Origin of the sequence: Vibrio sp. SCSIO 43153 (genome assembly GCF_023716625.1) — a bacterium.
In the GTDB taxonomy this organism is placed as follows: domain Bacteria; phylum Pseudomonadota; class Gammaproteobacteria; order Enterobacterales; family Vibrionaceae; genus Vibrio; species Vibrio rotiferianus.
Window position 1 is genome coordinate 346,029 of the sequence record NZ_CP071856.1, and the last position, 57,671, is coordinate 403,699.

The following is a 57,671-nucleotide window of genomic DNA, read 5'->3' on the forward strand; positions in this document are numbered from 1 at the left end:
TTGGATGCCCAAGTGCACACGCGCCACCTTTGATGTTTACTTTGTCTTTATCGATGCCCAATTGGCGTACCGCAATTTGCGTAACAACGGCGAAGGCTTCATTGATCTCCCAAAGATCAACGTCGTCTACCGACCAATCAAGTTGAGAGAGTAGCTGTTCCATCGCAAACACTGGCGCGAGGGTAAATTCGGCAGGCTTTCTGGCGTGGGTTGAGTGCCCTTTGATGATTGCTAGTGGCGTTAAGCCTTGATGTTGTGCGACCTGCGAGTCCATTAACACTAGGGCTGCAGCCCCGTCGGATATCGCACTAGAGTTTGCGGCAGTCACCGAACCATTCTTATCAAAAGCAGGTTTGAGTTGAGGAATCTTGTCAAGCTTAATCGAGCGAGGATGCTCGTCGTAATCCAAAGTTGAAGCGCTGTGACGAGTCTTAATTTCTATTGGCGAAATTTCGTCATCAAACAAGCGTTGCTCTTGTGCTTCCAATGCTCTTTTCGCGGATAGGATTGCCCATTCATCCATTTGTTCACGAGTAAACTCTGAATGGTCAGCCGTTTGCTGCGCATACACCCCCATCAAGTGCCCTTCATACGCATCTTGAAGACCATCGAGGAACATGTGGTCGTAGGAAGATTGATGACCCATTCTCATGCCGTTTCGCGCTTCTTTCAGCAGATACGGTGCATTGGTCATGCTTTCCATCCCACCAGCAACGGCACTTCGAATGCTACCCGCTTTGATGAGATCGTGAGCCAGCATGACGCTCTTCATTCCTGAGCCGCACACTTTGTTTATGGTGGTGCTGCCTGTGGTAAGCGGAAGCTCTGCACCTAGTGCTGCTTGTCTGGCTGGTGCTTGTCCGCACCCCGCCGGTAATACGCAGCCCATGTAGACTTCGTCGACTTCGCTAACACCACTCGCATCCATTGCCGCTTTGATAGCAAATGCCCCTAATTGAGGCGCTGAATAACCTTGTAACTGACCTTGAAAGCGCCCGATTGGTGTTCGCTTTGCACTGACAATCCAGATGTCGTTTCCCATGTTCTCGTCCCTTCTGACGATAATTCACAGTTCACGAACTCATCCCTCACACCTGCTACCACGGAGCTTTCACACAGAATGTGGTGTCACTCCAGCCTCTCATAAAACGATGAATTTTCGCACTGTGATTTCTTGACGTTTACGTAAGCATAGCACTAACATTTACGTTAACGTAAAGAAACACATTAATAACAACACAAATTTACTCTCATGCTTTAGCTAGCCCGTTTAGTTCAAGGCTTGAAAGGATTTTAAGAAGCCAAAACTATTCATTAGAGGGACAAACCGAGTGGATAAATTCAAGATAAGTGACCTCGCCAAAGAGTTCGACATCACGACCCGAAGCATTCGTTTTTATGAGGATGTCGGGCTGATAGAGCCGGAGCGAAAAGGCAATATTCGCGTATATCAACGCAGAGATAAGATCCGGCTCAAGCTGATTTTACGTGGTAAGCGATTGGGCTTTTCGCTTGCGGAAATTCGAGAGTTGTTCGAGCTGTACGATACCCAACAAAGCGATGGTCAGCTGCTTAAAATGCTAACCATCATTGATGAAAAACAAGCGCACTTACAGCAGCAACTGGATGATATTAGCGTTGTAATGAACGAGCTAGAAACCGCCAAAGAGCGCTGTAAACAAGCGCTGAGCAACAATAAAGCCAGCAGCCAATAGCTCTGAGTTAGTGAGCAATAAAAACAAAAAACAGTAATAAATTCCAAGCCCAAGCAGTGTAACTCGAACCTTATCCGTACTAACAACTGCAGTACTTTCAACAGGGAAATGTTATGAAAAGCAGCTACACCCCACTTAATTTTGGGCTTGGTGAAACCATCGATATGCTCCGAGACCACGTCAACGCGTTCGCCACCGAGCATATCGCCCCCATCGCCGCAGACATCGACCGAGATAACCAATTCCCCAATCATCTGTGGTCCAAGTTCGGTGAAATGGGCTTGCTTGGCGTAACCGTCGACGAAGAGTTTGGCGGTGCAGGCATGGGCTATCTTGCTCATGTTGTTGCGATGGAAGAGATCAGCCGAGCCTCAGCGTCTGTCGCGCTCAGTTATGGCGCGCATTCCAATCTTTGTGTTAACCAAATCTTTCGCAATGGCTCCCCTGCTCAACGAGAAAAGTACCTACCTAAACTCATTGATGGTTCTCACATCGGCGCACTAGCCATGAGTGAGCCGAACTCAGGTTCTGACGTGGTTAGCATGCAGCTCCGTGCTGAAGACAAAGGCGACCACTTTTTAATGAACGGCAACAAAATGTGGATCACCAATGGTCCTGATGCCGATACCTTAGTGGTTTACGCGAAAACCGATCCCAATGGCGGGTCTCGCGGCATCACCGCCTTCATTATTGAGCGGGATTTTGAAGGCTTTAGCCATGCGCAAAAGCTCGACAAACTTGGCATGCGCGGCTCCAACACCTGTGAATTGGTGTTCCAAGATTGTGTCGTGCCAAAAGAGAATGTGTTAGGCGAGTTAAACCGTGGTGTCGAAGTGTTGATGAGCGGTTTGGATTACGAACGCGTGGTATTAGCAGCCGGTCCACTTGGCATCATGCAAGCCTGTATGGACGAAGTGGTTCCGTATGTTCATGACCGCAAACAGTTCGGCAAATCCATCGGTGAATTCCAACTCGTGCAAGGAAAGCTTGCTGACATGTATTCACGCATGAACGCCGCCAAAGCTTACGTTTATACCGTCGCTGCCGCATGTGACCGAGGTGAATGCACACGTAAAGACGCCGCTGGCGTGATCCTTTACAGCGCCGAACTTGCCACGCAAATGTCCCTCGATGCCATTCAGCTGCTAGGCGGCAATGGTTACATCAACGAATACGCGACTGGGCGATTACTCCGTGACGCCAAACTGTATGAGATTGGTGCTGGCACTTCTGAAATTCGCCGCATGCTGATTGGACGAGAGTTGTTCGAAGAGTCTCGCTAACCCACCGACAAGGAAGTCAACATGGCAATCATTAAAAGTAAAACCAAGCCAACCGACGAGCTATTTTTGTCGAATAAAGCGGTCATGACCGAGTTGGTAAACAACCTCAATGCTAATATCAAAGCTATCAAGCAAGGTGGCGGGCAAAAAGCCATTGACCGCCAGCGCCTGAAAGGGAAACTGCCCGTTCGTGAGCGTGTCATGCTCCTTTTAGATGAAGGCAGCGAGTTTCTTGAAGTTGGACAATTCGCCGCGTGGAACGTCTACGAAGAGTCGATACCTTGTGCAGGTGTCGTTGCGGGCATTGGCACCATTGAAGGCATTCAATGCATGGTGATCGCCAACGACCCCTCAGTGAAAGGCGGCACCTATTACCCACTCACCGTTAAAAAGCATCTACGCGCGCAAGAGATCGCACAACGTTGCCAACTGCCTTGCGTCTATTTGGTGGATTCTGGGGGGGCGAACCTCCCTCACCAAGCAGAAGTGTTTGCTGACAAAGAGCACTTCGGACGTATCTTCTTTAATCAAGCAAGAATGTCGGCGCAAGGCATTCCTCAAGTTGCAGTGGTGATGGGGCTTTGTACCGCTGGTGGCGCTTATGTACCTGCGATGGCAGACGTTTCCATTATGGTCAAAGAGCAAGGCACCATCTTCTTGGCTGGTCCACCGCTAGTGAAAGCAGCAACCGGAGAGATCGTCACTGATGAAGAGCTAGGCGGTGCCGATGTGCACTGTCGCAAGTCTGGCGTTGCCGATTACTATGCAGAAAATGACCAGCACGCATTACAGCTTGCGCGCGAAGCCATCTCGAATACCAATCAATCACTCCCCGTTCAAAGCGACAAACCGGTATTACCACCACGTTATGACGCCGAAGAGATGTACGGCATCGTCAATGCGAACCTTCGCTTGTCTTTTGATGTTCGAGAGATCATCGCTCGCGTGGTCGACGACTCGGACTTTGACGAGTTCAAAGCACTGTATGGTAAGACCTTAGTATGTGGCTTCGCTCGAATCCACGGAAATCTAATTGGTATTGTAGCGAACAACGGCATCTTGTTTTCTGAGTCCTCACAGAAAGGCGCGCACTTTATTGAGCTGTGTGCCAAACGCAAAATTCCCTTACTCTTTTTGCAAAACATCACTGGCTTTATGGTGGGCAAAAAGCTGGAGGCGGAAGGCATTGCCAAACACGGCGCGAAACTGGTGATGGCAGTCGCCTGTGCGGATGTGCCCAAGTTCACCGTGATTATTGGCGGCTCATACGGTGCGGGCAACTACGGCATGTGCGGTCGTGCTTATGACCCAACCATGATGTGGATGTGGCCAAACGCACGAATCTCAGTAATGGGCGGAGAACAAGCCGCAGGCGTGCTCACTCAAGTGCGTCGAGAAGTGAAAAAACGCCAAGGTGAAGAATGGCCAGAGCCCGAAGAAAGTGCATTCCGAGAATCTATCGTAGACTTGTATGAGTCGCAGGGGCATCCCTACTACGCCAGCGCACGTTTATGGGATGACGGCATCATCGACCCGAAAGAAACACGTCAAGTATTGGCTCAAGCCTTAAAAGCCGCGCTCAATGCGCCAATTCCTGACAGCAACTTTGGCATATTTAGAATGTAGAGAAGAAAGGACGTCACATGCAGGATCATCAACCGAGCATCATCCCCAATACCCAACGACAAGATGAAGTACTTTGGAACGTCGATGAATTCGGCGTCGCAACGCTTACGCTCAATCGCACAGAGAAGCACAATGCGTTTGATGCCTGCATGATTGACTTGCTGATCCACAGGCTGGATTACCTTGCTCTGCGCACCGATGTTCGATGCTTAGTGCTTCGAGGAAACGGCAAACATTTCTCCTCTGGGGCTGATTTGAATTGGATGAAATCCATGGCAAGTAGCACCAGAAAACAAAACCTAGAAGACGCGCAAAACCTTGCACGTCTGATGCATACATTGGACGCTTTCCCTCAGCCTACTATTGCGGTTGTGCAAGGTTCCGCTTTTGGTGGCGCATTGGGCTTAATCTGTTGCTGTGATATCGCCATCGCAGCGGAGAATGCGAACTTCTGCTTGAGTGAAGTCAAACTGGGGTTGGTTCCAGCAACCATATCTCCTTATGTCATGCGCTCTATGGGTAACCGTCACGCTCGTCGTTACATACTCAGCGCCGAAGTAATTAACGCTGACAAAGCAGAAAAGTTTGGCATTGTGCATGAGGTTCATAAGCTGGATAAAATCGAAGCCGTAGTAGAAAGCTTGATTGATTCTTTGCTGCTCAATAGCCCAGATGCGATGCGAAAAGCCAAAGCCTTGTGCCATCAATGTCACCAAAATCCGATTGATGGTCAGCTTATCCAATACACGAGCCAACTTATCGCCGACATTCGCGTATCGCCGCAAGGACAAGATGGCTTACAAGCCTTTCTGGAGAAACGAGAACCGGGTTGGATAAACAAACCAGCTAAGGGCAAGAAATGAATTTGCCAAACAAGGTAAACATTGTCGAAGTAGGTGCGAGAGACGGTCTGCAAAACGAATCACCGGTGTCCACGCAAGCCAAGATCCGCTTAATCGACCTGCTCTCGGATACAGGACTCACCCATATTGAGGCAGGATCTTTTGTGTCGCCTAAATGGGTACCTCAAATGGCGGATTCACTCGATGTGATGAAGAAAATCACCCGCCGCCACAACGTCATCTACTCAGCACTAACGCCTAATGTGCAAGGCTTTGAAAAGGCACTAGAAGCCGGCGCTACCCAAGTCGCGATCTTCACCTCCTCATCGGAGGGCTTTTGCCAACACAACATCAATTGCTCGATTGCAGATAGTCTTACCCGCTTTGAACCTGTAATGGAATTGGCAGCAAAGCATAACATCCCCGTTCGGGGTTACTTATCTTGCGTTGCAGACTGCCCTTACGACGGAATAACCAAACCCGAACAAGTCGCAAGGGTTGCTAACCTGCTAATGGAATTAGGCTGCTACGAGGTTTCACTTGGAGACACCGTAGGTACAGGCACGCCGATACGCATCGCTAAAATGGTAGAAGCCGTACAATTGAAAGTCCCAACCGACAAGCTCGCGGTGCATTTTCACGACACATGGGGACAAGCGTTGGCGAATATCTACCAAGCCTTAATAATGGGCATCAATACCATCGATAGCAGTGTGGCAGGGCTTGGGGGCTGCCCTTATGCTCGTGGCGCGTCAGGTAATGTTGCCACCGAAGATGTGCTCTACCTATGCCAAGGCTTAGGAATCGAGACCGGAGTAGATTTGGAGTTGCTCGCCAAAGCCGGATGGATGATCAGTGAAGAGTTAAACCGCCAACCGACCTCAAAAGTCTCGCTGGCGTTAAAGCAGCGTTAGATCTCGTAATTCGCTTTGATACCGATATCGAAATGCAGCGGCATACGCCACTTAGCAAAAGACAGAAAGCCCATTACTAATCCAGCCAACAACATAGTGATGGCAGCAAGGATTGGAAGGTTAAACCACAATGCAAACGTTGCAACAGCGAGAAACGCGGGCACCATCTTCAAGCCTGGCACTTTAAAGCAAAAAGACTCTTTAAGCGCAATGCCCGAAAAAGTCACAAAGATAAAGCCAAGCCCTAACCAAGTGCGCTGAAATTCCAAGTCACTCACCATCAGTACCAAGCCAATCCAAGATGCCCAACTGATAGCAGCACGCACATGTTTGTTATAAACGTGGATATTTGCCGCAGACAGAGCACTTGCAACACAGATTGCAATTAAAGAGGCTTGGTAAACGAATAGCGAGCTAGTGATAGCCCCAGAAACGATTATCGAAAAACAAAGTAGTGCGACAGCAAACAAGGTGATGCCAAGGCGATAAAGACACACACTGAGTTTATCGAGTAAATCGAGCGTTTCTTGATATTCTGTATTTGCCATCAATAAGCGTCCTGCCAGAGGGAAAGTAAGAGAGTCCGTAAGCCAGCAATAACGTTATCACTGGCTTTATAAGTTTAGTTTAAGCGCGTTTGAGAAAACGGAGTTTGCCACCAGTTCGGTAGATGACCAACGAAAATAAGATAAGCGCACAACCAACCAGTTTATTGGAAGTTAGCACTTCACCGTACCAAATCACACTCAAAACTACCGTCCATACCGGCTCAAGGATCATAATCAGTGCTGCATTGCCAGCCTGAACAAACTTCTGTCCCATGGTTTGCATCACATATCGCAAACTGGTTGCCAAGAGCGTGCTCAGAGCAAACCAAATCCAGATAGACGTCAACACTTCAGTTGGCACCGTCTCCACCAAAGATGAAATAAGTAAACCAATCAAGCCTGTCACAAACAGCTGAATACACGTTAGCAACAATACCGGCAATTTCTGCGAGTACTTACTGTTTACGTTGAAGTGTAAAGCCAGCATGAGAGCGGCCCCCAAGAACCAAAGCTGACTAGAAGATTGTTGCCAACCACCAGCCAGCGATAAGCATCCTAGACCAATGATAGCAATGGGCAGAGAGATCCAGAAAATGCGTTGCGGCCTTTGACGAAACATCACCCAAGCAACGATTGGCACAAACAGCATCGATAAACTCATGATGAATGCGCCCTCGCCTAGGGTGTCGCTGATTGAAATAGCATGAATCCAACACATCAGCGCGCCTCCTAAAAGCACACCAACGCCTGCCGCGGCAAAAATATCTTTCTTATTGGCAGCACGAAGCGGCTTGATACACAGCGGTAACAAGCACAAAGAAGCGATGGTAAATCGCAGCCCAATAAATCCAAATGGTGGAAGACCTTGAATGGTTTCTTTAGAGAAGATCCACCCTAGTGCCGCGATCATCGTTGTTGCGACGAGCACGAATGCAGCTTTGCGTTCAGAGTTAAGCATAATTACTCACAAAAAAGACCCAGCGAAGAAATCGTCAGGGTTCGTACATCATTAATTTTAATGTGTGTTAGATAGTTATATTTACATCGCAAATGCTGAACTAAATGTGTACTTAGACTGAGGAGTGCTAACGTTTGCGAAACGCGCACAGTATACAGTGTGACTTAGTTATCATCGAGTAAATTACTGTGAAATCCAATCATTGTTTCGTGACTTGATGTCATCAAAATCGGCGCTGAACTCTTAGGCAAAAACTCAAATAGATTAAGGAATAACCTGACTCTAAACTAGGCACGAAATGTTAAAATAACAACGAAGTAAAACAGTCGTCAGGAGGTGCTTTATGAGACATTCAACCGTACTCTTTTTCATTCTGATTGCCCTGCTTATTATTGCGCCTATCGCACTGGGCTCACTGTTTAGTCTTGTTAGCTCCCTTCGCTTAAGTTACATCGAAGCCGACCCAATTTCTGTCACGCACATCTATGACATGATGATCTATCGCGGTCGATAGTTTTGTTTCGAAGAGCTCTAATTCTCCAACCGCTCTGGCTAAAGCCAGAGCGGTTTTCAACATCCTTAATCCGTTTTAAACAGCGCAAAAACCACTCAAATAAAACAAAACTCACCAACTTTCAAACATCAAAAGCTAACCGCCTATTTTCACTTTAGTTGTATTGGTAATGATTTTGTCCATTCCACTTAATTGGTGCGTATTAGTAATTAAATCTACAACTAATTTGTCTCGTACATAGCGATAAAGCCAGTACGCGCTACTCTTTACCGTACAGCAATAAAAACGTGCCAGACTATCACCTTAGCAATATGAGCGAAGTGCTGGCATAAAACGCCCAAGTTAGTGAAACACGCATTCAATTTACTAGGGAAACAGTGATGAGATTAAAGAACACGCATTTCATGAGCACAGGTATAAAGGCGGCTCTCCTCGCCACGATGTGCTTCTCTCCTTTCACTTTCGCATCTGACGCCAAAGCCGACGAGCAATTTGAGGTTGGCAAAGAGAAAGCGAAAGTATGTATGACATGTCACGGTGCTGACGGCATATCTACCATCGACGCCTATCCAAACCTACGCGGTCAGAAAAAAAGCTACCTGATCTCTTCTTTGAAAGATTACAAAGCGCGGGAGCGGACTAGTGGGTTGGCGGTGCTCATGCAGCAGCAAGCCGACGCCCTGTCTGACCAAGATATAGAAGACATTGCGCACTATTATTCGCAGTTAGGGAACGAGCATTCACCGTCAGATAACGAGCCCCAGCCTTAAACGAGGAGCGTTCTTATGGAACAAACAACTACTCAATACAACACTCAAGTTGTGAAGTATTTTGTGTTGGCATCGTTGGTTTGGGCGATTGCGGGGATGATCATCGGTGTCATTCTAGCGGCGCAGTTGTACTGGCCCATTCTGAACTTTGATTCGCAATATTTCCAATTCGGTCGTCTGAGACCTCTACACACATCTGGAGTGATATACGGCTTTGTCGTAAACATTTTAATGGGTACTTCGCTATATATTGCCCAGCGTACTGGCCGTTGTAATTTGTTCAACCAGAGCTTGTCGTGGATGGTGTTCTGGGGATGGCAACTCGTTCTACTCTTGGCGCTTATTACCCTGCCCGCAGGCTATACGACATCAAAAGAGTATGCGGAGTTGGAATGGCCTATCGACGTATTAATTGTCTTGGTTTGGGTGCTCTATGCTGTGCTGTTCTTTGGCACGATTGCCAAGCGCAAAGTAGACCATATCTTTGTAGCAAACTGGTTCTTTGCCGCCTTTATTATCGTGATTGCGATGATCTTCGTCGTGAACAATCTCGCAATGCCTGTCTCTTTGATGAAATCCTATTCCGTCTTTGCTGGTGCACAAGATGCCATTGTCCAATGGTGGTGGGGTCATAACGCGGTAGGGTTTTTGCTAACTGCGGGTGTGATTGGGATGAACTATTACTTCATTCCCAAAGCCGCTGATCGCCCTATCTACTCTTATCGTTTGTCTGTGATCCACTTTTGGGGCTTAGTTGGCTTTTACACCTGGGCGGGTACGCACCACTTGGTTTACTCGTCGGTACCGGTTTGGGTGCAAAACATCGGCATCATTATGTCACTCATTCTATGGCTTCCGTCTTGGGCAGGTGCTTTCAACAGTGCGATGACACTCCTGCAAAACAAAGAGAAACTCAAATCTGACTATATTTGCTTGTTCTTCTTTTCGGCCATTCTGTACTACTGCTTAGCCACTTTTGAAGGGCCTCTACTTGCCATTCGCTGGTTCAATATGCTGGCGCACAACACCGAATGGGTGATCGGACACGTTCACTCTGGCGCATTAGGCTGGGTGGGCATGTCTGGCATTGCGGTGTTCTACTACTTCATCCCACGTCTGTGCAACAAGACAGAACTGTGGTCGAAGCGACTGATCAAATGGCACTTCTGGCTTGCCCATGCAGGTGTTGCCATTTATGCCATCGCACTTTGGGTGGCCGGTATTGGTGAAGGCTACATGTGGCTCACTCAGAACGAGAATGGTGAGCTGGTATACAGCTTTATCGAAGCCATGAACTTTAAAGCACCATGGTTGTTCTTGCGCTTCTTTGGTGGTGCGCTCTTTGTGCTCGGCTTGTTCCTGATGGCATTCAACTTGTACAAGACCGTACGCTCTCCGTCCGTACTGGTAGCGAAGGAGGCATAAGATGAGCAAAGACTTTACGCATTCAGTGATCATCTTGATCATCACCACTGTTGTTGTGGCTTCCTTCTCTCTTGCAGTTTGGGTGGTGCCTAACATCCTGCGTACTGACGACATCGCCAAAGGCAGTTTAGCGAAGCCGTTAACTGCGTTGGAGCTTGCTGGTCGCGATATCTACATCAGCGAAGGTTGCCATGTGTGCCACACGCAGATGGTTCGCCCGCTAGAACCCGAAATCAAACGTAACGGACGCGCGAACCAAGAGTCCGATGATATTTACGAGTTCCCTAACTTGTGGGGTTCCAAACGTACCGGGCCAGATCTGACCAATCTTGGGCGTAAGTATTCGGACCAATGGCATGTGTTGCATCTTATCGACCCACGCCAAGTCGTTCCGACATCCATCATGCCAGCTTATCCTTGGTTGTTTGAGCAGACTTTGTCTGGCAACGCCATTGGTAACAAGATGGAAACGCTGCGTACGTTGGGCGTGCCCTACACCGACCAAGAGATCTCAGACGCGAGATTACAAATACGCGGTAAAACCAAAGCGGAAGCTCTGATTCGTTATCTTCAAAGCCTTGGTCAAGACACAGCACAGGAGGTGGCACAATGAGCACATTCTGGAACTGGTGGGCAATTGCCGCCACAATTGTCTTCTTCATATTAATGGTATCTGTCATCGTCAAATATTGGCGTAGCAACCATAAAGCAGACCAAGAACACACCATTGCCTCCTTTGATGGCATTGACGAAAAAGACGCACCACCACCCAAGTTACTGTTTGCCAGTTACGCAGTCGCCTTTCTGTTGTCAGCAGGATACCTAGTGTTATATCCGGGTTTAGGCGAATGGAAAGGTTTGGCGAATTACGATCAAAGTGACGATAAACTCAGCGCACCGTCAACGACGCTTGATGAACAATTTAGCCAAGTTACGGACTCGTCGCTCGACGCATTGGCACAAAACGACGATATCGTCCGTACTGGTCGCATGCTGTTCCAAACCCATTGTGCCGCTTGTCATCGAGACAACGCCCAGGGCCAAAAGCACTTCCCTAACCTGATCGATAAAGAATGGATGTATGGCGGCGATGACAAATCTCTGATTCACTCTATCGCCAAAGGTCGTAACGGCGCCATGCCGGGTTGGGTAGAGGTCATGAGGAAAGACGAAGTCGATAAGGTCGCCTATTACCTTGCATCCCTTAATCAGCGCCACAGTGACGTGCCAGAAGTGAAAGTTGAATTAGGTAAGAGTTTGTTCGTCGAATATTGCTCGTCATGTCATGGTGACGGCTCGATAGCAAATCAACAAACGGGGGTGCCTGATCTATCAGACAGTGTCTGGCTACACGGCGGGAGTATCGAGGAGATTCAACACACCATCAATTACGGTTTAAACAACTTAATGCCTGCGTTTGAAAACCAACTTTCTGAGCACGAAATCCTCGCGCTTGGTGCTTACATCCGTAAAGCGGGTGAAGAGCAAGAGCAGAAACTCGCAGCGCTGAATGCTGAGTCGGTTAAACGCGGTGAGTACCTAGCCCATGCCGGGGACTGTGTGGCTTGTCATAGTGCAGAAGGCGGCGAACCTTTTGCCGGCGGTCTGCCATTCGTTACCCCATTTGGCACCATCTACTCCACTAACATCACGCCCCATGCTAGTGCAGGTATCGGTGAGTATGATTATGATGACTTCCGAGATGCGCTTGTGAAAGGGAAAGGTAAACATGGTTACCTGTATCCTGCTATGCCCTACACGTCTTATCAATACCTCACGGAACAAGATATGACGGATTTGTGGGAGTTCATGCAATCTATCCCCGCGGTGGCTCGTCGTAACGATGAAAACCATATGATGTTCCCGTCTAACATCCGTCTTGGTTTGCTTGGTTGGAATATCGTCTTTATGGATACTGACCCAATTGACTACAGCTTGCCGCAAGAACTTGAAGGGCACGTGGAAGATGTTGAGAAGTGGCAGAAAGGCAAATATTGGGTAGCAGGCTTAGGACACTGCTCAGAATGCCACACGCCGCGTAACATTGCTCAAGCCCTAATTCCTGAGCGCATCTTCCAAGGTAACTTGATAGACGGCTGGAATGCGCCTGATATTACCTCAACAGAGTTGTACGTTGGTGGTTGGGATGAAAAGACGTTGACCGACTTCTTACACACTGGCCATTCAGACAAAGGCACCGCGTTTGCCGGGATGGCGGATGTCGTGAAGAACAGCTTGAGTTTAATGACGCGTGAAGACATTGAATCCATGTCCTACTACTTGCTCAGTGGCGATGTGAACAATTTTATTGCCGCCGACGCTGTACCACTAGAGCCTAAAGGATTCGATGACGCCGCCTATCAAGCTCCAATCTACACCGTCTATAAACAGACTTGTGGCGCTTGTCACGGCAACGATGGTAAAGGACGTAACCCAATTGCACCAACATTGCTAAACAATGGCATTATCATGCACAGCGACCCATTCAACACCATTGCTGTAACAGTGCGTGGCTTACAACCCACCTACATCGACCCAGAGCGCAACTTTATGCCGATGGCGAGTTTTGAGGATATCCTCTCTGACGCCAGTTTAGCCGAGCTAATTACCTTTGTACGTAAACACCTCGGAGACCAACAACAAGAGGTTACCGCTGAGGATGTTCGAGAAGTGAGAGAAACACTGGAAGCGGCAGGGTACGCTGGAGGGCTTCATACCACGCCAGACATGTATGACAGGCGTGATAATAACATCAATATTCGGTAATAGCTTGTAGAATCCAACCACAAAAAAAGCCCTTTCCAACCGGAAAGGGCTTTAACTTAGTTCCCAAAATTTTGCCGTTTTACAGCAGTTCTACCGACTGTTGAGCGATTACCCACTCTTCGTTGGTAGGAATAACTAGTGCTTTCGCACCTAGCAACTCAGATGTAGCAACAACACCTGCGTTACCAAATCGAGCATCTTCGTTACCTTTCACATCTTCAACAAAACCTAGCAGTTTTAGGTTCTTCAGGATTTCACTACGGATTGGCATTGAGTTTTCGCCGATGCCGCCTGTGAAGATGATGCCGTCGAATGAATCTAAAGCAGCAAGGTAAGACGCGATGTATTTAGACACACGGTAAGTGAATACTTGGAATGCTAGAGTTGCACCTTCGTGACCCTCTTCCATCGCTTCCAAAATACCGCGAGCATCGCTTGTTAGGCCAGACACGCCTAAGAAGCCAGAAGCTTTGTTCAGTGAGTTGAATACTTTCTCTTGAGACCAACCTTTCTTAAGTAGGTACTCAATGATGCCTGGGTCAAGGTCACCACAACGTGTACCCATCATTAGACCAGACAGTGGCGTGAAGCCCATAGACGTATCAACAGATTCGCCGTTGTTAATTGCACAAACAGAAGCACCGTTACCTAAGTGAACAGAGATGAAGCTAGACTCTTCAACTGGCTTGTTGATCATCTTCGCAGCTTCACGGCTTACGAAGTAGTGGCTCGTACCGTGGAAACCGTAACGACGAATACCGAAGTCTGTGTAAAGTTCTTTCGCGATTGCACCAGTGTAAGCTTTTGCAGGCATTGTTTGGTGGAAAGCAGTATCAAATACAGCAAACTGAGGTAGCTCAGGGAATGCCGCCATTGAAGCACGCATACCAATCGCATGAGCAAGGTTATGTAGAGGAGCTAAATCACTTAGCGCTTCTACGTCTGCAATAACAGACTCATCTAAACGGACTGTTTTAGTAAACTTCTCACCGCCGTGAACCACTCGGTGGCCAACAGCAACAACATCTTCAATTAATTTGTACTCTTTTACTAACTCAACTAACTTTGCTACTGCAAGTTGATGGTGATTCTCATCGCCCTGAATAGCGTACTCAAATTTCTCACCGTTGAATTTCCAGCTCATACGAGCGTCTGAAAGACCAAAGCACTCGCCCAAACCACTCAATACAGCATCGCCAGATTGAGAGTCGATTACCGCAAATTTTAGTGATGAGCTACCAGAGTTGATCACCAGTACAAACGAATTAGACATGAAATAGTTTCCTGTTGTGGAGCAAAGGTTGTAATTGCGCAGTTGCGCTGTGTACTTCTTGTTTGTAAGACCTATTATTCAATAATTTTTTAATCTTTCAACTATCTTTTAGAGTTAGTTGTTCGTTTGCGTGATTTTTGTTGATCTAACGCAATTTTAAAATTTATTTTAGCCGTGAAATATATTGCCTCACTCAACTAAAGTGGAATCAGACACTTAAAAACGTCAATAAATGAAGAATAAAGCAAAAATATTACGAATTTTTTTGAATGGGTGAGATAGATAAGCAGAGACAAAAAAGCCGAGCTAAGTGCTCGGCTTTCAAGTTCAACTATTTTTTAATGCAATAGTATGCAGATATTATGCGTCTTGCGTACGACGGCCACGGCCGTGACCACGTTCACCACGGTGTGCACCACGGTGATCACCACCACGGTTACGATCGAAACGACGTTCGCCACCTTCACGATTACCATCGCGGTTGCCGTCACGGTTACCACGGAAGCCACCTTCGCGACGACCGCCTTCACGACGACCACCTTCACGGTTGCCATCGCGGTTACCACGGTAACCACCGCCATCACGACGACCGCCATCGCGACGACCACCGTCACGGCGACCACCACGAGACTCACGGAAGTCATCGAAGTCACATACTACAGCACCAACATCTTGTTGACGGATACGTAGCTTGCTTAGCTTGTTCGCAGCGTCTGAAGTCATTGCTTTAGGTAGCTGTACGAATGTGTGACCTTGCGCTAGCTTGATCGCACCGATAGAACCTTTACCTAGACCTAGTTCGTTTGCTAGAGCGCCAACGATGTCTTTAACTTGAACACCTTGCTCGCGACCAACTTGAAGTTGGTAAGTATCCCAGTCTTGGTTGTTGAAGTTACGACCGCCATCACGACGCTCTTTACGACGTTGCTTGTCACGTTCAATCGCTTCTACCATTGGGTCTTCGCCAATGTAGAATAGAGGACGTTTACCTTGCTGACGCTTAAGAAGCATTGCTGCAAGCATCGCAGGTTCAATTTCTAGAGACGTTTGTAGCTTCTCAACAAGCTCAGCGAACTTGTCTAGTGCTTTGTGCTCTTTTTCAGCTTCCAGTTCAGCCGCTAGCTTGCTTAGACGAGCTTCTGCAACTTGGTCACGTAGAGGAAGTTGGATTTCTTCCATAGATGACTTAGTTACACGCTCGATAGTACGAAGCATACGGATTTGGTTAGTACGAACTAGAAGGATCGCTTTACCTTTACGTCCTGCACGGCCAGTACGACCGATGCGGTGGATGTAAGACTCAACATCGAATGGGATGTCGTAGTTAAATACGTGAGTAATACGTGGAACGTCTAGGCCACGAGCAACAACGTCAGTTGCAACTAGGATGTCGATAACACCTTGTTTGATGTGATCAACAGTACGCTCACGTAGAGACTGAGGAATATCACCGTGCAGTGCTGCAGCTTTAAAGCCACGTGCAGATAGCCAATCAGCTAGACGCTCAGTGTCTTGACGAGTACGTACGAATACGATTGACGCGTCAGTTTCTTCAGTTTCAAGAAGACGAGACATAGCTTCATCTTTCTCTACACCCTTCACTACCCAGAACTGTTGTTGAACTTTGTCTACAGTGTGGTTTTTACCAGCAACGTCAACAGTTACAGGATCACGTAGGAAGCGCTCAACAATGTTTTTCAGCATTGGTGGCATAGTTGCAGAGAATAGAACGCGTTGAGCTGATTCAGGAGCGTGCTCCATGATCGCAGTTACGTCGTCCACGAAACCCATGTTTAGCATTTCGTCCGCTTCATCAAGTACGAAAGTATTAACTTCGTCTAGATGTAGACGTTCACGGTTGATAAGGTCTTGAACACGGCCAGGAGTACCAACAACAACGTGTGCACCGTTTTTAAGAGCACGCATTTGATCTACGATAGATGCACCACCGTAGATTTCTAGAACTTTAAGACCCTTGATGTTTTTACCAAGGTTCTTCATTTCAGCCGCAACCTGAATCGCTAGCTCACGAGTTGGAGCAAGAACGATTGCTTGTGGTTTACGTTGGTTTAGATCTAGTTTGTTTAGAAGAGGCAGAGAGAATGCTGCCGTTTTACCTGTACCCGTCTGTGCTTTACCCAGCGCGTCAGCACCTTCCAATAGGTGTGGGATTGCCGCAGCCTGAATTGGAGTTGGTGACACGAAACCCATTCCGTCTAGAGCAGAAAGGATAGAATCATTCAGAGATAAATCGCTGAATTGAATAACAGAATCTTGCATTGGGATCCTACTTAATTAAACAAAAAAACAGTCCCATATGCTCTTCCAATTCGATACTGATTCATCCAGTTACTAAATCCATTCAGAAAGGGAATTAGTACAGTACACAACCGCGATAAGCCATTAGGGACGACTAAGGGAGGCGGATTATTCCTTAAATGCATAAAAAAAGCCAGAAAAAATTGAATTACATCACAATTTATTCTCACTAATGGTATTATTCGCGTAAATTTCCACCTATCCCCTATTTTTAAGGGCTGTCGATGATGAATATTCAACAAAACAGTCAATAAACAGGGGCGAATTTGCGCGCTTTCAGTAGTAATAATAGCGCGCAATGATTATAGTGTGCCCAACTCCATTGGTAAGTTAAAAAAAGATGTTTCAAGATAACCCACTATTAGCTCAGCTTAAGCAGCAAATCCAAGAAAATCTGCCTAAAAAAGAAGGCTCAGTCAAAGCAACTGATAAAGGCTTTGGCTTCCTGGAAGTGGATAGCAAAACCAGCTTCTTCATCCCACCAGCGTACATGAAGAAGTGCATGCACGGCGACAAAGTGGTTGCCATCATCCGCACGGAAAACGAACGTGAAGTTGCAGAACCACAAGAGCTGCTAGAACAAGCCGTAACTCGCTTTATTGGCCGAGTAAAAATGTTCAAAGGCAAGCTAAACGTTGCACCTGATCACCCACAGCTTAAAAAGCTCTCTCTTAAAGCGAAGTTAAAGAAAGGTCTAAAGCCTGACGAATTCGCAGAAGGTGACTGGGTTGTCGCACATCTTATTCGCCACCCTCTTAAAGGCGATAACACTTTCTTCGTAGAAATTTCTGAGAAGATTACTGATTCAAACGACAAGATTGCTCCTTGGTGGGTAACGCTTGCTCAAAACGATCTACCAAACTCTGAGCCAGCAGGCATCGAAAACTGGGAACTGAAAGACGACGCAGATCTAGAACGCGTCGACATGACTCACGTTCCTTTCGTAACTATCGATGGTGAATCAACCAAAGATATGGACGATGCACTGTACGCGAAAAAAACAGAATCTGGTGATTTCGAACTGACTATCGCAATCGCGGATCCAACCGCGTACATCACACCTGAAGATGATATGGATAAAGTCGCCCGTGAGCGTGGCTACACCATCTACCTTCCAGGTCGCAACATCCCAATGCTGCCTCGTGATCTAGCGGACAACTTATGTTCTCTAATCGAAGGTGAAATCCGCCCTGCTATCTGCTGTACAGTTACAGTAAGCAAAGATGGCGTAATTGGTGATGACATCAACTTCTTCGCTGCAAACATCAAATCTCACGCTCGTCTTGCATACGACCACGTCTCTGATTGGTTAGAAAACGGCAGCTCAGACAAATGGCAGCCATCAGAAGAGATCGCAACTATCGTTCGTGACCTGTATGACTTCTCACTTGCTCGTGCAGATTGGCGTGAAAAGAACGCAGTTGTATTCCCAGATCGTCCAGACTACCGCTTCGAACTAAGCGAAGACAACGACGTTGTAGCAATCCACGCTGACATGCGTCGCAGTGCAAACCGCCTAGTTGAAGAGTCTATGATCACCGCAAACATCTGTGCTGGCCGTACACTTCGTGACAAGTTTGAAACGGGCGTCTTCAACACGCACGCAGGTTTGAAAGCAGAAAAGATCGAAGACGTCGTTCAAATGGTAAACCCTGAAGGCACGCTTGAGTTCACAGCGGAATCTATCGCCACATTAGAAGGTTTTGCTGCGCTACGCCGCTGGTTGGGTGTTCAAGAAAGCTCGTACCTAGATAATCGCATTCGTAAATTCCAAACTTACAGCGAAGTGGGTAACCAACCACTGCCTCACTACGCAATGGGATTGGACATCTACGCGACTTGGACATCACCAATTCGTAAGTACGGCGATATGATCAACCATCGCATGCTAAAAGCCGTGATTCTAAACAAAGAACCGATCCAAACACCAGATGATGAAGTTGGCGAAGAGCTAGCATTGCATCGTAAGCATCATAAAATCGCTGAACGAAATGTCTCTGATTGGCTATACGCACGTACTCTTGCAGACGAGCCAAACAAGCAAACGTGTTTCACAGGTGAGATTTTTGACATTAATCGTGCGGGAGCACGTGTCCGACTTCTCGAAAATGGCGCAGCAGCCTTTATTCCTGGTAGCTTGATTCTTGATAATAAAGAAAGAATTGAGTGCAATGGCGACAACGGTACTGTTTCGATCGATAAAGAAGTGGTATACAAACTGGGTGATACATTAGAAGTTATTCTAACTGATGTGAATCAAGAGAATCGCAGTTTGGTCGCTAAACCAACACAAGTATTTGCTGACGCTCCGGCAACTGATGCCAAAGAGACAGTAAGCGAATAACAGCTGTTCGTTAAAAAAGGCGCTCAAATGAGCGCCTTTTTTGTTTTTGTAAAAGACATAAGAGCCTATGCCGAATATACAGATACTACGTTTTAATCATTTTACTGCTAGAAAAAGTGAACGATACACAACTCCGCATAATGGCTTGTACATTGTTGAAGAGGGTTCACTGCTCGTCCACCAGCCCGATGGGCAAGAAATGGAATGGAAAGCTGGGGACTTCGCTCTTTATAACTCAGAAGACTTACTTACTGCTGAGTCACAAGCTGGTGAGAATGGCTTTCAAGCAACCGCCCTAGTCTTTGATAGCGAATTGTTGTCTAGCCTTCACCAACTTGAAGGAGCGGCCTCAACAGCCTCTACAAGGCAGTTCTACCCGTTTGATTCAAATCAGTACGGCGACATCGCGGTAGCAAAAGACCTATTAGTGAGCTTAGTTTCTAAACAGAAGAATGAATTAGCTCAATGCCACCTAGCGTTGGCGTTAATTGCAATGATGGCCGAGGTTCAACCTAACCTTCTTAGTATTATTAACAACGCAGGTCATCTGAGTGATTCACAAAAAATCATCGACTATATTGAGAAAAACATCGAGAAAGATATCACACTTGAGATAGTGTCCGCTGAATTAGGCATGTCTATCGCGACATTGAAGCGACGCTTAGCAGCTGATGACATGTCTTTCTCACATATACTAAAGGTAAAGCGTATTAACTATGCTGCTACTCAGCTAAGAGTATCGCAAAAATCAATCACGCAAATTGCGTTCGATTCTGGTTTCAAAAGTGCGGCTCATTTTAGTACAGCGTTCAAATCTGTGTACAACATGACACCGAAAGATTTCCGAAACCAAATCACTCGATAATTATTGCCAAAAACATGCTTGAGGATCGGACTCTAACTCCGCAATAAGATCCTCAAGCTCTTTACAGCGTGGCAAGCTTGAATAAGGCACCCACTCGCTGCCTTCTTTTTCCCCTTCGCTAGGAACAAAAAACAGCCATGTTTGCGTGTCTTCATGAAAGAGTATCCGCGCAATGGAAGATGTGTATTCACTATGTTGAGAATCAAGCAAGTAGTGCGCATGGTATAGCTCTACACCATTATCAATTGGCTCATACAAACTTTTTCCTAACTCAACAGGTAAGCTAGCATTTCGCTTAGAACAAAATGTTTGAATCGCTTTATTAAGTCGACTCATAGCCAATCGAGAAACGGACATAAAGATACTCCTAGAACCTAACATCAGTATAGGTTGAACCTACCAACTAAGAGCAGTGTAAACCAGAACTATTTGGCAATCGTATTTCCCGTTCACAAAAGTGTAACCTGAACGAAATATCATATGCGCTGCTGTATACTATTTTTGGAGTTCAATATGTTACGTTTAACTATGGCAAGTATTTTAGCCATGGCTCTGTCTGCTCCTTTGGCAATCGCGAAGGAAATCAATATCTCTGGCTCAACGTCTGTTGCCCGTGTTATGGATGTTATTGCCGAGGAATACAATAAAGTCCACCCAGATAACTACATCGCTGTACAGGGCATTGGCTCTACCGCCGGGATCACTATGGTAAATAAAGGTGTAGTTGAAATAGGCATGAGTTCGCGATACCTCACCCAAAGAGAAAAAGGTGAAGACTTAAACGTCATTCCCATCGCCTATGATGGATTAGCCGTTGTTGTTAACCGTACCAACTCTTTAGATAACCTTTCAGAACAGCAACTTTTTGATATCTACAAAGGAAAAATAAATAACTGGCAACAAGTGGGCGGCAATGATCAGCCGATCGCCGTGGTAACACGTGAAGCCTCTTCAGGTTCTCGTTATAGCTTCGAAAGCTTACTTGGCCTAACTAAAGTCGTGAACGACCGTCTTGTCTCAGATATCAGCTCAAACAACTTAGTGGTCAACAGCAATAGCATGGTAAAAACCATCGTGAACCACAACCCGCATGCCATTGGTTTTATCTCAGTAGGCTCTGTCGATCAGTCGGTAAAAGCTATTCAGTTTGAAGGAACTACACCGTCAGCAAAAAATATCGCAAGTCATAAGTACAAGTTGGCGCGCCCTTTCTTAATCTTGTACAAGGTTGATGGATTAGATAAAGCAGGAAAAGAGTTCGTTTCATTCTTAAAGTCTGAAACAGGACAAAAAGCCATTGCCGATTATGGCTACACACCGGTTAAGAGCTTCAGCCAGTAAAAACAAAAAAAGAGAGCTAATTTTAGCTCTCTTTTTTTATCAATTCTTTGCTTAGAAGTGCAGTTGAATTACGGATACAACAACCGCACCTGGGCGACGTATCCCTTCAATTTCTACTTTTATCTCACGCTCAATCTCAAGACCTTTCTTAATTGGAGTGATCTTCGTTAGTTTGCTTGATGCGCGTACGTTATTGCCAGCTTTGACTGGATATGGAAAGCGAACTTGATTCAAACCAAGGTTCACAACCAGTTTCGCTGTTGGAAACATTGGCTTTTCTGGGTCAACAGAATCAGTCAACTTAGGCAGCAACGCTAGCGTTAGAAATCCGTGAGCGATCGTTGTCTTAAATGGGGACTCGGTCGCGGCACGCTCTGGATCAGTATGAATCCATTGCATGTCTTCTGTTACCGAACCAAATTGGTTAATACGCTCTTGAGATACGTGAACCCAATCACCAACATGGATCACTTCGCCAATTTTTTCGCTAAGCTCGTCGAATAGAACTTGGGCTTCTGGCTTAAGTACGATCGGTTCAGGTTGAGGGATAACTTCCTCATTTACTGCTGGTTGCTGATGATCGCGCACTTTGGAAAAGAGAAAACTGTTTTGTGCCCTACCTAAGAAGTCACTCCAATAATCGCGCAGCGTTGGAGACATCCAATTCATAAACTCTGATTGATGAGCAGAAATCGCACCAACTTTGTCTTTAAATAGATTCGTGACCTTCATAAATACCCTTAGAGAAACTCAGCACAACTGGCTATACCAGTTAATTTTGAATTAGTTCACATTCTGTTGCAAATACTTTCGGGCGAACACATGTATACTCAAAGCATACTTATCCCTTAATTTCATAAACTTACCAATAAAACACTATTTTATTATACAAGTCATCATTAAAGTCATTGCTCTACTATCTAGCGATTTCCGCTCTCTTTCTTTCACCTTTCATGCGCAACAGCACAGTAACCACTGATTACAAAACAGGCAAACAGTTCATTTGCCGCTAATCAATGCTTTACAAGTTCTATGCCACAACATATTATGTGCCCCGCAACGGAGAGATGGCTGAGTGGTTGAAAGCACCGGTCTTGAAAACCGGCATACGTTAATAGCGTATCTAGGGTTCAAATCCCTATCTCTCCGCCACATTTAGAAAGCTCGTTGAGAAATCAACGGGCTTTCGTCGTTTTGGCGCTTGGAAAATTGCGGGATTTCTAAATCCCTAGTCGTGTGCGACCCCAGCACTCCGCCACATTCCAGTAAAAAGCCCGCTAAGAGATTAGCGGGCTTTTTCGTATATCAGCGGTTTAAAGGGATTAACCCAAATCCCTCCTTGAATGCAAGCCCAGCCCTCCCCCACATTTAGAAAGCTCGTTGAGAAATCAACGGGCTTTCGTCGTCTTGGCGCTTGGAAAATTACGGGATTGCTAAATCCCTAGTCGTGTGCGACCCCAGCACTCCGCGACATACTTCGATAAGGCCCACCAAGAAATTAATTTCAGCACTGAGATGCAACTGTTGCACTTCTCTACTTTGCTGACCAACCCCGCACTTCTCAGTATCGTTAGTAAAATCGTCATTTAAGCCCTTTCTATAGTTAGGCTAGAGTTGGTATAACTGGAGTCCGCATAATAATAAATCATGGAAGACAAAAACTATGCCGATTCAATTTCATCAGCTTACTGCAAAGGAAAATACTTCTACTCTCTCTATTAATGATTGGCGGATTGAAACCGGGGAATCTTGGGGCATATTCAGCTCTGAAGGCGAGATTGGCTCTATGCTTGGTGACTTACTGTGCGGAGAAATTACGCCTGAGTCAGGTGAACTGAACGTCCAAGGTTGCCAGATTGCTCAAGTATCTCTTTCTGAACAACAACGCTTGCTAGAGTTGGAGATCGAAAGAGATGACACCGATTTTCTCGATCGTATTGACCAAGGCAGCTCAGTATATAACTTGATCTTTGAAGTCTGCCAAGATAACACCTTCGCGCAAACAGTAATTGAAGAGCTCGACTTATCACATTTAGCCGAAAGCGGGTTTAGAGTGCTTTCTACTGGTGAAACGAGACGTGTAATGCTCGCCCGTGCGCTCGCGGCAAAACCAGATCTAGTGTTGTTAGATAATCCATTTACAGGATTAGATGTAGCGCACCGTGCTTCATTGGCAAAGTATCTTCAAACGCTCTCTCAATCGGTTCAAATCTTAATTACCTTCTCTCGTGAATCCGACATGCCCGACTGGATAGATCAAGTGGCACTGTTCAATGGTGGCAAACTTGATAGCACAATGGACAAGCAAAGCTGGGATCAGCACCCCATCATCGCGCAGATTAAGTCCCAGTCAGAGAAACAAAGCGAAGAGATGATGGCATTAATTCGTCAGCATCAACATACAACCCATTTTGAAAATCCAATTTTTGAACTTAAGAGTGGCAAAGTGGAGTACACCGACAAGACCATTTTCACTGACTTAAATTGGCGAATTGATAAAGGCCAACACTGGCAAGTGAAAGGGCCGAATGGATGCGGTAAAAGCACCTTGTTAGGGTTGATATTTGGCGATCACCCCCAGTGTTACAGTAATGATATCCATATATTCGGTAAGAAACGCGGCAGTGGAGAAAGCATCTGGGAAATAAAGCAACATATCGGTATGGTGTCCTCCGCCCTGCACCTTCAATATCGAGTTAACTGCAGCGCGTTAGAAGTCATTTTATCGGGATTCTATGATTCAATTGGTCTTTACTCACAACCGACTAAGAATGAGATCAATATTGCGAAGGATTGGCTGACAATTCTACACATGAGCCAATATCAAAAGACCTCTTTTAAACAACTGGAATATGGTCAGCAGCGCTTGCTTCTTATCGCTCGCGCTATTGTTAAACAGCCTACATTGCTAATTTTGGACGAACCTTATCAAGGCTTAGATTACTTGGGGCGAATGTTAGTAAAAAACACTCTAGAGTTGATAGCGAAGGAGAAGTTAAGTCAGCTTTTATATGTTTCACATTACCAAGAAGATGGTATAGAAAGCATTCAAAACTACTTAGAGTTTAGGTTTGATAACGAAGCAAGCTGTTACAAAGGTTATCTCTTCAAATCTGGAGCAGAATAGAAGTCGTAACTTTAACCAACAAGAGTTGCGTATTCTTAAGCTATCTTCCGGCCCTAAGAATACGCCTCTCAAATACACAACCCTACTGATAATTAAGTAATAGTTGCTTAAATGGCACAGGCTTTGAGTAAAAGTAACCTTGATGGAAATCTACTCCTAGATCAATAAGATGCTTCACTTGCGCTTCAGTTTCCACTCCCTCCGCAATGAGCTTTATCTCAAGCTCATTGGCGAATCGGACAATGGCATTCAAAACCGGAGCGTTAACACTCTCAATACCGATTGTATCGACAAAACACTTGTCTATTTTTAAGTAATCCACTCTCATGTGTTGCAGAGCTGCCAGAGAAGTTTGCCCCGTACCAAAGTCATCAATAAGTACTTCTATGCCATGCACCCGCAGCGCTGAAATGTACTTCTGCGTATTTTCATCAATAAGCTGGCGCTCGGTAATCTCAATCCCCAAAAAGACATTATTTTGTTTTAGTTTCTTGTGGATGCGCTCTATCTTATGGATAACATGCGCGTCTGAGAGATAATCAGGTGGTACATTGACGCCTAGATGAAAAGGCTTTGAGTAATGACTATTAGAAAAGTCTTTGAGTGCTTTATCCAAAACATAATCGGTGATGTCATTCGCCAGCCCGTTTTGTTCCGCAGCTACAATGAATTTATCTGGAGAGACAAAACCATGACTCTTGTGCTTCCAACGTAGAAGCGCTTCGCACCCCTTTAATTCACCTGTTATTGCATCAATTTGTGGCTGATAATACAGCGCCAGCTCTTTCCTTTTTATGGCCTTTTTCAAATCTACGAGCAAGCTTCTCTGAGGATCGACAAACTTTGTCACGACATAAATCGTTAAGTAGAAAATCAGTAGGAGGGGGATCGCTGAAATAAAATAAGACAGCTCTTTTTGCTCAATATAGACATCACTGGCTTCGAGTAAGGCTTCATAATCAAAGATTTTAGAATGAGCGATGGCGATGGGATTATCACCTTGCTTGAGCGAACCAAGCGGAGCAACACCTTCTCCCACATACAGTGCCGAGCGCTTAAGACGAAGATCATTTTTATAACCAATAGTCGCACCCAAATAGTCCCTATCCACAATGGTGATAGCGCGATACTCTGGATTTTCAGTGCTCTGTGTGGTGAGTGTCAGGACTTGCTCTGGGTAACCGTGTATGCGCGCGAAAGACAGTGTATCAGTGCCATATTGCTTTAAATAACTGTCCAAAGGTTTGGATATCGAACCTAACTTAGAAGAACAGATAATGTTGTCACCGTGAACAATCAGCATTTCATCAATGTTTCTTTCAAACATTAGGTTTTGCTGTAATGCTTCACACCTTGTCGGGTCTATTAATGCCGTTTTATTTTCAGTTTCGATATGGAACAGTATTTGATCGGCAACTTGTATGTTTCTCTCTAAAATATTATCTAGGTTTTTTTGAATATTCTGTTGAGCGAGAAAAAACACCTGCGCCAAGATTAAAGGGACAGGAATAAAGAATATGCTGATTTTTTTTAGCGTTGCTTTGCTTAGCATTCGTTATCGCTCCAATTCAACGTCGACACCCCTGCTCTTTGGTCGGTAGGATTGCTCAATGCATTTCATTCCTAAATGAGTATGAGCACAACCTAACATTACTGCAAATATAACAACAATTTAGGTAAGACTCTTAATGGGCCTCAAAGTCTACACTAAGGAAGCGTCGATAGTTCAACGCGACAATAAAATTAGCAGACAATTAACCACACACGAGCAAGCCCCTTTAGATGACCCCTACTAATCCAAAACTACTTCTTGGTTCTTGCATAGAAGCACGCTTGCTCACAACCAGAAATCAGAGAGCACTTTTCTCATCAAATGAGAATAATGGTTTATAAATATTTTCCTTTTCTCGACAGTTAAGAATTATAGTTGAGACATCCTCTTTATAACGTTACAACGCACCTATGACGACAAACAAAGCCAACGCTAATCAGGTAAACGAAAAAGCCCTTCAATTATTGATGCAAGTTGCTGTTAGCCCATTCCCGGTTTCTGCAAAAACGCTTAGCGAACAAATGAATGTGCCTTTAAGTAGCTTATATCGCCATTTGAAGTTGCTAAAAGAGTGGAACCTGATCGAAGAAAGCGTCCATGACAAGACCTTTGTAGTCGGCCCCGCTGCACTGCTTTTAATGCACAGCTACGAAACCGCGCAGCATGGCTTAGACATGGTAGAAAGCATTCTGTCTCGTCTCGTCCAACAGACGGGAGAAATGGCAGCTTACATGGTGCCTTCTGGTTATCGCGCGCTTTGTGTCCGACAGAAAGAAAGTATGCAGGCGCTTCGTTGCAGTTACGTCCAGGGTCAAAGTCAACCATTGCTGCGGGGCGCCTCATCTAAAGTGATGCTGGCTTATATGCCCCAGGCACGATGCGAAAAAATCCTTCGCCATTTTGGTGAGGATCATCGTATGGACGAATGGGAACAAGAGTTAAGCACCATTAGGAAAAATGGCTACGCAGTTAGTACTTCTGAGATAGACCCAGGTGTATCTGGTATTAGTGCGCCAGTGATGAAAGGCAGCAAGTTAATTGGTGCTGTATCTGTCATGGCTCCAGCACACCGAGTCGAAAAGGATAAGCAGCGTATCATTTTACATGTGTTGCAGGCAGCGAGGGCGTTGCCGCCAGAAAGGTAATTCACCATGTTAAGCTTTTTCAAACGTTACGCATTTCATAGAGCATCAAAACCCGTTCACCACCACCCTTTTTCTTTTATGACGGTATGTGAACATTTAACCCCCATGACTGCTGCAACGTATGATCTAGCTAATCAAAGCTTGGACAATGCCAGTGACTGGCTTTACCAACAGCATGACCAAGGTTCCGCTGCTAACCTTGGTCACTTTGATCATCCCCAAATTGATAGTGGTGATTTCCAAGAAGCATTGAGTTTGTCTTTATCCCGACACTCAGTTCCTGTGATTTTGACTAACTGCTCCGAAGTAATACTCTCCATTCTACCCGTAGTTGTTCATGAACGAGATGAAATCGGCATCATCAGTATCGGCCATAAGATGAATCTGAATCAAACTCTTGAACCAAGGCTGGGGGCCGCATTTCATTTTGCTCTTACTCGATACAATAACGTTCGACTTTTTTTCGCCGGCGTAACTGAAGCAGGGGCTGCTTCAACAATGTGGGAATACGCTGAAGATCAGGGGTGCGATTGGATAACCGACCGAGAGTTCGTATTTAGACACCGTAACCATCTAAAACAACAAGTTTCAAACTATCTTGACCATTGCGATCAAGTCATTCTGAGCGTTGACCTAAGTTCTCTCATTCCGAAAAATGGCCTAGAAGGTACATGCCTTGACCTCCAGATGGCATTACGCACGATAAGACACAGCCTAGTCAGTGGAAAAGTACGTGCAATTCAGTTGGTCGGCGATAAAGACCGACTCATATACTCGAAACAAACCAAAGCTATTTTGGAAGAGCTTTACCAAATGGCTCCTCTGATTGACCATGCTGCCTAGTGATATTTGGAGCTGGACTATGCTCTAGCTCCATACGTCAGGCAAATTCATATTTCCTAACAATATTTCACACTTATATGCGACTGATATCATCATTTGGTCTTGAACTAACATCACACTTAAGTTGTAATCTAGCGCATAATAGCTTGGTATAACGTACCAAAAAAATAATGACACACATATTTTTATAGAGAGAATCCACCCTAAGTAACTTAGGGAGACGCTCCTTTCCACCTTTGCTTGATGCCATTGAGTTCCACGGAAATAGGATACTTAATGATGCGTTTTGTTAGCATTTTTGGTGCGGCACTACTTTTTCCCTTTGCCGGCCAAGCAACGACTGTTGATGTCACAAATCTAGAACAGCTCAATGAAATTTGTCTAGGTCAGAACTTTCAAGAAATAGTACAACCTGATGGCAGTGTTGTATTTCATTGCCCATCTAAGATTGAATTGCCTCATGGATACAAAGTGGTATCAACGCATAATAGAGAGGTATCACTTACTGCCCATTCAGGTATAGTTCTGAGAGGACGTAACGCAATTGGCTCTGCTTCGAACCCAATCTCACTACGTTCTTATGCTGTTGAATTATCAGTCAATAACAACACAGCTACTGGTATTGATTATCAAAATAACCATACAACAATTTATGGTAACCTCACCTCAGATCATCCCATGACGCTAGAAAATGTCCTTGTTAAAGGGGATGTTACTCTCAACGGCTCTACACTTGCGGTTACTGGTCAGTACAACACTGTAATAGGGAATATAACGACACTAAGTACTTCGACTCTAACGAACACCAATATATGTGGAGATATCAAGTCAAGTGGACATCTGTTTGAAATCAACACTAGCGCACCACTGGGTGACCACTATATTGTCGGTGATATTTCCGCGCTGCATTCATTGAACATTAAAGACATCAGTGTATTTGGAAAAATCCGTTCTGAAGGTCTCACAGGGTATTTAGAAGGCGCATTTTACGATACAGAGTTAGCAATTGAGACTTTTCAGCCATTAGTATTGCCGAATAACACCGAGGTATGTGGTGATATTAAGAGTTATGGGGATAAGCCAAGTAACATTCAGCTTTATTGTGGTATTGACCAATCAAACTGTGACTATTCTGCTTTGTCCTGCCCTATCACATCAGTAGATATTCCTGTATGTGATATGCTACCACCTCAGGAGGACGACTATGAGCTTACCATCTCTCCTGAAGATGATTTAGCATTAATGTGTGGTGATGAACCGCCCACCTTTACTATTAATACCAAAAACAATGCCATTGGAGAAAGCCTACAGGTTCAACTGTCGATTGCCGATTCTGATTTCTTCGACGTGATAATGATCTCCGGAGCTTCACAAGACTCAACTAACCCTTGGCTGTTTACATCCAATGATTCTGGCGAGCTAGTCGTTCAAATCAAAGTCAAAACAAACCAAATTGAAAATGTCGATTTTGATAAGACTTACAGCGTCACAGCAGAATTAGTGACAGATCGCGCGCAATCTAAACTCGCAGAGTTTAAGTTTAAGCCATTTATATTTGAAGCATATTCTCTCGACCCAGGAATTCCTGTTGGGGAAATTCAAGTTGTTGCAGGCAAGCCCGAGACAATCAATACACGCATTCTCGCCTGTACAGAAGAAGGAGAGGTAGTCGAAGCATCAAATTATTCTGCAATCCCAACTATCACCCCATCTGTCGTTTCACCGACAAATGGCTCGCTGGGTGATCTTAACTACCAGCCAGAGTTCAAACACGGTGTATCCAATGCTAGCCTAATTACTTATGAATCAGGTTCGTTTAATATCCAATTAACCGATACATTCGACTGTACTGGATTCGCCAAATGCCCTGAAAGCGGTCACAGTGAAGTAACCGGTCAGTTCCTCGTTCAGTCAAGGCCTTGGACCTTTGCTATCTGCCCAAACGGCGAGAACGCAGCTTTACCCTCGGGCACCTCAAGTGATGGCGCAGGGTTTGTCGCGGCAAGTGAGCTATTTTCTCTGTTTACTAAGCCTATTGTTTGGCAGTCTGGAGGCTCCTTAAGTGATCCTATCAACACTACTGCGTACTGTAGTGATAGCATCCGCGTAACCTCAAACTTCATGAATTACGGTTCCCCTTCTGCCAGCATCAAGTTATCGAGTGAACAACATACTCCGACTCAGAACGCAGCTAATCAGACAGTTCTATTAGAAGGGCTAATGGGGCTAAGTAAGCTTAATCACCAAAACACTGGGCTTGGTTATGTATTTGACCAGTTATACTGGAATGAGGTCGGCAGCTTGACCATAAAGGTTGATGTTGCGAACAGTGATATTAACCAAGGCTATCGACACGTAGGTCGATTCTATCCAAAGCATTTCAAAGTCATTAACCAGAACTGGGAGTACCCATCTGGTCAATCTTTTGTTTATATGAACCAGCCACTTACGAGTGTTAGCTATACCGTTGTAGCATTAAACGCGAACAAGTCTGACGTGGCAAACTATGCCTATTTTGCACCTAAGAAACAACAAAACTTCACCTTGGGAGAGCTTAGCAACTATACCAATAGGTTTGTGCCACCTAGCCCTACTCAGGTGCAATGGAGTGACTTAGCAAGCAGAAGTATCGGTACGTTTCTTATCAAATCATCTGCGTCGAAATACGACTGTTCAAACAGTGCCTGCTGGGAAAAGGACGACATTGGAGGAAGCTACCCCGATGGGCCATTCAACACAGGAAGTCATGCAACACTCAGTAAAATTGGCCTAACCTACTTAAGCAAAGTAGATAAATTCGAGTTTTTCGACGACTCGCATATCCTGACAACCCAACCGGACGTTCGATTTGGTCGCTTAAAATTTAGAGATGTTGGTGGTCCTCAAGGTCAACAGATCAAAGTGCCTTTAGACGTAGAATATTGGGAGAATGGTCGCTTCACCACGAACTTCAGTGACAGCCAGACGGGCTTTGATAGCACACATAGTCGCTCGGACACCTTATGGCCAAGTGGTTCGAGTTCCACTGCCTCTCTATCAGGAGATGGCAAATTAGTTGTTGGACGAACACTTCAAGTTTTTGCCTCGCAAACCGTACCTGCTCGAGAGCAAGTGAAGTTCTATCTTGACCTTACCGAAGGAGCTAATAGTGTTCCTTGGCTACGTTACAACTGGGACAGCTCGGCAAACGGAGAGGAAGATCCTCCAGTAGTCGTCACTTTTGGTATAAACCGTGGCAATGATCGCGTGATTTATCGAGGAGAGCCAAACTTAATCGGTATTAACTAGTACGAACCTACATAAAACTTATAAACAAAAACGCCCCTCTTTATGAGGGGCGCTTTCTTTGATTAACTATCTTACTTAGAGCTACGACGCGCTTTTAAACGCTTAACCATCGCTAAGCGACGCTCCGCAGAGCCTTGGTCTGTTGCCGATTGGTTCGGGTTATTACGACGACCTTGACGGTTCTTGAACGCAGGCTTTGAGTTTAGCTTCTCGATGTAAGATTCACGCTGCTTTGGTTCGTAACCCGCTAACTCGATACGACGAATGTGTTGTTGAATTAGGTTTTCAACCTGCACCACAGTTAGCTCTTCCTCGCGGTTAACAAATGATACGGCGTGACCTTGTTTACCCGCACGACCTGTACGACCAATACGGTGAACGTAATCTTCTGCTAGGAATGGCATGTCATAGTTCACCACGTGTGGTAGATCTTCAATATCCAGACCACGAGCCGCTACATCTGTTGCAACCATTACGCGAGCTTTACCCGTTTTGAACTCTTCTAACGCGCGACGACGTGCGCTTTGTGCACGGTCACCGTGACACACAACGGCTTTGATGCCATCTAGCTTAAGCTCTTTTACAACATCGTTCGCGGTCTCTTTGTAGTTCACAAACACCAATACTTGCTTCCAGTTCTTACGACCAATCAGTTCAGAAAGAAGCTCAGTCTTGCGCTCTTGATCCACTGGGTAAAGTACGTGTGCGATAGTTTGTGCCGTTGTGTTTGCACGCTCTACTTCAATACGCTTTGGCTTGCGAAGGATGTCTTTCGCCAATAGATTCAACTGGCTCGATGTTGTTGCTGAGAACATCATGATTTGTGGGTCTGTATCCACATCCATCATGATTTTACGTACAGCATGGATAAAGCCCATATCAAGAATACGGTCCGCTTCATCAAACACAAGAAACTCGATGTTTGCTACGGATACGTTGCCTTGCTCGATGTGCTCTTCTAGACGACCAGGCGTCGCAACAAGAATATCCACGCCACCTTCTAGCGCTGTCACTTGAGAAGACATCTTACGGCCACCAAAGATTGCGGCAACCGATAGGTCTGTGTACTTAGTGTATGCTTTGATATTGTCCGCGATTTGCTCTGCTAGCTCACGAGTAGGAGCCATGATCAGTGCACGTGCAGTTTTGCGAGATGCGCTGCGACCGGATTCTAACAACTGTTGAATCATAGGCAGAGAAAACGCGGCTGTTTTACCTGTACCCGTTTGCGCAGTTGCAAAGATATCATGACCTTTACGAGCCATTGGAATCGCCTTCTGTTGAATTGGCGTTAACTTCTCATAACCGCATTCTGCCAGTGCTTTTACCACTTCTGGCGCAAAACCTTGAGATGAAAATGACATTGAGCGTATTCCTTAAACAAATCACTAAATAGCTATAAAAATTTTAGCGGTGCACTATACCCGAATTCCAGTGATTTATCTCACTTTTCTCATGCGTTAACATAAAAACTCATGGAATTTTGCATCACTCGATTCCGAACTGTTAATTTTATGCGTAGTTTTTCCTTGTTGGATGAAGAAATAACGGTTTTTTACCGACTTCTTCGCTTCATACATCGCCATATCAGCTTGATGCATTAACTCATCCAAGGTACAGCTTTTCTCTTTCGCATAACAGCCGCCAATTGAGGTCGTCACTTGGTGGAATACACCAGGGCTAACTTCTATCGGGTCTTGAATCAATTGAATCAAAGACGACGCAAAATGTTCTGGATCCCGCATATGTTCTTGGCTGCTTAGCATAATGGCAAACTCATCTCCCCCTAATCGAGCAAGAAGCGCTTTACTGCCAAATACTCGCTGCATCACAGAAGCAACGTGTTGAAGGGTCTTATCGCCCGCCGCATGACCGTATTCATCATTGATAAACTTAAAACTATCGAGGTCTAGATATATTAAGCAAACCTCTCTACCCGCTTTCAAGGATTGCGATAAAGTCTCAGATGCTTGGTTTTGAAAAGCGGCTCGGTTAACCAGACCAGTCAGACTGTCATTATGTGCTAAATAGTGAATACGTTGGTTGTCGGAAAACGCGCGAAGCTGAAAGCGCGCAATGAAATAGGCCAGTAAAATGCTCAACACCGCACCCACTTGCATTAACCACTCACGTTCGTACTGCGAGTTGCAGAGCTGTTTTCTTTTACTGAAATCGACGTAAGATACCAATTTCCAAGCCGTCGAACTGTTTTCACTCAGATGGTATTCCTGAAAACAGTATGGATTGATGCGATCCACAGCCCCAACCGATTCAATCGTTATAATGCCCTCATCCGTTTCAATTTGCCCGGATAGGGTATTGCGAATTTGATCGGCTAACTCAGGGTACGACGCATAAATGGTTTCGTCTTGTCGGTCGTCGTACATGAACGCAAACTCCGCCTCGCGGTGCTCTTTGTTGAACAGGTAGAATCCATCTCTATTAAGTAGCATGTAATTTGTCCCCCTATCGAGGTTGAACAGTTGCATGCCTTCCATAAGGTACTGAGCTAAATAATTCACAATCACAATGCCGCGCTTATTCCCACTTTCATCTAAAACAGGCGTTGCTAGGCGGATCATCGGCTTGACGGGCACTTCAATTTGTCCGTGCTCCATATTCAAATCTAGAGGCGAGACATAAATCCTGCGACAACCAAGTTGAAGCGCTTCTGAGAAATAGTAACGATGACTTTTGTTTTGAAGTTGCGCTTCTGGGACCACTTGGGGTTGACCATGATTAAAGTTGATTCGTACAACTTCATTACCTTCCAAATCAATGTAGCGCAACTGATCATAGACTTCTTTTCGTTGGCTTACTGCTTCTAGAATCGAGCTCAAACGAGAAAGCTGCGCACTGCGCTGCTCACCCAGACGAAGATCGTTAATCTCATAAACTCGCTTTGCTGACATAATGTCGGCCAACAAGGCAGTCTCTCGTACAACCGAACTCATCACCCACTCGATGTATTGCTTCTTACCTTCCAGAAGTGCTTTTTGTTGAACACGAATATTACTCTTCTCCGCTTCTTCAGACGCAGATGTATCGTAGTAAATGATAGCCCCAAACACAGCGACGAGCAGAAAGAAAATCACGACAAAACGCAGGCAGAAGAACTTCAGTTTTGAGAAGGGTAAGGTAGGATTCAAGTGCGCCCCGGTTTCTTATTCCATGAGAAAACCAGCAATTATAGTGACGCCAATCACATACAGATAGACTTATGACGATGATAGTTTTCTATCGTCTCAACAATGAAAGGTAATTAAAAAGGCCTGAGCATTTGCTCAGACCTTGTTCAATATTGGTGGGCGCTTATTCAGATATGCCACAAAGCTTAAGCAGGATCGCTTCTAACTGATCCCAAGGCATCAATTGCGAGTCAATGACCTCTAGACGTGATTCGAAACCCTCTAGACTCATTTGGTTAACGGATACAACGCCATTTGCTACATTAAACGCGTAGCAACCTTGATCTGTGTTCATCACCGCTTTCACACGTTCAGCCGTTAGTTCAGATAGCATTGAGAACAGTTGGTCGAAATTGAACGTGTATTCTGCGCCAAACAACCAACCACAACTAAAGTACCCCTGCCCTTTGTTCTCTTTACGGATAAAGGCTTCACCAGGAGGCAATTGGAATTGTGGCTCTTGATGTGCATGGTCATGGTGATGAGCTTCAATGTGGGAAGATGCACTACCGTGCACGCGTTCGATGTCCAACACTTCAATCGGTAAGTCACCATCGTGAATCAGCTTACTGAACACTTTTGAAGGCGTTTGGTCGGTTACCCAATTGTTGAATACGTCAATGTCATGACTGGTACACAGATCGACCTTGCTACCGATGACCACATCTGCGCTATCTAATTGATCAACAAAGTTCTTATTTGATAGGTACTTTTCGTCACTTAAATTGCGCGGATCCACAAGCGCGATAGTTGCTTTAAGGTCAACGTATGGCAAGTATTGCTCAGAAGTCAGTGTGGCTATGACTTGCTTGGGGTGGCCTAACCCCGTTGGCTCAATAAGAAGGCGATCTGGATTTTGACGCAGCAAAGCCGTGATACCAACAGACATAGGGACACCTGCCGTACAGCACATGCAGCCGCCCGGTACTTCTTTGATCAGCGCTCCTTGGTCGGTCATCATCGCACCATCGATACCTATCTCACCAAACTCATTCACTAACACAGCCCAGTTTTCGTTTTCTGGTTTGTTTTTCAGTAAGTTCAGAATGGTCGTGGTTTTACCGACGCCAAGAAATCCCGTCAGTATGTTAGTAGGTACTCGATGTGACATGCTTTTCTCCGACAAGCTTGTGCTTTAAATGCTTTGCCAAAGTATACGGAGAATGTAACTTGCTTCAACGCTTTTTATCGCGGGAATCTAAGCCTTTATGTAGTGCTTTCGCCTTTGTTCGCTGCGAGCGTTCGTAATAGCCAAACGTATCTGCATTTCCCACACCAGAAAGATGCATGCTGGTATGAATGACGCAAGTAAAAAACGCGCCAATAGCGATAAGGATAGGAAGCAGTCCAAGGGTGTTTTCGAATTTTAGGGCAGCAATAGCCAAAGCGAAAACAACCGCAGAGGAAAGCGCAATGATCTTACTTCTATTGCTTTTCATGAAAGTTCGCCTTTTTTATTGAATGGGACACCAACCAGAATGAGAGTCAACTCCTCTACTTGATGAATTAATGCTACTCCTTTCATAACGAACATAATTTGAGCGACTTAACAGATACAAAAACACCGAGCATGTCTTCGCTCGGTGTTTGCTTAAATACTCAAGTTAACTCTGTTTGTTAGCAGATTTGGCCAGCAGTGACGGCTATATCAGCTTCATTATCAATAGCGGCTTGAGCCAATAGCTTGAGCCCCTCAACAATAACGCCTAGTGACATGGTAGGCTGATTTCCTGACGCATCTTGCTCAGGTAAAAGTGGGATATGAACAAACCCATGACGAATGGATTTATCACGTAAGTAATGCTGAACACCATAAAAGAGGTGATTACAGACAAATGTCCCTGCGGTATTCGAAACTTGGCATGGGATGTTTGCGTGTTGAAGAGCACTAGTCATCGCTTTAATCGGCAATGTAGTAAAATACGCATCTGGACCACTAGAAACAATGGGCTGATCGATTGGTTGATGACCACCATTATCGGGAATACGAAAATCATCGATATTAATCGCTACACGTTCTGGCGTAATCGCTGCGCGTCCTGCCGCTTGCCCTACTGTAATCACAATATCTGGTTGGTGTTGCTCAATAGCACTAATCACAGTATCGATGGATTCGTAACGCGTTACAGGCACTTGGCAAACAACAATTTCCCCACCATTGAGTTTTTTCCCGTCGAGTCGTTTTACAGACTCCAAAGCGGGATTGATGGATTCACCACCAAACGGTTCAAAACCTGTAATTAGTACTTTCTTCATTGGGCTGTTCCCTTTAATGGTAAAACTCTGAGGTTAGTACTCGAATTTACAACAACTTAGCATCACAAAGCCAAGTTTTATTATGTTGCAGATATGACCAGCCCAAGATCACGACGCCCAATTGCCGACAAATATGAGATACGCTCCTCTTTACCCCGCGACCTCGGTTATTCCAATCAAATCGTTGCTTGGTTTCTCACTGCAACTTAGGTAGAGTACGCGCCAATAGAGTATCTACAATTCGAAGAGATTGAAGACAATGAATATTGATAATCACGTTATCGAAACATTGGAAGAGCTAGAAGCTTTCCTACACCTAGTTGAAAGTGGTGCGCTAGGCCTTGAAGGCGTCGCAGGCGTAGCACTAGCGACAAACAACACAGATGGCCGCCCATTTGTAGCGGTACTAGATGACAAGCATCAACTGGTTCTTGGCCGTTGGGTTTCTCAACATGTTTACGAACACGGTAAAGACATCGTTCGTCACGGCCCTCAACGTCGACATTAATCCAGAACTTCAATTGACAGAAAACTCGCTTACATAGCGAGTTTTTTGTGCCTTTCGTCAGAACACTTCGCCGATTCCTACAAAGTCCGATTGCTTCCTAAGCTATTGTTCAAAAATAAAAAATAAGCTTGCCGGCATGATGTAGAGTCGTGACATTTCGCTGACAAAACAGCGTCAGAAATTCCTAAAATTTATTTCGGAGACGATTCAACTATTCGTTTCCAGACACCATCAAAGAACAGAGTTCCTAGCTGTTCTTTTTGCCTCGCCTAGTCCGCTTGACAGCCTTGGGCTAAGCGGGGCTTTTTTACGTATATGGGTATACAAGACTAGATACAAAAAACCGCTGACTAAGCAGCGATTATTTGAGTATTTGGTTACTATTAATTAGTGGTTTAACGACGCTGTCTCAGCTTTCATGATTCAGAACAAGCTATCATCATCGCCAAAGTCGATCTCATCGCCACCAAAAAAGCTACTCCCCCCACCAAAGCTATCAGCATCATTATTTGTGAGCGTATCATCATTAAACGCGTTACCATCATCAAGACCTGACGATTGAAAAGCCGAATTATCATCAAAACCTGAATTTTGGCTCCAACCTCCACCTGTGTAATCCTGCGTATAACCATCGGTGCCATCCAGAAAGCCCCCACTGTTATCTGCTGTATCAGTTGGTTGACTAGAGGTATTCTGTGAGGGATCTATTTGGGAGTCTGCGCTTTCTTCAGGCTGCTCAATGATGGTGTTGTTGGTAACATCTTCCACCATCGGTGAACTATGCTCACCGCCAAATAAAAGATGACTTAATGCACTTCCCGCAACCATCCCAGTGGCAACACCGGCAGCTGTTTGCATGAAGCCGCCAAAGGCACTAGGACGGTAAGCAGGCTGAGGTGGCAACGGTGGTGTGCTGGCCCTGCCAAACATACGGTTCAGGCTACCTCTGTTAGATTCTTGTTTATAAAAATCTGCATTGCGTTGCAAATACTCGTTACGTTCTTTTAGATCTTTGAGTGCAACTTCTTGCGCCAGAGCGACTTGTGTAAGACGATAAACAATGTCGGATTGAGATGCGATCTGCTCTTGGATTAGCTGAGCGGCTGCGGCGTCTTTTGCGTTGCTTTGATTAACACGCATTTTATCAGCCAATTTTTGAATAAGTTCTTGTTCTTGTGGAGTCATAAATATCCTCGCATAGCGACGAGAAATAAAATTACAGATCCGCACAATACGCCGATTACCTGATACCGATAGCAAAACAAACTTATATTGCAAATTTCCACTATCGTGTGTAGGTCTGTCAGCAAACAAATTGGCTTGCTTCGACTCTCTAATAAGTTAGGAGGATGGTGGTTTCTGTCTCTAATATCGTAGGAAAGGGGCGTACTTAAACGGCTTCATAACCGAACCTAACCCCTTAACTTTTAGGTCCAAGCAGTGTTGTAAAACGTGTCCAAACTCCACATTGGGGAAACCTATATTGCGTTAACTCACGAATGGACAAAATGGTAACAGCAGGAGCTAACTAACTGATGTAAAAAGCCCCAGCCCCATTCACTTACTACTTAGGCTGGTGACCGGTCTTCTTTGCAAACTCTTGCATCGCTTCGGCAAACGTTGTTGTCCCGCCTTTGGCTTTAACCTGTATTACCTTGTACCCCATCTTCTCCAACGCTTGGCGTTCTGCCAAAACGGCTTTGTCATTTTGCTGACTACCTTGAGCGGGCTGATGAAGGTAACACCCTTCTAGTTGGCCATCTTCGACGAGTTGATGGTGTTTCAATGTATTGATATCAAAATTCATGGACATTCTTTTATTTAAAAATGGGGGAGTTGCTGTAGCAGATTACATGCGCTTTAAAGGCTTAACAACACTGTCTAGGCCTTCAATTTTTAATGCAAGGCAGAGTTTCAACAAGTCACCTAGCTCCCCTTCCGGAAAACCTTTTTTATCGAACCAGAGTAGGTATTCTTCTGGGAGATCAATAAGTACACGCCCAGCGTATTTGCCAAACGGCATTTGCATTCGAGCGAGTTTGATAAGGTTTTCTTTTTCTAACATATACTACGGAGTCTGTTGGGATAAATCTTGGCTAAGAGTAACACCCAAGCGATCGACCCACCAGTTAATTGCATCTTTGGCGTCGTCTAAAGAATCAATCATGGTAGAGAAGTCTTTGTTCCCTGCTTGGCGATCAATTGCAGCAAACAGCGGCGTATCACTCTTTGAATCACTCACAAGTAACTCCACTGTCGCGGAACCTACATTGGTGTGCTCACCTGTCGTGATTTTTGAGATGGTAGAGATCCCTAAACCAACTGGCAGAATACTTGAAGTGACAGCAAGGACAGGATTCGGCGTTTCCACATTACTGACCGCAATACTCAAGCGAAGTGTTTTTTCTCCGGGTTGGTCGACAACCTTTTTTACGGGTGAGATACGCGCTTTTAACTGCTCAACCATGTAAGTTGTCAGCTCTTGGATTTCTTCATCATCGAGCTCAGATTCTTGAACCACAACCATTACTCGGTCAATTACCACGCTGTCGTAATCATCCATTTTCTCTTTCAACCGAGTAGCATCGCGCAAACCGACTCTGGCCCAAACAAGATCAACGCCACCCTCTGGGCCTGGACGAAAATCTTCATAACTGGTGAATTTCGTCGCACTTACGACAGGACCACCAGTGCATCCGCTCAAGACAAAACCCAGAGATACGACTACCGAAGCTTTAAACAAACGCTCTACCAATGACTTAAACATACCAACTCCTCAAATTTTGAATATACAGCTTACCATTCCATATAAAATTGACCAGTATTTATTCACCTAATGGGTATTTTGCTGAATCGAGGATTGAGCTTCCCGCTACACAATTTCATGTTAAAGTACGCCGCTTACTGGAAAGCAAAACGAGAAAAATAATGAAGTCACCTTGCCGCGCAGCCTGTAAAAATAACGGCGGTATCTGTTCTGGCTGTCACCGAACCATGGAAGAAATCGTACAGTGGAAAGATAAGTCCGATGCTCAACGAGACGCGATCATCGAGCAATTGGTTGGAAATGATTCAACCCATTTATGCCCTGAGTGTGGCACGAACGCGCACTGCGATATTGCTGCGGGGAAAGAGACGTGTTGGTGCTTTGATATTGAGACTAGAGACCTACCCAAGCCAGAAGCGGGACAGCTTTGTTTGTGTCGTAAATGTTTGGAGAAAAAGCCAGTCGCCTAACCTATCGAATACAGGACATAGCGGACTGGCTATCATTGAAATGAAGGTAAGTTCTGCGAACTATTTCTGCGCTAACGCTTGGGATTCGAACTTCACGCCATCCCAGCCTGTCACCATAAAGTTACGAATGTTTTGATGGTCGTTGTTCTCTGGATGTGCCAATACGTCTTCACGGTAGAAGCGACCAAAACACGCCAACGTTGCTTCTTTGCTTAGGTTATTCAGTTGACCAAAAGCGAAGATCTTGCATGAACCGTTGTTCTCACCTGCATTATTCTGCGTTTCACCATTCACAAAGGCCGCTGGCGTAAACTCGTAGTTTGCCTCAATGGCTGCCATTGTCGTTTCAAATTCTACTGTCTCTGGTGATGCCGATAGCGCATCCAAAAATTGTTTTAGTTCCATTATTTCTAGTTCCTAGTGTCTTTTCATCTTAAGTGTTCGACATACGTTCAGATTAAAACTGACACATTTGTTTCATCAAAAGCCAATATAAGGGTCATAAATCATACATATATTCAGAGCCTTATTTAGGGGTTGTTGACCTTTCGAGCTGATTTTTGCAGCGAATTGTTGGACATTTATACAAGGCAGAGACTTTGCTATGTAGCTAGCCTACATGAGAAGTCGATAACGCGGTAGAAATGACCAACAAACGCTGCCCGGAGGGTTCGGCTAAAATCGTTTCATGCTTTGTTAAGGAGTATTTGCTTAGAACGACTAGGCGACACACTCCTTGCCTCGCCTAAAACGATTTTATCTCGAACAAAATTTAACCGCGAAAGATCAACAGCCCCTCATAACACTTCAATCAATGCGCTATTCTTCACTGTGTTGGTGAATGAATAGATATCTACTTTAGGTGCATTGAGTGACATTGTATCCGTTTAATAAGGAAATATCATGACCACCCCATTTAAGGCAATAGGCGTATTGGCATTATCTTCACTTGCCATCGCATGTTCATCTCAACCTGACGATTCTCTCTCTTCGTTTGCAACCCAATGCAAAGCGTCGGTAGCAACTGTTGCGGGAGAGGCATCCATCCAAGGTTTGACCTTTATGGGAACGTCTATCGCTGACGCACCATTCGACACATCAGCAGCAGAAATCGTTCAATATGATGCGTGTACTGACAAGCTTTACGTAGTCAACGCTCAAGCGAAACGTGTCGATGTGCTCTCTATGGATGACAACGGCGCACCAACGCAAACCGCCTTCATTGATGTCAACAGCGCGGGCAAAGCAGCAGGCGTTGAAATTGGTGCGGCAAACAGCGTTGCTGTCTTTAATGGTTTAGTCGCTGTAGCGATTGAAAACAGCAATAAGCAGGCGAATGGCATTGTTGGCTTGTACCGCTCGGATGATTTGTCGCTGATCACCACCTTCCCTACCGGCGCACTGCCAGACATGGTTGGCTTCTCAAAAGATGGCAGATACATTGCGACAGCAAACGAAGGTGAGCCAAATGGTGACTACAGTGTCGATCCAGCAGGCAGCATCACATTGATCGACTTGAGCCAAGGCGTAAACCAAGCAGACGTCACGCAGATTGGTTTCAATGAGTTTGATGGAGCACGTAAGTCTGAATTACCAGCTGATGTTCGAATCTCTGGTCCAAATGCCACGGTGGCGCAGGATCTAGAGCCGGAATACCTCACCTTTGCTGAAAACGGTAAAATCTACGTTGCACTGCAAGAGAACAATGCAATGGCAATTGTAAACCCTGAAAGCAAATCGGTAGAGAAGATTGTGGGTCTGGGCGAGAAATCTTGGTCGGACTCAAAACTGGATGCTTCGAACAAAGACAAAATCATTGGCAACTTTAAGAGCTACCCTCAACTGGTTGGTCTGTACATGCCAGATACCCTCGACAGCTACTCCGTAAACGGTAAAACGTACATACTCTCTGCCAACGAAGGTGACGGTCGTGAATATGGCTTCAAAACAACACAAGCTCTATGTGACCAAGCAGGCTTTAAGTGGGATGAAGACGATTACCTCGGTACAGATGAATATACTTCTGAGCAAGGCACCTGTTTAAGCCATGTTGATGAAGTGCGCGGTAAGAAGCTGAAAGTCGCAGCAGACCACCCATTGGCAGAGGCACTAAAAGACAACAAACAACTCGCGCGTCTAAAAGTGATTAAGCCTGAGCACACGCTCTCTGCACAAGACAATGTTCAAGCCTTTGGCGCACGTTCATTCTCTATTTGGGATGAAAACGGTGAGTTGGTTTTCGATAGTGGTGACGATTTCGCGACCATCGCATTGATGAATGAAGGTAAGAACTTCAACAGCACTAACGATAACAATGACAGCGGCGATGACCGCAGCGACGACAAAGGCATTGAGCCAGAAGCGATTGAAGTGGCACAAATCAATGGTCGTCATTACGCGTTCATCGGCTTGGAGCGTCAAGGCGGCATCATGATTTATGACATCACAGACCCGAAGCAAGCGCAATTCCTGCATTACGTAAACCGTCGTGATTACAGCCAACCAGTTTGTACGAAAGTGGAAGATAGCGAATGTGCGAACAACACTTACAACCCAAAAGCAGGTGATTTGGCGCCAGAGTCAATCAACTACTTTGCTCGTAACGGACAACACTTTATTGCGGTTGGTAATGAAGTGTCGGGGACAACATCTGTGTTTCGAATTGAGCTTTAACTCTCGCTCTTCAAGACAACAAAATTAAAAGTAAAGCGCCCGAACTTAAATTCGGGCGCTTTTTGTAACGCGTTAGTATTATTTGAGAGTGAGATTCCCGACTCGCTCCTTCGTCGCTCTCGAGAATGACGGAAGCTAACCTAACAGTTTAGAACGATTCTAGCCTGCAAAGTGGAAAAGCTCTCTTCCACCTCCAAGTAGTACCATCACTACCAACGTCATGCCGACTATCTCTGAACTGTACTTTCCAATGCTCAATACACAACTAAAGAATATGGAGAAATAAAAGTTCGAGTTAACAGAAGGTACCATCCTAGCAAAGACCATTTTGCAGTTCTGAGTAACCCCATCACCGACGTCATTCCGGAATCGAGGAACGAGATGACCGGAATCTCTCTTTAATCACTCAGCTCTATTCTTCAATCGCCAAGGCATCGCATTTCGAAGCACAGATAAAGTCGTTCTTATGCAGACCTTTAATAGAATGGCTCCACCACGTGATGGTCACTTCGCCCCACTCCAACAAGATAGATGGGTGATGGAATTCATCTTCTGCAAGCTCGGCAATCTTGTTGCTAAACGCCCACGCTTGTTTGAAGTTTTTAAACTTGTAGACCTTCTCAAGTTGAGGAATCTCATCTCTCTCAATGATCTGCCAATCAGACAATTGCAGCAGCAGAGACTGTTGTTCCTCTTTACTAAGTGCAATGGCATCGATACTACAAGCTTCGCATTTTTGTTCATTCAACATGAGCAGGTTCCTTTGGTTCAAAAAGTGGTGGAAGCAATCCGGCTTCAATCGCTAGATCGGCTTGTTTCAATAAATTCAGTTGGCTGATTTGGAAAAGCTGGGACAAATCTTCAATCACGTAGTATTTCGGCTGCATGATATCGATGCGGTAAGGGGTTCTTAGCACAGTTTGAAGATCGAATTCGTCTCGAATCGCGATGTCGCTTTCCAATGAATAGATGGTTTCTCCCGGAGATGAAAGGATACCGCCACCGTAGATTTTGGTTTGATTACCTTCTCGGACCAAGCCGAACTCGACTGTAAACCAATATAGACGGGCAAGGAACCCTCGCTGCTTTGGTGTCGCAGCTTGTCCAAGCTGTCCGTAGTGCTCGGTAAAGGCGGCAAAATCAGGGTTGGTGAGCATGGCGCAATGACCAAAAATCTCATGGAAGAAATCCGGCTCTTGTAGGTAATCAAGCTCTTCTCGCGTTCTCAAAAACGTCGCGACTGGGAAGCGTTTGTTGCCAAGCAGATTGAAGAAACGATCAAAGTCGATCAATGCTGGCACTGGCTCCACTTGCCAGCCCGTGGTTTCCATCAAAACACGATTGATTTCGGGCAGTTGTGGCACTCGGTCCTGGGGTAAATCAAGCAGCTTAAGTCCATGCAGATACGCATCGCATGCACGGTCTTGAATCACGCTCATTTGTCTGGTTACCAAGTCGCGCCAAATGGCATCCTCTTCATGGCTCCATTCTACCCTTCCATCCTGATCGACGGGTTTTGAATGATACTGAGTCATTGCACATCTCCGCTAACAAATCCTTTACATTAAGCCTATCTACACTCTTTTCACCTTCCAATCCCCTGACCATTTTTCAATCAAAATTCAGGTGTAACATTTTCTTTACATTAACGCCTAACACACTGATATACATAAGGAGCTAGTTTCTCCAACGAGTTTGACTTTATTTCTGGTTCACCTCAGACTGAAAACGTTAAATCTTTGTTATAGAGGGAGCTATGCGCGAGAGCAACAGAGTCTGGCAGCCGACGGAAGATCGAATCGAGCAAGCCAATATCACGCAGTTTATCGAACACATTAATCGACAGGGTTTCGAGCTCAAAAACTACTCGGATTTGCACCAATGGTCTTTGGAGCACAACGAGCATTTTTGGAAAGAGGTTTGGCAGTTTTGTGACTTGATTGGAACGCAAGGAAATACAATCAAAACGCAAGGTGAGAGCCGCTGGCAATCGCCTATGTCAAACCGTGACACCGTGTGGTTCCCTCAAGCACAAGTTAACTATGCAGAGAATCTACTCAGCTTGGCAGAGAAACAAGCCGATGAGCTGGCAATTTGGTTCGAAAATGAACGCGGAGATAAACAGACCTACACATGGAAAGAGCTGTGTAATGAAGTCTCGAGCGTTCAGCAATGGTTGGTAGAGTGCGGCATCAAGCAAGGTGATGTGGTTGCTGGCTATTTACCACATATGCCACAAACTGTTATTGCAATGCTAGCCACCACCAGCTTAGGCGCAACTTGGACGTCTACCTCCCCTGATTTTGGGGTAGAGAGCGTTATTGAGCGCTTCGGACAAGTGAAGCCAAAAGTCCTGTTTACCTGCGATGGCTATACCTTCAATGGCAAAACCTTCGATATGTCGGAGAAGAACCATCATATCGCGGATCACCTTGATGGACTGAAACAAGTGTGTCAGATCGGTTACCTCAAACCTCATTCGCTTGAATGTGACGTTTGTACTCACGATTGGCAAAACGTCATAAATCAATACTCCCCTGCTCCGCTTCATTACACTCGCGTTGAATTCAATAGCCCATTGTTCGTGCTTTATTCCTCCGGCACGACAGGCAAGCCTAAGTGCATTGTCCATTCGGTTGGCGGCACGATTATAAATCACCTAAAAGAGCACCAACTTCATTCAGATATTCAGCCTAAAGATCGTGTTTTTTACTACACAACTTGTGGCTGGATGATGTGGAACTGGCACGTGTCTGCCCTTGCAAGCGGCGCATGTTTGGTGATCTTTGATGGTAGCCCGGTTCATCCAACGCCTGATGTTTTGTGGGATTTAGCACAGCGAGCCGAGGTGAGTCTCTTTGGCACTGCCGCCAAGTATCTAGAAGCGATAGAAAAAGCCGGACTGTCACCCATCAAAGATTACTCACTCCCTAATTTAAGAACACTCTGCTCTACTGGATCTGTGCTTTATCCAGAACAGTTTGATTACGTCTATCAACACATCAAACAAGACCTCCATTTGGCTTCCATCTCAGGCGGAACAGACATCTGTGGCTGCTTTGTCTTAGGCAACCCTATCTCGCCTGTTTATCGTGGTGAGTGCCAGTACGCTGGCTTGGGCATTGATGTTCAAGTGTTCGACTCACAGGGTCAAAGCGTGAATGAACAGCGCGGAGAGCTCGTCTGCACGAACTCCATGCCTAACTTCCCTGTCGGCTTTTGGAACGATACTGGTGAACGCTACCACAGTGCCTATTGGGACATGTTCGATAATATCTGGCACCACGGTGATGATGTAGAACGAAGCGCCAAAGGTGGGCTCATTTTCTATGGTCGCAGCGATGCATTGTTGAACCCAGGTGGTGTGCGCATCGGTACTGCGGAAATTTATCAGCAAGTGAATGCTCTTGAAGGCATTGTCGATTCTATCGCTGTAGGTAAAGAGGTCGATCGAAACGAACAAATTTGGCTATTTGTGCAGACCGCTTCTGGTGTCACTTTAGATGACGGATTAGTTGCCGAAATTAAATCACGACTCAAAACGTCCTGCTCGCCAAGGCATGTACCAAGCCGAATATTCTCCATCAATGACATTCCTAAAACACGTTCAGGTAAACTGGTGGAACTTGCCGTCAAACAAGTCATTAATGGTAAGGAAGTCGAGAACTTAGGTGCGATTTCGAACCCAGAAGTCCTGGAAGAAATTCGACAACTCACGTTTGTCTAGCAAATCAAAGTAAACAAAAAAGCGAGCTAAATAGCTCGCTTTTCTTATGTTCTTTGTCGGGGATTAACGGCGACCTACACCCATTAATACTGACATTGTGTGGCCGTCTGATGTAATTTCGAAGACCTTCTTCGTTTCTACCTCAGTAAAGCCTGCTTTGATAAGAGCGCTCTCTGACTTCGCTAGCGTGAAACCTTCTTTTGCTGAATCCGCGATCCAGTCAAAATGCACGAAGTGACCACCAGCGTTTAGCAACGAGTGAGCAATCTCAAGAGACGTTTCGTAGTCATCGATAAATGCCAGCACTGAAGAAGCAACGACTAGGTCAAACTGACCACGGAATGCTGGGTGCTGAGCGACCAAACCACGAGTCAATGCATCAACAATTGGCTCTACATTATCTAGCTCTTTCTTATCAAGCTCTTCAATCATGGCTTCCGATGAATCTAGCGCCACGATCTCTTTTGCGGATGGTGACAACAGTTGGCTTAACTGTCCTGTCCCACATCCAAAATCCAATACTTTAATGCCATCAAGCTGAGTAAGCTGTTGTAACTGTGCAAACACCGACTGAGCAAATTGTTCTGTTGCTGGGTTAGATTCCCAATTCTTTGCTAAGCCGTCCCAATCTTGTGCCATCGTGGCCTCCATGTTCACTTCTTGTAACCCCCATAGATTACCGCAAAAACGCCAAAACACCATAGACTTATCTGGCGAATCCGTGTTTTTTTCGATAATCTTTCTAAGCGTTAGTTCGCGCATTCATCTACGTTATCGATTATTATCATTTTAGTTTAGGTCTTTTTTAATCATGAACTTAACTCAAGTCGAAGCTTTTTGTACCATCGCCGAATATGGCTCCGTATCGGAGGCCGCGCGTCAACTCGACTGCAACCGTACTAAGCTCAGTATGGCGATAAAAGCCTTAGAGAAAGACCTAGACGTTGAACTGTTCAACCGAACTGGCAACCAACTCAACCTATCTGAAGCCGGTAAAGCTATCTATAAAGATTGTGAGAGCTTGCTCGTTACCGCACAACGCATCAAGAAAACTTGTGCCCAAGTCTCAGATGGTTTCAACGCTGAAGTTTGGGTTGCCCGAGATGACTCCCTACCTGATGACTTGTGGCAAGAGCTATCTCATACGCTTAATAACCGCTTCCCTTCAACGACATTCAACTTGATCCTAGCGTCCAGTGGTGACTTAGCCAACTTAGTGAGTACCCAACAAGTCGACTTTGCGTTTGGGGTCGATTATGAACGCGTTGATGACCCACATATCGTTTATAACCCGCTGGGTAAAATTCGCATGATGTCGGTGTGCAGCTTCGATCACCGTTTAAGCAAAATGCGTCGTGTAACCGATGAAGACCTACGTAACCAAATGCAAGCTCTGATGGTGTATTTGAACGAGAAAGACAACCCTGAACTGCAACCCTTTTCTACTCGATATATTGGTTTTTCAAGTTTTGACTATATGCTCAACACCATTTTGGAAGAAGACGCATGGGGCGTTTTACCCGAGCCGTTGATCCGACATTACTTGCGACATCAGAAGCTTGCGGTGATCAAACATACGTATGGTTTGAAGCAAGAAGACTACTGTATGTTTGTTCCAAATGGCCAAACAGAACACCCAGCAATGAGTTGGCTGGCTGATAAATTAAGCGAGTATTTATTCGACTTCTAAACGTTTCACAGTGAGCGTCAATATTATTGACAGCACAAAATCAACCTAAATCATTGAAAAATAAGAACCAACCATCAGTAGCACACTTTATCGTTTAAATGTCACACAGTTTCTATTTGCTTAAATTCACTCAGAAGAGAAGAATATAAAGGTGTAAAAATTATAGGCATCTTTTATGTGTGACAGGACAAGCAAAAACGAAAACCGTATCTTAATCTTCTCAGCCCTTTTAGCTTCTGGGTTTGCAGTAGGAGGAATGGTACTTGGCTTGCTTGTTGGGTCGATCGTCATTGTATTTGACGGTGTATATTCTCTCGTCAGCCTGCTGTTAACTTTATTGTCACTGGCAGCTTCGTACTACATCAGCAAGCCATCAAAATCTATTTTTCCTTTTGGCAAAGCGATACTAGAACCAATCGTTATCGCGATTAAAGCAGCTGTAATTTTAGTCGTGGTCGCGTTCTCATTGTTCTCAGCAGTAGCGGCCTTAACATCTGGCGGTCGCGAGGTTGACGCTTCAATTGCCACTATCTTCGGTGCAATCAACGTAATTGGTTGTGGCTATGCATGGTGGTTTATGGCGAAGAAAAGCCGTCGCTTCTCTTCAGGTCTGATCGAAGCTGAGAAAAAACAATGGCAAATGGATACACTTCTAAGTGTTGCTGTCACAGTCGGTTTCATCGCTGCGTGGTTAGTATCTCTAACGCCATATGCACATTACGCGGTCTATGCAGACCCAATGATGATGGTATTGATGGGCTTCTATTTCCTTAAAGTACCATTTGATATGCTGGTTGGCGCATTACGTGAACTGCTAATGATGGCACCAAGCAAAGAGCTTTGTCATAGTGTTGGGAACGACGTACTTGAAATTGAAAAAGTCACAGATCACCAATTGAAACTGGCTGGTGTGACAAAGGTAGGTCAAGAGTTACGAGTGAATGTAGACGTTCACATTGATGACGATACTCTAGAGCTGGATACGCTAGAGCACACTCGTAAGCAGCTTACTAAGCGACTATCGAAGCACAGATTCAAGCTTCAATTGCAGTTAAATGTTGCTTGCTAAAACGCCACAGAAAAACATTCGAACTCAAAATAAAAGCTCCCACTTTCGGGAGCTTTTTGTTTATTCGGTTGGTGCACTCGCAACCCCCTCCAACTCCCCCTTTTATTGGCTTGAGTTGCACCGCATTTGAACACAGCGTTCAAGGGGGAGAGCTGTTCTTTGCTAACTTAAGATCCCCGTTATTCTGCAAGTCTTTTGAATGCTAACGGTAAGTATTGGATTGTTCTCGGATGCAGGACCAGTCCCTCCCCTTTAACTCGGAGCGTTGAGAGCATAGATGCCTAATACAAGGGGAGGTTAGGAGGGATTGGTACATTGAACAGGGACTTTGACTTGCACATTCGCCCCCACTCCAACTCCCCTTTTTATTGACTTGAGTTGCACCGCATTTGAATACAGCGTTCAAGGGGGAGAGCTATTCTTTGCTAACTTCAGCTCACCGTTCTTCTACTGATCCGGCGAATGCTAACAATGAGCACTGAATTATTCTCAAATGCAGGACCAGTCCCTCCCCTTTGGCTCAGAGTGTTGAGAGCTTAGATGCCTAATACAAGGGGAGGTTAGGAGGGGTTGGTACATTGAACTGTGGCTTGTGCACTTGCAACCCCCTCCAACTCCCCCTTTTCTTAACTAGCGTTGCTTCGCATTTGAATACGGCGTTCAAGGGGGAGAGCTATTCTTTGCTGACTTCAGCTCACCGTTCTTCTACTGATCCGGCGAATGCTAACAATGAGCACTGAATTATTCTCAAATGCAGGGCCCGTCCCTCCCCTTTAACTCGGAGTGTTGAGAGCTTGGATGCCTAATACAAGGGGAGGTTAGGAGGGGTTGGTACATTGAACTGTGATTTTTAGACTCTCAGCCCCTCAATCTCACCTAAACCATTGTGGCGTTACAAACAAAAGTTACTTCAACCCCAAATACCAAGCGTTGCGAATCTGACATAAACGCTTTGCTAGCACTTTATTCGATAACCCAATTTGCTGCACCTACACCATCTTCACTAAAATATAAGTTAATTGGGTATGTCTTCTCACAGCCGTTGACCACCCAGATCTCACGCCAATATCTTGAGCCGATCTCTCCTTGAGGTAGCGCCTTAACGTATGGCAGGAAATTTTCTGGACTTTCACACCCCCTAGTCGCTACCTCTGCGACAACACCAACCATAGCATCCTGGATCAATTTTTGATTCGACAAGCTTCCTTCTTGTATTGCTCCTTCAGGTAGGGCTGAATCAGCGACTACAGGATGGGCAAAAAGCATAAATAGGCCTGCGATAGTTTTGAGTTTCATAGATATTTCCTTTTAAGTACGCGTTTATCCTGCTGCTTCGCGCTTTTCTTTGGTGACTAGCCAGCACATCAGCGAGCCAACCGTCACCATCACGACGCCTTGCCAGAAGCTGTGGCTCAGAGTGACCCCAAGAATAAGAGAGGAAAACAAAGCTGAGAAAATCGGCGTGAAGTAAGACAACGTTGCGAGAAACACCATATTGCCCCCCACGATCGCAATGTTCCACAACCCGTAGCCACCCGCCATTAAGGCGGCAGATGCGAGCAAATAACCCGCAGCTTCCCAACTGAATGTCATTGGTGGCTCATCTGCAAATGCATACTTCACCCACAAAGATACTGCCGTTGCGATAAAGAACAACGTAATTGCGTTGTGCTTTGATTGTTGTCGTTGCGTTAGGTTGCAATATACAGCCCAAATCACTGCGCCAGTAAACGCCATAAAATACACCAGAGGATTGCTACTAATATTAGCGACTAACTGTGTCGGAGATAGACCGTTGTCACCACTAACTGTCCATGCAACGCCAATAAACGCCAACGTAACTGCTGGGTACAACAACCAATTCGGCTTTTTATTACTGCCCAACACAGCGAATAAAACGGTTAGCGCAGGCCAGAGATAATTAACAATAGAAACCTCTATTGCTTGAGCTCGAGAGTTTGAGTACCCCAATGCCAGTGCGAGGAAAATTTCATAACATACGAACATCGCTCCTCCCAGCACTAAGTACTTGGGAGAGAAATAAGACAGCTTGGGAATACCGACAACAACCAACAAGAAAATCGAACTCAGAGAGTACAGCATCGCTGCACCTCCTACTGGCCCTAGACTCTCTGTCACCAACCTAGCAATACCGAGCAAACAGCTCCAACAAAGAATCGCGATACAGCCATAGAGGGTGAAACGAAATTGATAAGATTGCATATTATCTGTGTGACCTACTGCTCATGAATACCAACGAAAACTGCAGCTTAACTCAAAAATGATCCGCTTCAACGTACTCTTTTTCCAAAATCGGTATAAGAACTACTCTATTAAGCGATTGGAGTCGATATGAAACATTTTCTTCCTTCCAGTGTCATGCTGACACCGTTTGTTGTGCGCTACTATGAAGAAGAAGACGAAAGTGAAAACGTTGAAACACGTTCAGAAGCTCATAGTTTAGATAGTGAGGAACAATCTACGGAACGTTCAGAGTAAGGGAATCCAATCATGAAGAAAATCGCAGTTATTTTAAGTGGTTCCGGCGTTTATGACGGAGCAGAAATCCACGAAGCTGTACTAGCACTCTATGCTATCGAAAAAGCAGGCGCCACATGGCACTGCTTTGCACCTAACATCGACCAACTTCACGTCATTAATCACCTGACAGGCGAGGAAATGGATGGCTCGCGTAATGTTCTAGTCGAATCAGCACGTATTGCACGCGGCAACATTGATGATGTCGCCAAACTGAATGTCGACGAATACGATGCCCTACTTCTCCCTGGTGGATTTGGCGCAGCAAAAAACTTAACTGACTTCGCCGTTTCCGGTGCGGAGTGTTCTATCAATACTCACGTAGCACAAGCATGCCGAGCGTTTGCTCAATCAGGTAAACCTGCGGGTTATTTATGTATTGCTCCAGCAATTATTCCACTGGTTTATGACCAAGGCGTACAAGGTACGATTGGTAACGATGAAGCAACGGCAGCGGCGTTTAATCGCATGGGTGGTGAACACATTGATTGCCAAGTTGATGAAGTCCACTTTGATGAAAAACACAAAGTACTTTCTACACCAGCTTATATGTTAGCGGAGAATATAACCCAAGCGGCATCAGGTATTGAGAAATTAGTAGATAAGTTAGTTAAAATCGCCTAAAAGGAAAACGTTTGCTTAAAGGCGAAATACCAATCCCCATTGATAGATATAACATCAATGGGGATTTTTTATACTTTAGTCAAATTGGGAGATTAATCGTACAAAACTTGCTATTTTTGCCAATCGTTTGCGTGATAAATGAAATATTTCAGCTACGTTAAGTAGGTGTTGCACCACCTCACTGTGCAACAAGACTGCCATCACACTTTCTGCGTTCAAGATACCTCTAAGGGGTTATTCTTGTTCTAGATCAATCTCAAACATGAACTTGGTATGCAAAAGTAAATGACAGATTAAGAAAGATTATTAAAAATAACGACGGAGCAATCCAATATGACAAGTGCATTTTTTATCCCTACCGTAAACCTAATGGGCGCAGGTTGCCTTAAAGACGCAACAGACAGCATCCAATCTCAAGGCTTTAAAAAAGGTTTGATCGTTACGGATAAAATCCTTAACCAAATCGGCGTAGTAAAGCAGGTACAAGATCTTCTTACTGAGCGTGACGTTGAAACTGTTGTGTTTGACGGCACTCAGCCAAACCCTACAATTGGCAACGTAAACGCAGGCTTAACTCTTCTTTCTGATAACGAGTGTGACTTCGTTATCTCTCTAGGTGGTGGCTCACCACACGACTGTGCAAAAGGTATCGCACTAGTTGCTTCTAACGGCGGCAAAATCGCTGATTACGAAGGCGTAGATCAGTCAGCAAAACCAATGATGCCACTGATTGCAATAAATACGACTGCTGGTACAGCATCTGAAATGACTCGTTTCTGCATCATCACTGACGAAGAACGTCACATCAAGATGGCAATCGTTGATAAGCACACTACTCCGCTTATTTCTGTAAACGATCCTGAGCTAATGCTTGCTAAACCAGCTTCGCTAACAGCAGCTACAGGTATGGATGCACTGACGCACGCCGTTGAAGCTTACGTATCTATCGCAGCGACACCAATCACTGACGCAGTAGCAATCAAAGCGATCGAATTGATTCAAGCGCACCTACGCACAGCAGTGAAAAACGGTGAAGATCTAGAAGCTCGTGAGCAAATGGCATACGCACAGTTCATGGCTGGTATGGCGTTCAACAACGCGTCTCTAGGTTACGTACACGCAATGGCACACCAACTAGGTGGTTTCTACGACCTTCCACACGGTGTTTGTAACGCGATTCTTCTACCTCACGTACAGCGTTACAACGCGCAAGTATGTCCAGAGCGCCTACGCGATGTAGCGAAAGCAATGGGCGTAGATGTAGAAGGTATGTCAGCAGAACAAGGTGCGGCAGCAGCTATCGACGCTATCGTTGTACTAGCGAAAGATGTTGGCATCCCTTCAGGTATTAAAGAACTTGGTGCGAAGCTAGAAGACATCCCAACACTAGCAGACAACGCACTTAAAGACGCTTGTGGTTTCACTAACCCTAAACAAGCAACTCACGAAGAAATCTCGAAGATCTTCGAAGAAGCGATGTAATCTCGCTGAATAATTAATTCTCTATTGCCTTAATTCAATCCCCGATCTCGTATCGGGGATTTTTTTATGTTCGCATCCTCTGCCAAACATAGTCTTTTAGTGTTAGCTTTTAAGCATTAGTACGATTCATATTGGAAGGAACCATGAGAACGATTGCCGCCGCCCTACTCGCTTGTCTATCCTTTTCTGCCAGCGCTGCTGAATACCGCGCTAACGAAGTAGCGAATGGATTGCAAATTCCCTGGGGAATTGAGTTCTTAGATAACCAACGAGTTATCGTTAATGAAAAAAACGGTACGGTTTCACTGCTCGATATCACTTCAGGCAAGCCTCAAAAGCTGTTTAACGTCCCCGACATAAATAGCAGTGGGCAAGCAGGCTTATTGGATGTCGCACTCGCACCGAATACCAATGAGCAGAACCCGCACCTCTTCTTTACCTACAGTAAGCGCTCTAGAAAAGGCAATACGGTGGCATTAGCGACTGCGCAATTGCAAAATAATCAGCTTGTTGGCTGGAAAGACGTATTTGTCGCTGACGCGATCACTGACACGGGACGTCACTACGGCAGTCGTATTGCGTTTGTTGGCGACAAAGTTTACTTCTCGATTGGAGACCGCGGCGAACGTGATAATGGGCAAGACACTCAAACCCATGCTGGCAGTATTCTTCGTCTCAACCTTGATGGTTCGGTTCCGCAAAACAACCCATTCAAACCTTCTGAGGCTCGTCCCGAGATTTGGAGTTACGGGCACCGCAACCCGCAAGGCATGTTTTATGACGAAGCAACAAAACAGCTGTGGTCGATTGAACATGGACCGCGCGGCGGTGATGAAATTAACCTGATAAGGAAAGGCGCGAACTACGGCTGGGCAAAAGTCTCTCATGGTAAGGAATATTGGGGACCGTTGGACGTTGGTGAAGCTAAGTCGTTACCGGGAATGGAAGATCCAAAACTGGTATACATCCCTTCTATCGCACCAAGTAACATGATTTTGTACCGTGGCGATAAGTACCCTGAGTTGGACGGAAAAATCCTCGCCGGTGCATTGAAACTGGCGCACATCAACGTGGTTTCTATTGAGAATGGCAAGCTCACCGAATCAAAAAGATTGATGGAAAATCTTGGTGAGCGAGTAAGAGATATAACCATCAGCCCCGATGGTTATATCTACTTTTCTACCGACAGCGGCAAAATATTTCGTCTAGAGGAGAAATAGTTTTCTCTGACGAGCTAGTCAGACAAAGCTAGCCCTTTAAACTGACTGCCACCGTTTCATTGTCAAAATCGAGCGTCATGGTCGAGCCCAATGGAACGGTGAGCATTGGGTGAGTATGGCAGCTATCAAAGTCATACAAAATCGGCAATGGTTGACCGTTAAGAACTTCCAGTAACACATCTATTGGTGTACGTCCTGTGCCTTTGTCATTGAACTTCTCATGTTTGCCCAGCACAACCGCACTGACTTTATCAAACACCCCAGAGAGCTTAAGCAGAGCAAATGAACGCTCTACGGTTTCAATCCCCTGCAAACAATCTTCCACCAGCAAAATATCGCCATGTTCAATACTCGGCATAAACTCACTTGCCCAAATTCCTGTCATGGTGTTGAGGTTGCCACCAATCAAACGTCCAGTGATCTTGCCTTCGCCTTTGAAGTGCCACTGGTTTTGCAAAGTGTGCTTTGCGCGGTCTTGTTCACCCCACTCTATCCATTCATCTGTCCAACCTTGAGGCATTGTGTACTGATGCGCCAAGCTATCTAACGTATTCACAATCGACTCGAACGAAGCGAATGTCTCGTCGACCAAAGGCGGAAATTCACCCAGCGACGCCACTAAAGCAGGACCATAGAAAGTGACGATGGCAGTTTGTGCGTAAATACCCATCAGTAGAGCTGTCACGTCTGAATAGCCAACAATGATTTTGGGATCTTTCTTTAGCGCTTCGTAGTCGATGTAAGGCAGCAAAGAGTTGCTGTTGTAACCACCAATGGTCGACATAATACAGCGTACTTCGGGATCACGAATCAGCGCATTCAACTCTTCCACTCGCTCTTGAATCGAACCCGAGCGATATTGCTCAGTTTTGCCCGTTAAGCTTCCTGCTTTTAGCTGGTATCCACATGACTCCACATACGCTTTAGCACGCTCAAAACGCTCGGGGGCAAATACTGTGGCAGGAGATGAAGGAGAGAAAAAGCCGATGGTATCGCCCTTTTGTAACGGTTTTGGAACTATCATGACTCATCCTTGTTTTGTGATGCACTATTGATTTATTTTCATACAATCTAAACAGAAGATCCTACACTTAACAATAACCAATTGTTTTTTAAAACGATCGTTCGGTTTTGTTGTACGAGGTCACTATGGTTCCTTTCCCATTACAAATTGAAAATATCAAGGCTGTTATTTTTGACTTAGACAATACACTTGTCAGTTCTGATATGAATTTCAGCCAGTTAAGACATCAGCTCGGCTGCCCATCAGATGAGGACTTATTGGATTTTGTAGAAGCACTTGATCACCCACATCATAAAGAACACGCCCACAATGTTATCTTTGACTATGAGATTTCTGATGCGGAACATTCGTCACCTATGCCAGGATGCCATGAACTGTTAGACCACTTACACGGCCAACAAATCAAGACAGCGATTGTAACCCGCAACTGTTTAATTGCGACACAGAAGAAACTCGAACACAATCAAATCAACGTTGAAATCGTGATCACGAGAGAATGTTACCCACCCAAACCCGATCCGCTTTCACTGCAAGTATTGGCTAAAGATTGGCGCTTGTTGCCCAACGAGGTGCTCTATGTCGGGGATCACTCGTATGATTTGCAAGCGGCATTTAACGCTGAAATGCCCTCCTGCTTGATTCACCATGGGAATCCAGAAGACTTTATTCCATCTGCATCCGTCGCTCTTGAGCAACTAGGCGATTTACTTAGTTTATTTCATTTGGCTCACCACAAATAGGGTGACATTTAGTTAACCAATCTGAACCACTACTCTATAGTGTCGGATGGTGGCGCAAACAAGCACCGCCAGCGCTGACGCCAAGACAAGTTAGGACGAGTCACTTCTTTGATCATGTCTTTCCATTCAGCGAACGTTACTGTGATTGGGTTGAAGCTGTTGACGGGTTTAGAGATGCCATAACGAACCGTTTCCACTTCTGGTTCGAAGGTGCCAAACATACGATCCCAAATGATC

53 protein-coding genes and 1 tRNA gene (2 of these 54 cut by a window edge) are annotated in these 57,671 nt (G+C 45.3%); 29 read left to right on the top strand and 25 right to left on the bottom strand.

The features are described 5' to 3' along the window. Positions 1 to 1,042: the 5' portion of a thiolase family protein gene (locus J4N37_RS17675; RefSeq protein WP_252042966.1), read on the bottom strand. Its footprint begins 188 nt before the window's first position; only the first 1,042 of its 1,230 coding nucleotides appear in the window; it begins with the start codon at positions 1,040 to 1,042; its stop codon lies off the left edge, out of view. Positions 1,043 to 1,331: 289 nt separating this feature from the next. Between J4N37_RS17675 and J4N37_RS17680 the strand changes: the two genes are divergently transcribed. From J4N37_RS17680 to J4N37_RS17700, 5 genes are all read left to right on the top strand, one after another. Continuing rightward, positions 1,332 to 1,715 (top strand): MerR family transcriptional regulator, encoded by a 384-nt coding sequence (locus J4N37_RS17680; protein ID WP_252042968.1) that lies wholly within the window; start codon positions 1,332 to 1,334, stop codon positions 1,713 to 1,715. 113 nt (positions 1,716 to 1,828) lie between these two features. Beyond that, positions 1,829 to 2,998, top strand: coding sequence for an isovaleryl-CoA dehydrogenase (locus tag J4N37_RS17685; protein ID WP_252042969.1), 1,170 nt, complete (start codon positions 1,829 to 1,831; stop codon positions 2,996 to 2,998). 21 nt (positions 2,999 to 3,019) lie between these two features. Further along, a complete protein-coding gene (locus J4N37_RS17690; RefSeq protein ID WP_252042970.1) occupies positions 3,020 to 4,624 on the top strand; it encodes a carboxyl transferase domain-containing protein in 1,605 nt (534 codons plus the stop codon). A 17-nt stretch (positions 4,625 to 4,641) separates the two neighbouring features. Continuing rightward, on the top strand, positions 4,642 to 5,487 hold the full coding sequence (locus J4N37_RS17695) for an enoyl-CoA hydratase-related protein (protein ID WP_252042971.1): 846 nt from the start codon (positions 4,642 to 4,644) through the stop codon (positions 5,485 to 5,487). Further along, a complete protein-coding gene (locus tag J4N37_RS17700; RefSeq protein WP_252042972.1) occupies positions 5,484 to 6,380 on the top strand; it encodes a hydroxymethylglutaryl-CoA lyase in 897 nt (298 codons plus the stop codon). The genes J4N37_RS17695 and J4N37_RS17700 overlap by 4 nt, the downstream gene beginning before the upstream one ends. Here J4N37_RS17700 and J4N37_RS17705 read toward each other — a convergent pair. Together J4N37_RS17705 and J4N37_RS17710 are read right to left on the bottom strand one after the other, a co-directional pair. Further along, positions 6,377 to 6,928 (bottom strand): DUF2301 domain-containing membrane protein, encoded by a 552-nt coding sequence (locus J4N37_RS17705; protein WP_252042974.1) that lies wholly within the window; start codon positions 6,926 to 6,928, stop codon positions 6,377 to 6,379. The two genes, J4N37_RS17700 and J4N37_RS17705, sit on opposite strands and share 4 nt — an antisense overlap. A gap of 79 nt (positions 6,929 to 7,007) precedes the next feature. Continuing rightward, a complete protein-coding gene (locus J4N37_RS17710; RefSeq protein WP_252042975.1) occupies positions 7,008 to 7,886 on the bottom strand; it encodes a DMT family transporter in 879 nt (292 codons plus the stop codon). A 343-nt stretch (positions 7,887 to 8,229) separates the two neighbouring features. On the opposite strand from J4N37_RS17710, the gene J4N37_RS17715 reads away from it, so the two are divergent. The 5 genes from J4N37_RS17715 to J4N37_RS17735 all read left to right on the top strand — a co-directional run bounded on the left by J4N37_RS17715 (position 8,230) and on the right by J4N37_RS17735 (position 13,361). Then, positions 8,230 to 8,400 (top strand): hypothetical protein, encoded by a 171-nt coding sequence (locus tag J4N37_RS17715; protein ID WP_252042976.1) that lies wholly within the window; start codon positions 8,230 to 8,232, stop codon positions 8,398 to 8,400. A 380-nt stretch (positions 8,401 to 8,780) separates the two neighbouring features. Further along, positions 8,781 to 9,170 (top strand): c-type cytochrome, encoded by a 390-nt coding sequence (locus J4N37_RS17720; protein WP_252042977.1) that lies wholly within the window; start codon positions 8,781 to 8,783, stop codon positions 9,168 to 9,170. Positions 9,171 to 9,185: 15 nt separating this feature from the next. Then, positions 9,186 to 10,595, top strand: coding sequence for a cytochrome-c oxidase, cbb3-type subunit I (ccoN, locus tag J4N37_RS17725; protein WP_252042979.1), 1,410 nt, complete (start codon positions 9,186 to 9,188; stop codon positions 10,593 to 10,595). 1 nt (position 10,596) lies between these two features. After that, a complete protein-coding gene (locus tag J4N37_RS17730; RefSeq protein ID WP_010451493.1) occupies positions 10,597 to 11,208 on the top strand; it encodes a cbb3-type cytochrome c oxidase subunit II in 612 nt (203 codons plus the stop codon). Next, positions 11,205 to 13,361 carry a c-type cytochrome gene (locus J4N37_RS17735; protein ID WP_252042980.1) on the top strand — a complete coding sequence of 719 codons (2,157 nt, stop codon included), beginning with the start codon at positions 11,205 to 11,207 and terminating at the stop codon, positions 13,359 to 13,361. The genes J4N37_RS17730 and J4N37_RS17735 overlap by 4 nt, the downstream gene beginning before the upstream one ends. 79 nt (positions 13,362 to 13,440) lie before the next feature. On the opposite strand, the gene J4N37_RS17740 is transcribed toward J4N37_RS17735, so the two are convergent. Then, complete coding sequence (locus tag J4N37_RS17740; RefSeq protein ID WP_010451490.1) at positions 13,441 to 14,634, bottom strand: acetate/propionate family kinase; 1,194 nt, start codon at positions 14,632 to 14,634, stop codon at positions 13,441 to 13,443. Positions 14,635 to 14,994: 360 nt separating this feature from the next. Beyond that, positions 14,995 to 16,914, bottom strand: coding sequence for a DEAD/DEAH box helicase (locus tag J4N37_RS17745; RefSeq protein ID WP_252042981.1), 1,920 nt, complete (start codon positions 16,912 to 16,914; stop codon positions 14,995 to 14,997). 379 nt (positions 16,915 to 17,293) lie between these two features. On the opposite strand from J4N37_RS17745, the gene rnb reads away from it, so the two are divergent. Both rnb and J4N37_RS17755 read left to right on the top strand, forming a co-directional pair. Beyond that, a complete protein-coding gene (rnb, locus tag J4N37_RS17750; RefSeq protein WP_045386823.1) occupies positions 17,294 to 19,297 on the top strand; it encodes an exoribonuclease II in 2,004 nt (667 codons plus the stop codon). A gap of 67 nt (positions 19,298 to 19,364) precedes the next feature. After that, positions 19,365 to 20,162 (top strand): helix-turn-helix transcriptional regulator, encoded by a 798-nt coding sequence (locus J4N37_RS17755; RefSeq protein ID WP_252042982.1) that lies wholly within the window; start codon positions 19,365 to 19,367, stop codon positions 20,160 to 20,162. Here the strand turns inward: J4N37_RS17755 and J4N37_RS17760 are convergent, their stop codons facing one another. Continuing rightward, positions 20,163 to 20,519, bottom strand: coding sequence for a DUF3024 domain-containing protein (locus J4N37_RS17760; protein ID WP_010451483.1), 357 nt, complete (start codon positions 20,517 to 20,519; stop codon positions 20,163 to 20,165). Between the two features lie 156 nt (positions 20,520 to 20,675). Here J4N37_RS17760 and J4N37_RS17765 point away from each other — a divergent pair, with 156 nt between their 5' ends. Beyond that, positions 20,676 to 21,503: a phosphate ABC transporter substrate-binding protein gene (locus J4N37_RS17765; RefSeq protein WP_252042983.1), complete on the top strand. Its 828-nt coding sequence runs from the start codon at positions 20,676 to 20,678 to the stop codon at positions 21,501 to 21,503. Between the two features lie 51 nt (positions 21,504 to 21,554). Here J4N37_RS17765 and J4N37_RS17770 read toward each other — a convergent pair whose 3' ends face one another. Next, positions 21,555 to 22,235 carry a MaoC family dehydratase gene (locus J4N37_RS17770; protein ID WP_010451478.1) on the bottom strand — a complete coding sequence of 227 codons (681 nt, stop codon included), beginning with the start codon at positions 22,233 to 22,235 and terminating at the stop codon, positions 21,555 to 21,557. 329 nt (positions 22,236 to 22,564) lie between these two features. Here J4N37_RS17770 and J4N37_RS17775 point away from each other — a divergent pair. Together J4N37_RS17775 and modF are read left to right on the top strand one after the other, a co-directional pair. Beyond that, positions 22,565 to 22,655 (top strand) — tRNA-Ser (locus tag J4N37_RS17775). A 511-nt stretch (positions 22,656 to 23,166) separates the two neighbouring features. Continuing rightward, positions 23,167 to 24,630, top strand: a complete 1,464-nt coding sequence (modF, locus tag J4N37_RS17780; RefSeq protein WP_252042984.1) for a molybdate ABC transporter ATP-binding protein ModF — start codon at positions 23,167 to 23,169, stop codon at positions 24,628 to 24,630. An 82-nt stretch (positions 24,631 to 24,712) separates the two neighbouring features. On the opposite strand, the gene J4N37_RS17785 is transcribed toward modF, so the two are convergent. After that, positions 24,713 to 26,182 (bottom strand): EAL domain-containing protein, encoded by a 1,470-nt coding sequence (locus J4N37_RS17785; RefSeq protein ID WP_252042986.1) that lies wholly within the window; start codon positions 26,180 to 26,182, stop codon positions 24,713 to 24,715. A gap of 410 nt (positions 26,183 to 26,592) precedes the next feature. On the opposite strand from J4N37_RS17785, the gene J4N37_RS17790 reads away from it, so the two are divergent. The 3 genes from J4N37_RS17790 to J4N37_RS17800 all read left to right on the top strand — a co-directional run bounded on the left by J4N37_RS17790 (position 26,593) and on the right by J4N37_RS17800 (position 31,458). Next, the gene (locus J4N37_RS17790) at positions 26,593 to 27,327 is read left to right on the top strand and encodes an IclR family transcriptional regulator (protein ID WP_010451423.1); all 735 of its coding nucleotides are present in this window, start codon (positions 26,593 to 26,595) and stop codon (positions 27,325 to 27,327) included. A gap of 6 nt (positions 27,328 to 27,333) precedes the next feature. Next, positions 27,334 to 28,170, top strand: a complete 837-nt coding sequence (locus J4N37_RS17795; RefSeq protein WP_252042987.1) for an arginase — start codon at positions 27,334 to 27,336, stop codon at positions 28,168 to 28,170. 276 nt (positions 28,171 to 28,446) lie between these two features. Beyond that, positions 28,447 to 31,458, top strand: coding sequence for a DUF6701 domain-containing protein (locus J4N37_RS17800; RefSeq protein WP_252042988.1), 3,012 nt, complete (start codon positions 28,447 to 28,449; stop codon positions 31,456 to 31,458). A gap of 71 nt (positions 31,459 to 31,529) precedes the next feature. Here J4N37_RS17800 and J4N37_RS17805 read toward each other — a convergent pair whose 3' ends face one another. From J4N37_RS17805 to pcp, 5 genes are all read right to left on the bottom strand, one after another. Further along, on the bottom strand, positions 31,530 to 32,822 hold the full coding sequence (locus J4N37_RS17805) for a DEAD/DEAH box helicase (RefSeq protein WP_182025469.1): 1,293 nt from the start codon (positions 32,820 to 32,822) through the stop codon (positions 31,530 to 31,532). A gap of 96 nt (positions 32,823 to 32,918) precedes the next feature. Continuing rightward, positions 32,919 to 34,607, bottom strand: coding sequence for a sensor domain-containing diguanylate cyclase (locus tag J4N37_RS17810; RefSeq protein ID WP_252042989.1), 1,689 nt, complete (start codon positions 34,605 to 34,607; stop codon positions 32,919 to 32,921). A gap of 163 nt (positions 34,608 to 34,770) precedes the next feature. Further along, positions 34,771 to 35,757, bottom strand: a complete 987-nt coding sequence (locus tag J4N37_RS17815) for a CobW family GTP-binding protein (RefSeq protein ID WP_010451411.1) — start codon at positions 35,755 to 35,757, stop codon at positions 34,771 to 34,773. Positions 35,758 to 35,821: 64 nt separating this feature from the next. Beyond that, positions 35,822 to 36,085: a hypothetical protein gene (locus J4N37_RS17820; protein ID WP_010451409.1), complete on the bottom strand. Its 264-nt coding sequence runs from the start codon at positions 36,083 to 36,085 to the stop codon at positions 35,822 to 35,824. Positions 36,086 to 36,263: 178 nt separating this feature from the next. After that, complete coding sequence (pcp, locus tag J4N37_RS17825; RefSeq protein ID WP_010451405.1) at positions 36,264 to 36,902, bottom strand: pyroglutamyl-peptidase I; 639 nt, start codon at positions 36,900 to 36,902, stop codon at positions 36,264 to 36,266. Positions 36,903 to 37,161: 259 nt separating this feature from the next. Between pcp and J4N37_RS17830 the strand changes: the two genes are divergently transcribed. Further along, positions 37,162 to 37,410: a hypothetical protein gene (locus tag J4N37_RS17830; protein ID WP_010451403.1), complete on the top strand. Its 249-nt coding sequence runs from the start codon at positions 37,162 to 37,164 to the stop codon at positions 37,408 to 37,410. Positions 37,411 to 37,833: 423 nt separating this feature from the next. On the opposite strand, the gene J4N37_RS17835 is transcribed toward J4N37_RS17830, so the two are convergent. The 4 genes from J4N37_RS17835 to J4N37_RS17850 all read right to left on the bottom strand — a co-directional run bounded on the left by J4N37_RS17835 (position 37,834) and on the right by J4N37_RS17850 (position 40,177). After that, entirely contained in the window at positions 37,834 to 38,595 is a 762-nt protein-coding gene (locus J4N37_RS17835) for a DUF2076 domain-containing protein (RefSeq protein WP_071234310.1), read from the bottom strand. Between the two features lie 379 nt (positions 38,596 to 38,974). Next, entirely contained in the window at positions 38,975 to 39,217 is a 243-nt protein-coding gene (locus tag J4N37_RS17840) for a hypothetical protein (RefSeq protein WP_010451400.1), read from the bottom strand. A gap of 42 nt (positions 39,218 to 39,259) precedes the next feature. Beyond that, positions 39,260 to 39,475, bottom strand: coding sequence for a DUF3820 family protein (locus tag J4N37_RS17845; RefSeq protein ID WP_010451398.1), 216 nt, complete (start codon positions 39,473 to 39,475; stop codon positions 39,260 to 39,262). A 3-nt stretch (positions 39,476 to 39,478) separates the two neighbouring features. After that, positions 39,479 to 40,177, bottom strand: coding sequence for a DUF3313 domain-containing protein (locus J4N37_RS17850; protein ID WP_252042990.1), 699 nt, complete (start codon positions 40,175 to 40,177; stop codon positions 39,479 to 39,481). Positions 40,178 to 40,338: 161 nt separating this feature from the next. Between J4N37_RS17850 and J4N37_RS17855 the strand changes: the two genes are divergently transcribed. Then, positions 40,339 to 40,647, top strand: a complete 309-nt coding sequence (locus tag J4N37_RS17855; RefSeq protein WP_252042992.1) for a cysteine-rich CWC family protein — start codon at positions 40,339 to 40,341, stop codon at positions 40,645 to 40,647. Positions 40,648 to 40,707: 60 nt separating this feature from the next. Here the strand turns inward: J4N37_RS17855 and J4N37_RS17860 are convergent, their stop codons facing one another. Then, positions 40,708 to 41,052: a HopJ type III effector protein gene (locus tag J4N37_RS17860; RefSeq protein ID WP_010451393.1), complete on the bottom strand. Its 345-nt coding sequence runs from the start codon at positions 41,050 to 41,052 to the stop codon at positions 40,708 to 40,710. Positions 41,053 to 41,550: 498 nt separating this feature from the next. Between J4N37_RS17860 and J4N37_RS17865 the strand changes: the two genes are divergently transcribed. Beyond that, the gene (locus J4N37_RS17865) at positions 41,551 to 43,320 is read left to right on the top strand and encodes a choice-of-anchor I family protein (RefSeq protein ID WP_252042993.1); all 1,770 of its coding nucleotides are present in this window, start codon (positions 41,551 to 41,553) and stop codon (positions 43,318 to 43,320) included. A 412-nt stretch (positions 43,321 to 43,732) separates the two neighbouring features. Here the strand turns inward: J4N37_RS17865 and J4N37_RS17870 are convergent, their stop codons facing one another. Both J4N37_RS17870 and phhA read right to left on the bottom strand, forming a co-directional pair. Continuing rightward, positions 43,733 to 44,071: a 4a-hydroxytetrahydrobiopterin dehydratase gene (locus J4N37_RS17870; protein WP_252042994.1), complete on the bottom strand. Its 339-nt coding sequence runs from the start codon at positions 44,069 to 44,071 to the stop codon at positions 43,733 to 43,735. Then, complete coding sequence (gene phhA / locus J4N37_RS17875; RefSeq protein WP_252042995.1) at positions 44,061 to 44,855, bottom strand: phenylalanine 4-monooxygenase; 795 nt, start codon at positions 44,853 to 44,855, stop codon at positions 44,061 to 44,063. Before phhA ends, J4N37_RS17870 begins: the two co-directional genes overlap by 11 nt. 221 nt (positions 44,856 to 45,076) lie before the next feature. Between phhA and J4N37_RS17880 the strand changes: the two genes are divergently transcribed. Next, the gene (locus J4N37_RS17880; protein ID WP_252042997.1) at positions 45,077 to 47,047 is read left to right on the top strand and encodes an acetoacetate--CoA ligase; all 1,971 of its coding nucleotides are present in this window, start codon (positions 45,077 to 45,079) and stop codon (positions 47,045 to 47,047) included. Positions 47,048 to 47,110: 63 nt separating this feature from the next. Here J4N37_RS17880 and J4N37_RS17885 read toward each other — a convergent pair whose 3' ends face one another. Beyond that, a complete protein-coding gene (locus tag J4N37_RS17885; protein ID WP_252042998.1) occupies positions 47,111 to 47,809 on the bottom strand; it encodes a class I SAM-dependent DNA methyltransferase in 699 nt (232 codons plus the stop codon). A 49-nt stretch (positions 47,810 to 47,858) separates the two neighbouring features. Between J4N37_RS17885 and J4N37_RS17890 the strand changes: the two genes are divergently transcribed. Then, the gene (locus J4N37_RS17890; protein ID WP_010451387.1) at positions 47,859 to 48,737 is read left to right on the top strand and encodes a LysR family transcriptional regulator; all 879 of its coding nucleotides are present in this window, start codon (positions 47,859 to 47,861) and stop codon (positions 48,735 to 48,737) included. A 175-nt stretch (positions 48,738 to 48,912) separates the two neighbouring features. Beyond that, entirely contained in the window at positions 48,913 to 49,806 is an 894-nt protein-coding gene (locus J4N37_RS17895) for a cation diffusion facilitator family transporter (RefSeq protein WP_010451386.1), read from the top strand. Between the two features lie 963 nt (positions 49,807 to 50,769). On the opposite strand, the gene J4N37_RS17900 is transcribed toward J4N37_RS17895, so the two are convergent. Further along, positions 50,770 to 51,102 carry a hypothetical protein gene (locus J4N37_RS17900; protein ID WP_252042999.1) on the bottom strand — a complete coding sequence of 111 codons (333 nt, stop codon included), beginning with the start codon at positions 51,100 to 51,102 and terminating at the stop codon, positions 50,770 to 50,772. A gap of 24 nt (positions 51,103 to 51,126) precedes the next feature. Then, on the bottom strand, positions 51,127 to 52,029 hold the full coding sequence (yddG, locus tag J4N37_RS17905; RefSeq protein ID WP_252043000.1) for an aromatic amino acid DMT transporter YddG: 903 nt from the start codon (positions 52,027 to 52,029) through the stop codon (positions 51,127 to 51,129). Between the two features lie 129 nt (positions 52,030 to 52,158). Between yddG and J4N37_RS17910 the strand changes: the two genes are divergently transcribed. From J4N37_RS17910 to J4N37_RS17925, 4 genes are all read left to right on the top strand, one after another. Beyond that, positions 52,159 to 52,305, top strand: coding sequence for a hypothetical protein (locus tag J4N37_RS17910; RefSeq protein WP_167381296.1), 147 nt, complete (start codon positions 52,159 to 52,161; stop codon positions 52,303 to 52,305). Between the two features lie 12 nt (positions 52,306 to 52,317). Then, positions 52,318 to 52,968, top strand: coding sequence for an isoprenoid biosynthesis glyoxalase ElbB (gene elbB / locus J4N37_RS17915; RefSeq protein WP_252043001.1), 651 nt, complete (start codon positions 52,318 to 52,320; stop codon positions 52,966 to 52,968). A gap of 333 nt (positions 52,969 to 53,301) precedes the next feature. Continuing rightward, positions 53,302 to 54,450, top strand: coding sequence for an L-threonine dehydrogenase (gene yiaY / locus J4N37_RS17920; protein WP_010451381.1), 1,149 nt, complete (start codon positions 53,302 to 53,304; stop codon positions 54,448 to 54,450). 143 nt (positions 54,451 to 54,593) lie between these two features. Continuing rightward, positions 54,594 to 55,670, top strand: a complete 1,077-nt coding sequence (locus tag J4N37_RS17925) for a PQQ-dependent sugar dehydrogenase (protein ID WP_252043002.1) — start codon at positions 54,594 to 54,596, stop codon at positions 55,668 to 55,670. Positions 55,671 to 55,698: 28 nt separating this feature from the next. On the opposite strand, the gene J4N37_RS17930 is transcribed toward J4N37_RS17925, so the two are convergent. Beyond that, positions 55,699 to 56,694, bottom strand: coding sequence for a S66 family peptidase (locus J4N37_RS17930; RefSeq protein WP_252043004.1), 996 nt, complete (start codon positions 56,692 to 56,694; stop codon positions 55,699 to 55,701). A 125-nt stretch (positions 56,695 to 56,819) separates the two neighbouring features. Between J4N37_RS17930 and J4N37_RS17935 the strand changes: the two genes are divergently transcribed. Next, positions 56,820 to 57,434 carry an HAD family hydrolase gene (locus tag J4N37_RS17935; protein ID WP_252043005.1) on the top strand — a complete coding sequence of 205 codons (615 nt, stop codon included), beginning with the start codon at positions 56,820 to 56,822 and terminating at the stop codon, positions 57,432 to 57,434. Positions 57,435 to 57,463: 29 nt separating this feature from the next. Here J4N37_RS17935 and J4N37_RS17940 read toward each other — a convergent pair whose 3' ends face one another. Then, a protein-coding gene (locus J4N37_RS17940) for a sterol desaturase family protein (RefSeq protein ID WP_071234297.1) crosses the window boundary here: on the bottom strand, positions 57,464 to 57,671 show its end. Its footprint extends 650 nt past the window's final position; only the last 208 of its 858 coding nucleotides appear in the window; its start codon lies off the right edge, out of view — the gene reads right to left on this strand; the stop codon is at positions 57,464 to 57,466.

What these genes read in the sequence shown, in the direction of transcription:
- J4N37_RS17850 (WP_252042990.1), bottom strand. Translation starts at nt 40,177, where the DNA reads ATGTTTAAGTCATTGGTAGAGCGTTTGTTTAAAGCTTCGGTAGTCGTA.
- J4N37_RS17900 (WP_252042999.1), bottom strand. Translation starts at nt 51,102, where the DNA reads ATGAAACTCAAAACTATCGCAGGCCTATTTATGCTTTTTGCCCATCCT.
- J4N37_RS17860 (WP_010451393.1), bottom strand. Translation starts at nt 41,052, where the DNA reads ATGGAACTAAAACAATTTTTGGATGCGCTATCGGCATCACCAGAGACA.
- J4N37_RS17805 (WP_182025469.1), bottom strand. Translation starts at nt 32,822, where the DNA reads ATGTCATTTTCATCTCAAGGTTTTGCGCCAGAAGTGGTAAAAGCACTG.
- J4N37_RS17730 (WP_010451493.1), top strand. Translation starts at nt 10,597, where the DNA reads ATGAGCAAAGACTTTACGCATTCAGTGATCATCTTGATCATCACCACT.
- rnb (WP_045386823.1), top strand. Translation starts at nt 17,294, where the DNA reads ATGTTTCAAGATAACCCACTATTAGCTCAGCTTAAGCAGCAAATCCAA.
- J4N37_RS17930 (WP_252043004.1), bottom strand. Translation starts at nt 56,694, where the DNA reads ATGATAGTTCCAAAACCGTTACAAAAGGGCGATACCATCGGCTTTTTC.
- J4N37_RS17830 (WP_010451403.1), top strand. Translation starts at nt 37,162, where the DNA reads ATGAATATTGATAATCACGTTATCGAAACATTGGAAGAGCTAGAAGCT.
- J4N37_RS17755 (WP_252042982.1), top strand. Translation starts at nt 19,365, where the DNA reads ATGCCGAATATACAGATACTACGTTTTAATCATTTTACTGCTAGAAAA.
- J4N37_RS17895 (WP_010451386.1), top strand. Translation starts at nt 48,913, where the DNA reads ATGTGTGACAGGACAAGCAAAAACGAAAACCGTATCTTAATCTTCTCA.
- J4N37_RS17845 (WP_010451398.1), bottom strand. Translation starts at nt 39,475, where the DNA reads ATGTTAGAAAAAGAAAACCTTATCAAACTCGCTCGAATGCAAATGCCG.
- J4N37_RS17760 (WP_010451483.1), bottom strand. Translation starts at nt 20,519, where the DNA reads ATGTCCGTTTCTCGATTGGCTATGAGTCGACTTAATAAAGCGATTCAA.
- J4N37_RS17855 (WP_252042992.1), top strand. Translation starts at nt 40,339, where the DNA reads ATGAAGTCACCTTGCCGCGCAGCCTGTAAAAATAACGGCGGTATCTGT.
- J4N37_RS17870 (WP_252042994.1), bottom strand. Translation starts at nt 44,071, where the DNA reads ATGTTGAATGAACAAAAATGCGAAGCTTGTAGTATCGATGCCATTGCA.
- J4N37_RS17695 (WP_252042971.1), top strand. Translation starts at nt 4,642, where the DNA reads ATGCAGGATCATCAACCGAGCATCATCCCCAATACCCAACGACAAGAT.
- J4N37_RS17880 (WP_252042997.1), top strand. Translation starts at nt 45,077, where the DNA reads ATGCGCGAGAGCAACAGAGTCTGGCAGCCGACGGAAGATCGAATCGAG.
- J4N37_RS17770 (WP_010451478.1), bottom strand. Translation starts at nt 22,235, where the DNA reads ATGAAGGTCACGAATCTATTTAAAGACAAAGTTGGTGCGATTTCTGCT.
- phhA (WP_252042995.1), bottom strand. Translation starts at nt 44,855, where the DNA reads ATGACTCAGTATCATTCAAAACCCGTCGATCAGGATGGAAGGGTAGAA.
- J4N37_RS17745 (WP_252042981.1), bottom strand. Translation starts at nt 16,914, where the DNA reads ATGCAAGATTCTGTTATTCAATTCAGCGATTTATCTCTGAATGATTCT.
- J4N37_RS17890 (WP_010451387.1), top strand. Translation starts at nt 47,859, where the DNA reads ATGAACTTAACTCAAGTCGAAGCTTTTTGTACCATCGCCGAATATGGC.
- J4N37_RS17795 (WP_252042987.1), top strand. Translation starts at nt 27,334, where the DNA reads ATGTTAAGCTTTTTCAAACGTTACGCATTTCATAGAGCATCAAAACCC.
- J4N37_RS17700 (WP_252042972.1), top strand. Translation starts at nt 5,484, where the DNA reads ATGAATTTGCCAAACAAGGTAAACATTGTCGAAGTAGGTGCGAGAGAC.
- J4N37_RS17820 (WP_010451409.1), bottom strand. Translation starts at nt 36,085, where the DNA reads ATGAAAAGCAATAGAAGTAAGATCATTGCGCTTTCCTCTGCGGTTGTT.
- J4N37_RS17705 (WP_252042974.1), bottom strand. Translation starts at nt 6,928, where the DNA reads ATGGCAAATACAGAATATCAAGAAACGCTCGATTTACTCGATAAACTC.
- modF (WP_252042984.1), top strand. Translation starts at nt 23,167, where the DNA reads ATGCCGATTCAATTTCATCAGCTTACTGCAAAGGAAAATACTTCTACT.
- J4N37_RS17925 (WP_252043002.1), top strand. Translation starts at nt 54,594, where the DNA reads ATGAGAACGATTGCCGCCGCCCTACTCGCTTGTCTATCCTTTTCTGCC.
- J4N37_RS17835 (WP_071234310.1), bottom strand. Translation starts at nt 38,595, where the DNA reads ATGACTCCACAAGAACAAGAACTTATTCAAAAATTGGCTGATAAAATG.
- J4N37_RS17710 (WP_252042975.1), bottom strand. Translation starts at nt 7,886, where the DNA reads ATGCTTAACTCTGAACGCAAAGCTGCATTCGTGCTCGTCGCAACAACG.
- J4N37_RS17815 (WP_010451411.1), bottom strand. Translation starts at nt 35,757, where the DNA reads ATGTCACATCGAGTACCTACTAACATACTGACGGGATTTCTTGGCGTC.
- J4N37_RS17765 (WP_252042983.1), top strand. Translation starts at nt 20,676, where the DNA reads ATGTTACGTTTAACTATGGCAAGTATTTTAGCCATGGCTCTGTCTGCT.
- J4N37_RS17685 (WP_252042969.1), top strand. Translation starts at nt 1,829, where the DNA reads ATGAAAAGCAGCTACACCCCACTTAATTTTGGGCTTGGTGAAACCATC.
- yddG (WP_252043000.1), bottom strand. Translation starts at nt 52,029, where the DNA reads ATGCAATCTTATCAATTTCGTTTCACCCTCTATGGCTGTATCGCGATT.
- J4N37_RS17910 (WP_167381296.1), top strand. Translation starts at nt 52,159, where the DNA reads ATGAAACATTTTCTTCCTTCCAGTGTCATGCTGACACCGTTTGTTGTG.
- J4N37_RS17740 (WP_010451490.1), bottom strand. Translation starts at nt 14,634, where the DNA reads ATGTCTAATTCGTTTGTACTGGTGATCAACTCTGGTAGCTCATCACTA.
- J4N37_RS17790 (WP_010451423.1), top strand. Translation starts at nt 26,593, where the DNA reads ATGACGACAAACAAAGCCAACGCTAATCAGGTAAACGAAAAAGCCCTT.
- J4N37_RS17800 (WP_252042988.1), top strand. Translation starts at nt 28,447, where the DNA reads ATGATGCGTTTTGTTAGCATTTTTGGTGCGGCACTACTTTTTCCCTTT.
- J4N37_RS17715 (WP_252042976.1), top strand. Translation starts at nt 8,230, where the DNA reads ATGAGACATTCAACCGTACTCTTTTTCATTCTGATTGCCCTGCTTATT.
- J4N37_RS17865 (WP_252042993.1), top strand. Translation starts at nt 41,551, where the DNA reads ATGACCACCCCATTTAAGGCAATAGGCGTATTGGCATTATCTTCACTT.
- J4N37_RS17690 (WP_252042970.1), top strand. Translation starts at nt 3,020, where the DNA reads ATGGCAATCATTAAAAGTAAAACCAAGCCAACCGACGAGCTATTTTTG.
- elbB (WP_252043001.1), top strand. Translation starts at nt 52,318, where the DNA reads ATGAAGAAAATCGCAGTTATTTTAAGTGGTTCCGGCGTTTATGACGGA.
- J4N37_RS17785 (WP_252042986.1), bottom strand. Translation starts at nt 26,182, where the DNA reads ATGCTAAGCAAAGCAACGCTAAAAAAAATCAGCATATTCTTTATTCCT.
- J4N37_RS17885 (WP_252042998.1), bottom strand. Translation starts at nt 47,809, where the DNA reads ATGCGCGAACTAACGCTTAGAAAGATTATCGAAAAAAACACGGATTCG.
- J4N37_RS17720 (WP_252042977.1), top strand. Translation starts at nt 8,781, where the DNA reads ATGAGATTAAAGAACACGCATTTCATGAGCACAGGTATAAAGGCGGCT.
- pcp (WP_010451405.1), bottom strand. Translation starts at nt 36,902, where the DNA reads ATGAAGAAAGTACTAATTACAGGTTTTGAACCGTTTGGTGGTGAATCC.
- J4N37_RS17840 (WP_010451400.1), bottom strand. Translation starts at nt 39,217, where the DNA reads ATGAATTTTGATATCAATACATTGAAACACCATCAACTCGTCGAAGAT.
- J4N37_RS17935 (WP_252043005.1), top strand. Translation starts at nt 56,820, where the DNA reads ATGGTTCCTTTCCCATTACAAATTGAAAATATCAAGGCTGTTATTTTT.
- yiaY (WP_010451381.1), top strand. Translation starts at nt 53,302, where the DNA reads ATGACAAGTGCATTTTTTATCCCTACCGTAAACCTAATGGGCGCAGGT.
- ccoN (WP_252042979.1), top strand. Translation starts at nt 9,186, where the DNA reads ATGGAACAAACAACTACTCAATACAACACTCAAGTTGTGAAGTATTTT.
- J4N37_RS17735 (WP_252042980.1), top strand. Translation starts at nt 11,205, where the DNA reads ATGAGCACATTCTGGAACTGGTGGGCAATTGCCGCCACAATTGTCTTC.